This is a genomic window from Streptomyces sp. NPDC050997, assembly GCF_040660135.1.
Classification (GTDB): Bacteria; Actinomycetota; Actinomycetes; order Streptomycetales; family Streptomycetaceae; genus Streptomyces.
Genome location: NZ_JBFAGK010000001.1, coordinates 678,483 through 729,968 on the forward strand (window position 1 = coordinate 678,483; position 51,486 = coordinate 729,968).

The 51,486-nt window shown below is 69.4% G+C and carries 40 protein-coding genes and 1 pseudogene (1 of these 41 cut by a window edge); 17 read left to right on the plus strand and 24 right to left on the minus strand.

The genetic code is table 11. The annotated features are described in order from the left end of the window. The 5 genes from fxsT to AB0H86_RS02820 form a co-directional block, all read right to left on the minus strand. A protein-coding gene (gene fxsT, locus AB0H86_RS02800) for an FxSxx-COOH system tetratricopeptide repeat protein (protein WP_362432112.1) crosses the window boundary here: on the minus strand, positions 1-3,749 show its 5' portion. 853 nt of this gene lie to the left of the window's left edge; 3,749 of the gene's 4,602 nt are visible here — the first part of the coding sequence; its start codon is at positions 3,747-3,749; its stop codon lies beyond the left edge, outside the window. Further along, positions 3,750-4,814: an AAA family ATPase gene (locus AB0H86_RS02805; protein ID WP_362432115.1), complete on the minus strand. Its 1,065-nt coding sequence runs from the start codon at positions 4,812-4,814 to the stop codon at positions 3,750-3,752. Further along, positions 4,811-6,292, minus strand: a complete 1,482-nt coding sequence (locus tag AB0H86_RS02810) for a hypothetical protein (RefSeq protein ID WP_362432118.1) — start codon at positions 6,290-6,292, stop codon at positions 4,811-4,813. The genes AB0H86_RS02805 and AB0H86_RS02810 overlap by 4 nt, the downstream gene beginning before the upstream one ends. A 254-nt stretch (positions 6,293-6,546) precedes the next feature. Then, positions 6,547-9,102: a polynucleotide kinase-phosphatase gene (locus tag AB0H86_RS02815; protein ID WP_362432120.1), complete on the minus strand. Its 2,556-nt coding sequence runs from the start codon at positions 9,100-9,102 to the stop codon at positions 6,547-6,549. Further along, positions 9,099-10,568 carry a 3' terminal RNA ribose 2'-O-methyltransferase Hen1 gene (locus AB0H86_RS02820; protein WP_362432122.1) on the minus strand — a complete coding sequence of 490 codons (1,470 nt, stop codon included), beginning with the start codon at positions 10,566-10,568 and terminating at the stop codon, positions 9,099-9,101. Before AB0H86_RS02820 ends, AB0H86_RS02815 begins: the two co-directional genes overlap by 4 nt. Positions 10,569-10,692: 124 nt before the next feature. On the opposite strand from AB0H86_RS02820, the gene AB0H86_RS02825 reads away from it, so the two are divergent. Next, a complete protein-coding gene (locus AB0H86_RS02825) occupies positions 10,693-11,331 on the plus strand; it encodes an SMI1/KNR4 family protein (protein ID WP_362432125.1) in 639 nt (212 codons plus the stop codon). Between the two features lie 75 nt (positions 11,332-11,406). Here the strand turns inward: AB0H86_RS02825 and AB0H86_RS02830 are convergent, their stop codons facing one another. Together AB0H86_RS02830 and AB0H86_RS02835 are read right to left on the minus strand one after the other, a co-directional pair. After that, a complete protein-coding gene (locus AB0H86_RS02830; protein ID WP_362432128.1) occupies positions 11,407-15,762 on the minus strand; it encodes a Tat pathway signal protein in 4,356 nt (1,451 codons plus the stop codon). Between the two features lie 554 nt (positions 15,763-16,316). Then, the gene (locus AB0H86_RS02835) at positions 16,317-16,652 is read right to left on the minus strand and encodes a hypothetical protein (protein ID WP_362432130.1); all 336 of its coding nucleotides are present in this window, start codon (positions 16,650-16,652) and stop codon (positions 16,317-16,319) included. A gap of 275 nt (positions 16,653-16,927) precedes the next feature. On the opposite strand from AB0H86_RS02835, the gene AB0H86_RS02840 reads away from it, so the two are divergent. Next, positions 16,928-17,356, plus strand: a complete 429-nt coding sequence (locus tag AB0H86_RS02840) for a hypothetical protein (RefSeq protein WP_362432133.1) — start codon at positions 16,928-16,930, stop codon at positions 17,354-17,356. Between the two features lie 119 nt (positions 17,357-17,475). Here AB0H86_RS02840 and AB0H86_RS02845 read toward each other — a convergent pair whose 3' ends face one another. The 5 genes from AB0H86_RS02845 to AB0H86_RS02865 form a co-directional block, all read right to left on the minus strand. Next, a complete protein-coding gene (locus AB0H86_RS02845; RefSeq protein ID WP_362432135.1) occupies positions 17,476-18,402 on the minus strand; it encodes an LLM class F420-dependent oxidoreductase in 927 nt (308 codons plus the stop codon). A gap of 198 nt (positions 18,403-18,600) precedes the next feature. Next, positions 18,601-19,059, minus strand: a complete 459-nt coding sequence (locus tag AB0H86_RS02850) for a DUF6099 family protein (protein WP_362432138.1) — start codon at positions 19,057-19,059, stop codon at positions 18,601-18,603. Between the two features lie 192 nt (positions 19,060-19,251). Then, positions 19,252-19,578 carry a nucleotide pyrophosphohydrolase gene (locus AB0H86_RS02855; protein ID WP_362432141.1) on the minus strand — a complete coding sequence of 109 codons (327 nt, stop codon included), beginning with the start codon at positions 19,576-19,578 and terminating at the stop codon, positions 19,252-19,254. Continuing rightward, positions 19,575-20,762, minus strand: coding sequence for an ATP-binding protein (locus tag AB0H86_RS02860; RefSeq protein WP_362432143.1), 1,188 nt, complete (start codon positions 20,760-20,762; stop codon positions 19,575-19,577). The genes AB0H86_RS02855 and AB0H86_RS02860 overlap by 4 nt, the downstream gene beginning before the upstream one ends. Before the next feature lie 138 nt (positions 20,763-20,900). Continuing rightward, positions 20,901-21,296: a cell division protein SepF gene (locus AB0H86_RS02865; protein ID WP_362432145.1), complete on the minus strand. Its 396-nt coding sequence runs from the start codon at positions 21,294-21,296 to the stop codon at positions 20,901-20,903. Positions 21,297-21,489: 193 nt separating this feature from the next. Between AB0H86_RS02865 and AB0H86_RS02870 the strand changes: the two genes are divergently transcribed. After that, the gene (locus AB0H86_RS02870; protein ID WP_362432148.1) at positions 21,490-25,623 is read left to right on the plus strand and encodes a bifunctional nitrate reductase/sulfite reductase flavoprotein subunit alpha; all 4,134 of its coding nucleotides are present in this window, start codon (positions 21,490-21,492) and stop codon (positions 25,621-25,623) included. A 66-nt stretch (positions 25,624-25,689) separates the two neighbouring features. Here the strand turns inward: AB0H86_RS02870 and AB0H86_RS02875 are convergent, their stop codons facing one another. Then, positions 25,690-26,205 (minus strand): YceI family protein, encoded by a 516-nt coding sequence (locus tag AB0H86_RS02875; protein WP_362432151.1) that lies wholly within the window; start codon positions 26,203-26,205, stop codon positions 25,690-25,692. 112 nt (positions 26,206-26,317) lie between these two features. Here AB0H86_RS02875 and AB0H86_RS02880 point away from each other — a divergent pair, with 112 nt between their 5' ends. The 4 genes from AB0H86_RS02880 (at position 26,318) to AB0H86_RS02895 (ending at position 30,657) form a co-directional block, all read left to right on the plus strand. After that, positions 26,318-26,818 (plus strand): MarR family transcriptional regulator, encoded by a 501-nt coding sequence (locus AB0H86_RS02880; protein ID WP_362432153.1) that lies wholly within the window; start codon positions 26,318-26,320, stop codon positions 26,816-26,818. 228 nt (positions 26,819-27,046) lie between these two features. Beyond that, positions 27,047-27,484: a Fur family transcriptional regulator gene (locus AB0H86_RS02885; protein ID WP_362432155.1), complete on the plus strand. Its 438-nt coding sequence runs from the start codon at positions 27,047-27,049 to the stop codon at positions 27,482-27,484. 35 nt (positions 27,485-27,519) lie between these two features. Further along, a complete protein-coding gene (katG, locus tag AB0H86_RS02890; RefSeq protein ID WP_362432158.1) occupies positions 27,520-29,742 on the plus strand; it encodes a catalase/peroxidase HPI in 2,223 nt (740 codons plus the stop codon). Positions 29,743-30,114: 372 nt separating this feature from the next. Then, positions 30,115-30,657, plus strand: a complete 543-nt coding sequence (locus tag AB0H86_RS02895; RefSeq protein ID WP_362432161.1) for a lamin tail domain-containing protein — start codon at positions 30,115-30,117, stop codon at positions 30,655-30,657. 71 nt (positions 30,658-30,728) lie between these two features. Here AB0H86_RS02895 and AB0H86_RS02900 read toward each other — a convergent pair whose 3' ends face one another. The 8 genes from AB0H86_RS02900 to AB0H86_RS02935 all read right to left on the minus strand — a co-directional run bounded on the left by AB0H86_RS02900 (position 30,729) and on the right by AB0H86_RS02935 (position 37,978). Further along, on the minus strand, positions 30,729-30,926 hold the full coding sequence (locus tag AB0H86_RS02900; protein ID WP_362432267.1) for a hypothetical protein: 198 nt from the start codon (positions 30,924-30,926) through the stop codon (positions 30,729-30,731). Between the two features lie 437 nt (positions 30,927-31,363). Continuing rightward, positions 31,364-32,038 (minus strand): 4-carboxy-4-hydroxy-2-oxoadipate aldolase/oxaloacetate decarboxylase, encoded by a 675-nt coding sequence (locus tag AB0H86_RS02905; protein WP_362432164.1) that lies wholly within the window; start codon positions 32,036-32,038, stop codon positions 31,364-31,366. Positions 32,039-32,056: 18 nt separating this feature from the next. Next, positions 32,057-33,271, minus strand: a complete 1,215-nt coding sequence (locus AB0H86_RS02910; protein ID WP_362432166.1) for an aspartate transaminase — start codon at positions 33,269-33,271, stop codon at positions 32,057-32,059. Between the two features lie 4 nt (positions 33,272-33,275). After that, positions 33,276-34,019, minus strand: a complete 744-nt coding sequence (locus tag AB0H86_RS02915) for an SDR family oxidoreductase (RefSeq protein ID WP_362432168.1) — start codon at positions 34,017-34,019, stop codon at positions 33,276-33,278. A gap of 52 nt (positions 34,020-34,071) precedes the next feature. Beyond that, the gene (locus tag AB0H86_RS02920; protein ID WP_362432171.1) at positions 34,072-35,382 is read right to left on the minus strand and encodes an MFS transporter; all 1,311 of its coding nucleotides are present in this window, start codon (positions 35,380-35,382) and stop codon (positions 34,072-34,074) included. Positions 35,383-35,471: 89 nt separating this feature from the next. Further along, complete coding sequence (locus AB0H86_RS02925; RefSeq protein WP_362432173.1) at positions 35,472-36,458, minus strand: allophanate hydrolase; 987 nt, start codon at positions 36,456-36,458, stop codon at positions 35,472-35,474. Further along, on the minus strand, positions 36,451-37,194 hold the full coding sequence (locus tag AB0H86_RS02930) for a carboxyltransferase domain-containing protein (protein WP_362432175.1): 744 nt from the start codon (positions 37,192-37,194) through the stop codon (positions 36,451-36,453). Before AB0H86_RS02930 ends, AB0H86_RS02925 begins: the two co-directional genes overlap by 8 nt. 1 nt (position 37,195) lies before the next feature. Further along, positions 37,196-37,978 (minus strand): 5-oxoprolinase subunit PxpA, encoded by a 783-nt coding sequence (locus AB0H86_RS02935; RefSeq protein ID WP_362432178.1) that lies wholly within the window; start codon positions 37,976-37,978, stop codon positions 37,196-37,198. Between the two features lie 324 nt (positions 37,979-38,302). On the opposite strand from AB0H86_RS02935, the gene nac reads away from it, so the two are divergent. The 4 genes from nac (at position 38,303) to AB0H86_RS02955 (ending at position 42,304) form a co-directional block, all read left to right on the plus strand. Beyond that, positions 38,303-39,253 (plus strand): nitrogen assimilation transcriptional regulator NAC, encoded by a 951-nt coding sequence (gene nac, locus AB0H86_RS02940; RefSeq protein WP_362432181.1) that lies wholly within the window; start codon positions 38,303-38,305, stop codon positions 39,251-39,253. 195 nt (positions 39,254-39,448) lie between these two features. Then, complete coding sequence (locus AB0H86_RS02945; RefSeq protein ID WP_362432183.1) at positions 39,449-40,480, plus strand: D-glycerate dehydrogenase; 1,032 nt, start codon at positions 39,449-39,451, stop codon at positions 40,478-40,480. Further along, on the plus strand, positions 40,477-41,247 hold the full coding sequence (locus AB0H86_RS02950) for an SDR family oxidoreductase (protein ID WP_362432185.1): 771 nt from the start codon (positions 40,477-40,479) through the stop codon (positions 41,245-41,247). The genes AB0H86_RS02945 and AB0H86_RS02950 overlap by 4 nt, the downstream gene beginning before the upstream one ends. A gap of 28 nt (positions 41,248-41,275) precedes the next feature. Then, positions 41,276-42,304 carry an L-idonate 5-dehydrogenase gene (locus AB0H86_RS02955; RefSeq protein WP_362432187.1) on the plus strand — a complete coding sequence of 343 codons (1,029 nt, stop codon included), beginning with the start codon at positions 41,276-41,278 and terminating at the stop codon, positions 42,302-42,304. A 54-nt stretch (positions 42,305-42,358) separates the two neighbouring features. Here the strand turns inward: AB0H86_RS02955 and AB0H86_RS02960 are convergent, their stop codons facing one another. After that, positions 42,359-43,258 carry an SDR family oxidoreductase gene (locus tag AB0H86_RS02960; RefSeq protein ID WP_362432189.1) on the minus strand — a complete coding sequence of 300 codons (900 nt, stop codon included), beginning with the start codon at positions 43,256-43,258 and terminating at the stop codon, positions 42,359-42,361. A gap of 88 nt (positions 43,259-43,346) precedes the next feature. Here AB0H86_RS02960 and AB0H86_RS02965 point away from each other — a divergent pair, with 88 nt between their 5' ends. The 5 genes from AB0H86_RS02965 (at position 43,347) to AB0H86_RS02985 (ending at position 46,740) form a co-directional block, all read left to right on the plus strand. Further along, positions 43,347-43,952, plus strand: coding sequence for a helix-turn-helix domain-containing protein (locus AB0H86_RS02965; RefSeq protein ID WP_362432191.1), 606 nt, complete (start codon positions 43,347-43,349; stop codon positions 43,950-43,952). A gap of 114 nt (positions 43,953-44,066) precedes the next feature. Next, positions 44,067-44,813, plus strand: coding sequence for a DUF1963 domain-containing protein (locus AB0H86_RS02970; protein ID WP_362432194.1), 747 nt, complete (start codon positions 44,067-44,069; stop codon positions 44,811-44,813). 218 nt (positions 44,814-45,031) lie between these two features. Next, positions 45,032-45,901 carry a helix-turn-helix transcriptional regulator gene (locus AB0H86_RS02975; RefSeq protein ID WP_362432196.1) on the plus strand — a complete coding sequence of 290 codons (870 nt, stop codon included), beginning with the start codon at positions 45,032-45,034 and terminating at the stop codon, positions 45,899-45,901. Continuing rightward, a complete protein-coding gene (locus AB0H86_RS02980; protein ID WP_362432199.1) occupies positions 45,898-46,143 on the plus strand; it encodes a DUF397 domain-containing protein in 246 nt (81 codons plus the stop codon). Before AB0H86_RS02975 ends, AB0H86_RS02980 begins: the two co-directional genes overlap by 4 nt. A gap of 24 nt (positions 46,144-46,167) precedes the next feature. Then, on the plus strand, positions 46,168-46,740 hold the full coding sequence (locus AB0H86_RS02985) for an SMI1/KNR4 family protein (RefSeq protein ID WP_362432202.1): 573 nt from the start codon (positions 46,168-46,170) through the stop codon (positions 46,738-46,740). Positions 46,741-46,986: 246 nt separating this feature from the next. Here AB0H86_RS02985 and AB0H86_RS02990 read toward each other — a convergent pair whose 3' ends face one another. Beyond that, positions 46,987-47,820 (minus strand): PIG-L family deacetylase, encoded by an 834-nt coding sequence (locus AB0H86_RS02990; RefSeq protein WP_362432204.1) that lies wholly within the window; start codon positions 47,818-47,820, stop codon positions 46,987-46,989. Positions 47,821-48,137: 317 nt separating this feature from the next. Between AB0H86_RS02990 and AB0H86_RS02995 the strand changes: the two genes are divergently transcribed. Further along, the gene (locus AB0H86_RS02995) at positions 48,138-48,749 is read left to right on the plus strand and encodes an SMI1/KNR4 family protein (RefSeq protein ID WP_362432207.1); all 612 of its coding nucleotides are present in this window, start codon (positions 48,138-48,140) and stop codon (positions 48,747-48,749) included. 94 nt (positions 48,750-48,843) lie between these two features. Here AB0H86_RS02995 and AB0H86_RS03000 read toward each other — a convergent pair. Beyond that, a pseudogene (locus AB0H86_RS03000) lies at positions 48,844-51,486 on the minus strand (hypothetical protein); the annotation flags it as partial.

Genomic DNA, 51,486 nt, shown 5'->3' on the forward strand with positions numbered 1-51,486 from the left:
CGGGCGTTCTCCTGGTCCAGCGCCAGCGCGTCACCGAACTGGCCGCACAGGCGCAGGTCGACACCGAGGCTGTGGGCGGCACGCAGTGTCGTGGGGTCCTCCAGCCCGAACTGGGGACGCGCCAGCTCCGTGGCCTCCCGCCCCAGATCCCGGGCCTCCTGGAACCGACCCTGGTAGCGGCGGGCGTCCGCCATCTCGCACAGGGAGTCGATCATCTCCTCGGCCTCGACCTCGATACGACGGGAGACCTCCAGCGCCTTCTCGGTGAGCGGGATGGACTCGGCGACCTGCCCGATCTGGCGCAGCAGGAAGGAGAACCTCTTCGACATGCGGATGACGTAGATGTCGTCCTCGCCGGAGGCCGCGAGCCAGGCGTTCCAGGCCTGCCGGCCCAGGTTCGCGGCACCGGTGTGGTCACCCCAGTAGTAGAGGAACAGCACCGTGTCGTGGACCATTTCGCGCACCCAGTCGTCGGTGCTGGTCACCGCCTGCGAGGCGAGGACGTGCGGCAGCAGCTCCTGGTAGGCGCGCCACTCCAGCGACGAGGCGTAGATGCCGGGTTTGGCGGCCGACAGCAGCTGATGGGCGGCGCCCCGCATGCTTTCCCGCTCCTGCTGCCCCAGTTTGGCCAGGAGCACGGTCTGCAGCAGGCGGTGCATCTGCAGGGTGTCGGACCGCGGGTCCACCTTCACCAGGGAGAACTGGCTGAGGTCACGGATGGCACGGTTCAGTTTGATCGACTCACGAAGCAGTGGGTCGACGTCGGGCGTGATGCTGACGCCCCGGCTGCCGCGCAGCACGGACCGCGGGATGGGTTCGGGAGCCATACTCGCGCAGATGTCGAGGAGTTGCCGGGCCCCGGGGTTGCTCTCCGCGATCCGGGTCAGCGAGATGTCCCACGCGGCCGCCACCGACGTCGGGTAGTCGGGGGTGGCGTCGAGTTCGAGGATATCCAGGCTGCGCTGCCGCAGCAGGTCGAGGTACTCCTCGACCAGCATGCCGGTGACGGCACGCCACGCGCCCGCCTGCTCCACCGCCAGCGGCAGGTCCCCCAGCGCCTCGGCGAGCCGGTAGGCGTCCTCGGGCTCCAGGTCGGGGGAGCGCTTCTGGAGCAGCTCGACGGACTCCTCGCGCTCGAAGACGTTCACCGGCAGCGGGGTGGCCACCTGCTCCCAGTTCCGGTTGCGGGAGGTGACGATGACCTTGCCGGGACCGTTGGGCGGGAAGTACCTGCGCGCCACATCGATGTCCTCGGCGTTGTCGAAGACAAGCAGCCATTTGTCGTACGGCGCCCCGGTGCGCAACGCCTCCAGAACGGCGGGCACGGCCGTGTTGGCCGTCGGGGTGCCCACGCTCTCCTGACTCATGGGGGCGACGCCGAGCTGGGCCGCGAGGGTGGTGAGCGCGGCGAGGATGAGGCTCTCGCGTTCGGCGGGGATCCAGCAGATCACCTTGTAGTCCTGCTGGTGGGTGTAGATGTACTCGAGCGCCAGCTGGGACTTCCCGACTCCGCCCAGTCCGTGCAGGGCGTGCGGCAGCACGGCCGCGGTGTCCTGGGCGCCGAGCTGCTCCTCCACGGCCCTCAGCAGCGCCTGCCGGCCGACGAACGAGGCGTTCCGGAGCGGAACGTTCACCATGATGGCGGGCGTCCTGGTCGTGGTGCTCGTCATGAGCTGCTCGTCCTCCGAGGCATTGGGTCGGGTCTCGTCGATTACCTGACTCGGCACGAATTCTCCAGTTTCGTCGTAATTGTCCGACGCTGGATCACTGCCCTTTCCCTCGGGCGATCCCCCGCCCTCCGGCTGGTTCACCTCTGTGGGTGTACCAGCCGGGGGACCGACGGCCACCCGTTCGGTCGTGCCTGTGCCGAGCCTGGAAAGGTTGGGCTCTATACGCTTCGCGCGTTCGGAGTACGGCCCCGACAACGCGCGCATCACCGCGAGTTCACTGCGTGCCCAGCCGTGTTCCGCCGGGTCGGGCAACCGGGCGCCGAGCGGATCCCGCAGGGCGGCGCGCAGCGCGATGCCCCGCGCCCCCGCCGCGGGCAGCTCACCCACCACGCTGACGGTGCGGGCGAGTTGACTGCGGGTGGTGGTGGCGAGCAGCGCCTCACGGACTCCGTCGGCGAACTCCGGGCACCCCTGGCCGCCGCTGTCCCAGTCGATCAGGCCGCCCATCAGGATCTCGGCGAGATGGTCGGGGCCGGTCTCCGGCATGGTGCGCCGACGCAGCTGTTCCATGAGGTCGAACTCGAAGGGTACGGCGGCCAGTTGGGTGGCGAGTCGGCGCGCGGCCGGGGTGGCGAGGGTGAAGAAGCGGCGGACGGCGGCGGTGGCGGCGCGCGGGAAGCGCGGGGCGCGCAGACCGGGCGCCGGGGCGCCCTTGGTGAGGGTGCCGGCCAGCACTACGGGCAGCGAGCGCCGTACGCCGCGCTCCCCGGTGACGAGGTCGGCCCAGGCGGCGATGGAGCCGGCCTTCAGGGACAGGACCGGTACCGCGACGGAGCTGTCGCCGGTGGCGGGCAGCGGCCGCAGCGGGTCGGGGCCGCCGGGCGGGGCCCAGTGCGCCAGGCCGTCGTTGGGGGCGCCGAAACCGCCGGCCTCCAGGACCGCCTGGTACGGGTAGAGGGAGGAGCGGTGACGCAGATGCGGCGGCAGCAGATGGACGAGGGCGGTGGGGCCGGCGTGGGCGAGCCGGCCGAGCAGGTCGTCGGCGGCGGGTGCGGCCCAGCCGTGGGCGAGCCCGTCGGTGACGACGAGGAAGACACGACCGCCGCGTCCGTCGAGGAGTTCGGCGGGGTCGGCGGCGGCCCGGCCGGTGGTCCAGCGCAGGGTGGCGGCGCCGATGCGCGGCACGTTGACCCGGACCGTGCGCACGCCCCGGAAGGCGCCGCTGTGTTCGGCGGCCGCGGCGAGCCCGGCGGCGGCCTCCTCCCAGATCCGCATGGTGGGCGCGTCGTCGATGAGCAGCACCAGGTCGAACGCGGAGGTGCGGGCGGGGCGGAGGAAGGGCAGCCACATCCCGTCGACGACTCCCTGCTCGGCGGTGGTCTCCTCATCCAGTTCGAGGGTGTCGCGGGAGGGGATGCGCCGGGCCAGCCGGTGCAGGGCGCGCGCGAGCAGGGCGGTGGCCCGGCCGGGCCCGTGCTGGGGGCGGTCGTCGGAGGGCAGCAGCGGGCGGCCCACGTGCAAGGCGTAGGGACCTTCGGGGTGAGGTAACAACTCGGCCGGTGCCGCCGGTTCGCCGGGGGCACCGCTCGGCGCCGGGCCGGGCCGGTGCGTGGCGTCCGGGGCCGGGGTCCACGCACCGGACGTCCCGCCGACGGTGGGGTCGGGGTGGGGCGGCCGCGTCGGACGTACGGCGTCGGTCTCGGCGACGGGCGGGGCCGCGGGAGGGTCCCCGCCGTCCAGCGGCGAGGGCGGGGGCTGGCCCGGGGGCCGTAGGTCCTCGGCGGGCCCGGTGGATCCGGGGCCCGGGCCGGGGTGCCGGCCGCCGGCCGGGCGGCCGTGGCGGGACCAGTACGCGGCGAGCCACACCGCGTCGGCGACCTCCTGCCAGCGTGGCGCCGCGTGCTCCTCGGTGTACGGGCCGGTGCGGGCCGGTGCGGTCTGCTCCAGGTCGGCGGGGAGCCGCGCTCCGTGCTCACGCCCGTGGTCGACGGACTCGGAGAACGCCGAAGGAGGCGACGACCCCGATACGGGACCTCCGTCGCCGAGCCTGGACGCGCGCTCCCTGGGAAAGCCGGTCATTCAGCGGCCCTTCGCGAGGTCGCGGAGCAGCATTTCCACGAGCTTACGCCCGTCACCATGCACCTGGAAACCACCCGCGGTAGTCATCTGGACAGCGTTGAGTAGCTGGTCCAGTGAGTGTGTACCGCCGGCCTGGACCTGCTGTACGAACAGGTCCACCAGGTCCTCCGTGCTCTCCGGGCGGGTGCCCAGGTGTCCCTCCACCATGGCCAGAAGCTGTTCACGGGTGGGTGTGCGCATCTCCAGCGGCAGACAGCGCCGACGGAAAGCGGCGGGAAACTCACGTTCTCCGTTGCTGGTGATCACCACGACGGGGAACTCCCGGCACTCGACCCGCCCGCTGTCCACCGTGGCACGGCCGGAGGGGTCGCTGGTGTGGACGCGCGCGGCGTCCGCGGCGTCGCGCACCAGTTCCGGGACGTCATAGCTTCCGTTCTCCAAGACGTGCAGCAGGTCGTTCGGCAGGTCGATATCGCTCTTGTCGAGCTCGTCGACGAGAAGCACACGGGGACGATCGTAGGGCAGCAGCGCGGTGCCGAGGGGCCCCAGGGTGATGAAGTCGCCGAGAACCGGGGGAAGTTGACGATCACTTGACTCGGGAGCGGCGTTGACGTCCGCCTTCTGCGCGTTCCGCAGGCCGGCCTGCCAGGCGGCGATGGCCTGGGCACGGCCCATCGCGTCGTGCACGTACAGACCGTCCCGCAGGGTCGTACGGCTGACGATGTTCCACTCCAGGACCCGGCCCAGACCCAGCTCGCGGGATATCAGATAGGCCAGGGTCGACTTTCCGACGCCGGGCGGGCCGGTGATCAGCAGCGGCCGGCGCAGCAGCAGGGCGGCGTTGACGGTGTCGACCTCGTCCTGGCCGAGCTGGAGGGTGATGTCGTGCGGGCCCAGACGGCGCTGGGCGGCCTCGGGATCGTCCGGCGGGGTGGGCTGGGCGGGGGCGCCGCGGAACCGGCGCCAGGGCGGGGGCTCCGGCAGCCGGGGCGGGACGGCGGGGGCGTTGCCCGTGGCGTGGAAGACGCGCCAGCCGTTCGGGGACGTCTGCTCCTGCGCGCTCATGCCGGTGCCTCCTCGCCGGCGAGATCGCCGGGATCGATGTCAACGAGTCGATTGGGGTCGTCCCAGAGGAAGCCGATGTTGCGGCCGAGGAACCGCGCCGGTCCCTGCGTGTGCAACTCGGCGTTCTGGCGCAGTCGGTGAATGGCGATCGGGATCTGCTCGGGCGTCGGCACGGCGGCGAACACGGCGGTCACCACCTCCCGGCGTTCCTCGTCGAAAACCCCTCTGCGGTCCCAGACCGCCAATCCGATCCCCTCTGCGATGGCGGCCTTCAGAGCCTCCAGCGCCAGACGGTCGGCCGGGGCGTCCAGCACCACGGCCGTATGTCTGTTCTCCCCAGCGAGCACCGCCTGCCATGCGTTCAGGCGCGGACCATCCGGTTCACTCCAGCCGTGCACCGTGACCCCGTGCTGCCGCAGCGTGCGCCAACGCTCCCGCCACTGCTCCCGCACCTGCGCGTCGTCGCTGCGCATGCGCTCCAGGCTCCGAAGATGCACCCCGTACTTCAGGCCGATCGGCATCGGCAGTCCGTCGCCGATCCGGTACGTCAAACCGGCCACATCATGGTTCAGCAGCTCGTACGGCAGTACGAACTCGATGTACGGCGGCGGCTGGACGCGTCCACCCGGGTCCGGCTCGCGCGGGGCGGTCCAGAGCCGGGCGCCCTGCCGCAGTGCCTGGTCGACGGCCGTGCCGAGGTCGTCGAGGGTGGTGGTGGACGGCGCGCCGGGCTGGGGGTTCCAGTGGCCGGGCACGGTGTTGAGCCAGGGGCGTACGACGATCTCGCCGCTGCCGTCCCGGGCGGGCTCGACGGCGACGATCAGACAGCGCGGAACGTCGGGGTCGCTCACCGCCTCGGCCCGCGCGCCCCGGCGCCGGTCCAGTTCCTCGGTCAGGCCGGCCCGGGCGACCCAGTCGTCGACCCAGCCGGCCAGGGCGGCGCGGTGCGCGGGTACGGCGGCGAGGCGGGCCGCGCGGTCCATCAGGAGGACCGCGGGCGGCAGACCGTCGGGCTGTGTGTTCCACTCCAGGACGTGCGATAACAGCTGGTCGGGTGCCAGCCCGATGGGCAGGTCGAGGCCGTTCAACTCCTCGACGAGGTCGTCCCGGACCCGGCTCGCGGGCAGCTCGCCCTTGGCCAGGACGGCGCGGGCGCTGTTCTCGTCGTCACGGCTGAGCGGGCCGGGCGGGCCCCACGGCAGGTCGGGCAGGACGGACGGGGTCGGGGCGATCAGCCGGTCGAGTTCGTCGCCCGCCGGGGTGCCTTCGAGGATGCGGACCACGTCGACCAGTACGTGCTCGCCGCCCGCCACGTTCAGCGCGGCGCGCACCAGGGCGGCCACGTCCTCGCGCTGTCGGACACCGCGCAGGTCGACCGGCCGGCCGAGCTGTTCCGCGAGGATGGCGGCGAACTGGATGCGCGCCTGCGCGTCCTCCGTGCAGCTCAGGTCGCACAGGCCGTCGGTCAGCTCGACCATGACCTGGAGTCCCCGCGGGCGCACGGCATCGTCGATGGGCCTGTCCAACCCCGCGCCTGTCTCCACCGACTGTCCCCCATGAGCCGGTATGCCTGCCTGACCGACCTGCGAAGTTAGCACGGCAACTGGCGGTTAACCAGGGACAAGTGAGTTCGAGGGGCGTGAAGTCCGGCCGTGCGCCCCCCGGTGGGGCGACTCGGCCGGAAATCGATCCTCCCGGGCCCAGCGGGAGCCACGCGGGGCCCGGGAGTCGGCTACAGCCTCGGGTCCACCGGCTCCGACTCCAGCGCCAGCACCCCGAACACCGCCTCGTGCACCCGCCACAGCGGCTCGCCCTCGGCGAGCCGGTCGAGTGCCTCCAGACCGAGCGCGTACTCGCGGATCGCGAGCGAGCGCTTGTGGTTCAGGAAGCGGCCGCGGAGCCGGGCGAGGTTGTCCGGGCGGGTGTACTCCGGACCGTAGATGATCCGAAGGTACTCGCGGCCGCGGCACTTGACGCCGGGCTGCACCAGACGGCCCTGAGCGCCGCGCACGACGGCGTCGACCGGCTTGACGACCATGCCCTCGCCGCCGCGTTCGGTCATCTCCAGCCACCAGTCGACACCCGCCCGTACCGACTCCGGGTCACCGGTGTCGACGTACAGGCGACGGGTCGTCCGCAGCAGGCCGCTCGCGTCGTGCTCCACCAGCCGGTCGAGGAAGGCGAGTTGCTCGTCGTGCGGCAGGGCGGCGAGGCTGCGGCCCTGGGCCGCGAGGATCTGGAACGGGGCCAGGCGTACGCCGTCCAGGCCGTCCGTGGTCCAGCAGTAGCGGCGGTAGGCGTCCGTGAACGCCGAGGCCGCTTCGGCCCGTTCGCGCTGGCGGGCCAGCAGGTCCGAGACGTCCACGCCTCGTGCCGCCGCGCCCTCCAGGGCGGCCAGCGCGCCCGGGAAGACCGCGCCGGCGGCGGCGCCGACGGCCGCGTACTGACCGCGCAGCAGCCCCATCGCCTTCAGCGACCACGGCATCAGCTCCGCGTCCAACAGCAGCCATTCCGTGTCGAGTTCGTCCCAGAGACCGGCCTCGCCGATCGCCGTGCGGACCCGGCCCAGGATCTCCTCCGTGGCCGACTCGTCGTCGAAGAAGGGACGGCCGGTGCGGGTGTACAGCGCGCCGGTGGGGCCTGCCCCGACGCCGAACCGTTTCCGGGCCGTCTCCGCGTCCCGGCACACCAGCACCACGGCCCGCGAGCCCATGTGTTTCTCCTCGCACACGACCCGCGCGACGCCGTCCTCCTGGTACTGCGCGAAGGCCTCGACCGGGTGCTCCAGGTAGCCCTCGACGCCGGAGGTGGCCGTCGGGGCCATGGTGGGCGGCAGGTAGGGCAGCAGGCGCGGGTCCACCGCGAAGCGGCTCATGACCTCCAGGGCCGCCGCCGCGTTCTCCTCGCGGATGGCGACGCGGCCCTGGTGCCGGGTCTCGACGGCCCGGCGGCCGTGCACGTCCGCGAGGTCCAGCGGGCGTCCGTCGTGCCCGCCGGGCGCCTCGACCCGCAGTGGCTTGGCCGGCTCGTACCAGACCCGCTCCGCCGGTACGTCGACCAGCTCGCGCTCCGGCCAGCGCAGCGCGGTCAGCTTGCCGCCGAAGACGGCGCCGGTGTCCAGGCAGATCGTGTTGTTGAGCCAACTGGCTTCCGGAACCGGGGTGTGCCCGTAGACAACCGCCGCCCGGCCCCGGTAGTCCTCCGCCCACGGGTAGCGCACCGGCAGCCCGAACTCGTCGGTCTCTCCGGTCGTGTCGCCGTACAGGGCGTGCGAGCGGACCCGGCCCGAGGTGCGGCCGTGGTACTTCTCCGGCAGCCCGGCGTGGCAGACGACCAGTCTGCCGCCGTCGAGGACGTAGTGGCTGACGAGGCCGTCGATGAACTCCCGTACCTGCTTGCGGAACTCCTCGGTCTCCCCGTCCATCTGCTCGATGGTCTCGGCGAGTCCGTGGGTGTGCTGGACCTTGCGGCCCTTCAGGTGACGCCCGTACTTGTTCTCGTGGTTGCCGGGCACGCACAGGGCGTTGCCCGACCCGACCATCGACATCACCCGGCGCAGCACGCCCGGGCTGTCCGGGCCGCGGTCGACGAGGTCGCCGACGAAGACCGCGGTACGGCCCTGCGGGTGGACGCCGTCGACATAGCCCAACGTGCCGAGCAGTGCCTCCAGTTCGGACGCGCAGCCGTGGATGTCGCCGACGATGTCGAAGGGGCCGGTGAGGTGGGTCAGGTCGTTGAAGCGCTTCTCGGTGACGACGGTGGCGGTCTCGACGTCCTCGACGCCGCGCAGGACGTGCACCTTGCGGAAGCCCTCGCGCTCCAGGTGCCTGAGCGAGCGCCGCAGTTCGCGGGTGTGCCGCTGGACGACCCGCCGGGGCATGTCGGCGCGGTCGTCGCGGGTCGCGTTGCGCTCGGCGCACACCTCCTCGGGCACGTCGAGCACGATGGCGATGGGCAGCACGTCGTACTGCTTGGCCAGGTCGATCAGCTGGCGCCGGGCGTCCTGCTGCACGCTGGTGGCGTCCACGACGGTCCGACGGCCGGCCGCCAGGCGCTTGCCCGCGATGTAGTGCAGGACGTCGAAGGCGTCCCGGGTCGCGCTCTGGTCGTTCTCGTCGTCGGAGACCAGACCGCGGCAGAAGTCCGAGGAGATCACCTCGGTCGGCTTGAAGTGCCGCCGGGCGAAGGTCGACTTGCCCGAGCCGGAGGCACCGATCAGTACGACGAGGGAGAGGTCGGTGACGGGGAGGACCCGCCCCTGGTTCTGGGAGATCCGAGTATCGGTCATGCCGCCTTCGCCTCCTTCTCGTTCACGTTCTTGACACTGAACACGGCCATCTGGGTGGGCGGGCCCACCTCCGGGTCGTCCGGGCCGACCGGCACGAACGCCACGTCGTAGCCGTGCCGTTCGGCCACCGTGTCCGCCCAGGTCCGGAACTGTGCGCGGGTCCACTCGAAGCGGTGGTCGCCGTGCCGGACGTGGCCGGCCGGGAGGCTCTCCCAGAGGACGTTGTACTCGACGTTCGGGGTGGTCACCAGGACCGTGCGCGGACGGGCCGCGCCGAACACGGTGTACTCCAGGGCGGGCAGCCGGGGCACGTCGAGGTGCTCGATGACCTCGCTGAGCACGGCGGCGTCGTATCCCTTGAGCCGCTTGTCGGTGTAGGCCAGCGAGCCCTGGAAGAGCTGCACGCGCGAGGCCTGCCGCTCCCCCATACGATCCAGCTTCAGCCGCCGGGAGGCGATGGTGAGGGCCCGCATCGACACGTCGACGCCGACGATCTCGGTGAACCCCGGGTCCTTGAGCAGCGCCTGCACCAACTGGCCCTGTCCGCACCCGAGGTCGAGGACACGGGCGGCACCCGAGTCCTTGAGCGCGGCGACGATGGCGTCCCGGCGCCGCACGGCGAGCGGGGTCGGCTTCTCCTCGGCCTCGGTCTCCGCCTCGACGGCGTTGTCGATCTCCTCGACCTCGCTGTCGTCGGCCTCGGCCAGCCGCACCAGCTCCAGCCGCTCCATCGCCTCCCGGGTCAGCGACCAGCGGCGGGACAGATAACGGCTGGTGATCAGCTTCTGCTCCGGGTGCTCGGGCAGCCAGCCCTCGCCGGCCCGAAGCAGTTTGTCGACCTCGTCGGGCGACACCCAGTAGTGCTTGGCGTCGTCGAGCACGGGCAGCAGGACGTACAGGTGCCGCAGTCCCTCGGCGAGGGTCAGCGTCCGCGACTCCAGTACGAGTCGCACGTACCGCGAGTCGCCCCACTCCGGGAACTCGCTGTCCAGGGCCACCGGTTCGACGGTCGCCGTCCAGCCGAGCGGCTCGAAGAGACGTCGTACGAGCTCCGGGCCGCCCCGGGCGGGCAGTGCGGGCACCTCGATGCGCAGCGGCATCGGCTGCGCGGCACGCTCGGGCCGGGCTTTGCACACGCCCCGTATCGCGCTGGAGAACACGCCGCTCAGCGCCACGGCGAGCAGCGAGGAGGCGGCGTAGGGGCGGTCGTTGACGTACTGCGCGAGTGCCGCGTCGGGGGCGCCGCCGCGTCCCTTGCCCTTGCCGCGCCGGACCAGCGCGACCGCGTCGACCTCCAGCAGCAGCGCCGCCGTGCAGCGCTCGGCGTCCGCCTCGGGGTAGAGGACATGGGCTGTGCCGTAGGACAGCTTGGCCGAGAACGGGTTGTCAGGATGCTTGTGGAGGAGGAAGCCCAGGTCAGTAGCCGGGTGCTGCTCGTCGCCAGTCGTCGAGATCGTCAGGAACACGTGTCCGAGTATGAGTGTCGGCGGGCCCGTGGCGGTACTGGATTACGGCGATCGCCGGGCTTCTTGAGTCCTCCCGATACCGGGGTGTCCATCCCGTCGCCGACGTCACTCGTAGAGTTCTCCCATGACTGATGACCTCAATGTTGTCCTCGATCGTCTCGATGCGTGGCTTGAGGTGAACGCGCCGGCGGATTTCGCAGCACTGAATCCACCCGCCGCACGGAATGACATTGACGCCATTGCTGACGGTCGTTTCCCTTTGCACCCCGATCTGGTCAGGTGGCTGGAACGTCACAACGGGGTCACCGCTACGCAGGGCCACGGTGGTCCGGGCGTCATTCTCCCCGAGGGGTTCGTTCTCCATGCGGCCGAGGGCATGCGTGCCGGTCAGCGTTTGATGGAGGAGGCAATTGCCGAGTGGGTGGATGAGAATGAAGCGGAAGATCCCGATGTGAGGGACATCTACGAAGGCGTGTACGGATACGCGTTCCACGTCCGGTGGGTCCCGATCGCCACAGATCTCACGGGAGGCAAACTTCTTGTCGACCATCGCGACGGAGACCGGTTCGGCAATGTGCTCCACGGTCTGCATGGCGGAGACACGGACGGTCCCGTGAAGGTATGGGACAGCCTTTCCCACATGTTCCGCAGTCTCCTCACGGCGCTGACCGAGGGAACCACGATGCGGCTGCCTGATCATGCCGACCCCGTGGCGCCGCGTCTGTCCGGCACCGACAGCCAGGCGCATGTGACGTGGGCGTAGGACGAGGGGGCGGTCCCGGGCACGATGCCTGGGACCGCCCCCTCGCGGAACGGGTTGCTGGTTACCGGCTACGGATCACGGAGTGACGACACACACTTCGTCGGGACGGCAGTTCTCGAGGCTGGGTGCGTCGATGTAGAAGGCGTCGTCCTTGTCTACGCGTGCCTTGGTGAAGAAGGCACCGAGGCCCCGGCCGGCCGCCTCGTTCTGCTTGGCGGACATCGAAGCCCGGCCGCACACTTCCTTCCACGTCGGCGGCGCGAAGCGGTCATCCGGATACAAGCGCCACTTCCCGTCGCTGTCGCTCTTCTGCGCGTACAACTGGACGCACTGGTCTCCGTTCCCGGACTGCCCGCCGCTCTCCTTGGTCGAGGCGAAGGGGTATTCGTCGCACTGACGACCGTCCGGACTGTTCGTCGTCGCCTCGGGAGTCGCCTTCGTGGTCGTCGTGTACGACGTGGGACATACCTTGCCCCGGTTCTGAATGATCACCGACTTGTCCGTCTCCCGGTGGAGAGGTGAATTCTCCTTCTTGCTGCCCGGGTGCGACGGAAGTTCTTCTCTGAGCAGCCAGTAGTAGGCCGCGGCAGCGGGATACTTCGCGTCGTTCATGGTGAACGTCGGGATGTGGTGGTTGAAGACGCAGCCGGTCGAGTTGTTGACCGTCACCGAGTTGTCGCACCGGATCTGGTCGAACAGGGAGACCTCCGGCTTGTCGACGGGGACGAGGCCCTGCCACTGGGGACTGTCCGCCTTGAAGCTCAGGAACACGCCCCGGTCGAACTTTTGAGAGGTGCCGACTGTAGGAGCGGTCCAGGTGTTGGTCTTCGTGGCACTCGCCCAATGCTTGTCGAGCAGGCCCGTCCACGTGGCGTCGCTGAAGTTCGTGGAGTACGCGGCGTCGCAGTCGGGGGTGCAAGGCGTGTCCCAGTAGTCCAGTGAGACGGCGCCGAGGTCGGCATCCATGTCCACAGGAACGATGGACATCCGTTCCGTGAAGGTCGCCTTGTTCGTCGTCTTCGTCTCGACGAAGACGTTGAAGGCGGCGGATGCGGTCACTACGGCGCCGTCCGCGTCCTTCCTCGTCCAGTGCACGAGCGTGGTGAAGGCCAGGCAGCCCTCACGGCGTTCGAGCGTGTAGGTCTGTGTCAGACCCACTTGAGCGCACCACGTGACGAGCGTGGTGGAGAGGGCGTCGGCGGCGGAAGCGGCTGAACGCGCCGCGGCCGAGGGCTTGGTGAGCGGCTTGAACGTGACGCACTGGCGTCCTTGGCCGTTCTTGAGGCCCTCAGCACACGTGTCGTCCGCGGTGAGCGAGGCCGGGTTGGACACAAGGCCGTCGGGAGTGGGCTGTTTCTGCTGATCATCGTCGATGAAGTCGACGTCCGGGGCGTTGTCGTCCGGGTCCGGGAGTTGCAGACCGGCCATTCTGCCACCGGACACGTTGAAGTCACCGGGCACGAAGGCGACCGCGCCCCAGGCGATGTCCTTGTCCGCGGTTCCGCTGCTGGTGGTGTTGGAGAGCCTTACCTCGGGGGTTGTGTCGTTGAAGCGGAAGGCGCCGAGGGACACCCACTTGTCGGACGCGTTGGCGGACTGATCGACGGTGACCTTTTCGGTGCCGAGGGCGGTGACGACCTCGTAGACAGCCTGTTGGGTCTGTGCTCCCGTATCGGGGATGTGCACGTAGACCATGGCCTGCTTCTTGTTCAGAGGCCCGCTGAGTCTCCATCTGCCGTCGATGGTCATCTGTCCGCCCTCACCACCGAGGTGGTCGGGGTCTCGGTCGTGTGTGTACCAGAAGTGCCCGCCGTAGCCGCCGCCGATCTGGTGCAGGTCTGCTTTGGCGTTGAAGTGCGTGCCCATGGTGTCGGCGTAGAAGGTGAACTGGAAGTTGCCGTCCGAGACGACCGGCCCGCAGTCGCTCCATGTCTGTGTTCCGGCAGGGACCGAGGCGACGACTTCGGCGCCGGCGGGCGCTCCGGAGCAGACTGGGGTGCCGTTCTTCAGGCGGTAGCCACGCCCCGGCTCGGAGATCAGTGTCTGATATTTGATCAGTTCGTGTCCGCAGTCATTGGCGCAGTTCGACTTCCAACTGGTGTTGGCCTTGTTGTACCAATACTGCTTGTAGCATTCCTCCGTCCCGCAGTTGGGAGGCGTGCTCGGGTCGCAGTTGTTGTCGCTGTTGCAGAAGGTGCCCAGCGGCGGGGAGACCAGGCTGCGCTGGGCGGTGCTGACCCACCAGGCGGGCCGGAAGCCGGCCGAGGAGAACCCGGATTCGCCCTTCCAGTCCTGACGGCCGTCGGTGCTGTACGAGTAGCCGGTGTCGATGGACCAGGCGGACCAGCCCATCACCTTTTCCTCGTAGGGCCAGTCCTGCGGGTGGGCGGCGTCGTGGTTGGCCTCGGTGCCGTCCACGTCCGTGTCCATGAAGGGGTGGCCCCAACTCTTGGCGTAGATGGGGTTGGCCGGATTGTTGTACCAACCCAGGCCCCAGCGGCCGCTGTTCTCGCCGGCGGCGGAGGGTGGGTTGAAGCCGAGGTTGTAGTTCCACACCGCGGTGAACCAGTTCTCCACGAAGGAGGGGTCATCGTTGTTGACGGTGACCTTCTGCCCGGCGGTGTGGACCTCGTTCCACTTGTCGGCGAGGATCTTCATGGACGCGGCGATGTTGGTCGTGTAGTCGATGGCCACGGCCTTCTGAAGCACCGGTGACAGGCTGGTCTCGTTTTCTTTCTCGTGCCCGGCGAGGCGCATGCCGTCGGTGACCTGTCCTACTCCGTAGCCACAGTCCGACTTGTCCCAGTTGATGTTCCAGTAGGCGTTGGGGTTACCCGGGTCGGTCTGGTGCCCGTAGTAGCCGTCAACAGCCGCGAGGGGGCTGCCCATCTGGCCGGGAATGGCTCCGGACTCGGCCTGCCAGAGGTTGGACTCCTGAGCCATGATGCCGAGCATCACATTGGCGGGGATCCGTCCGCCGCCGGTCAGGGAAGGCGGTGGGAACAGGCCCTGCGGGTCGATGCTGCTCAGGCCGGTCTGACTGCGGTAGCCACCCTGACGGAGATAGCTCGCACGCAGATTGCCGCGTACGGCCATGTCGACCGCCCACTCGACCTGGTTGGGCGTCGGCTGTAGCGCCTGGGCCTCGACGTCGTTGCGGGAGACGGAGCACCAGCGGTCGGGGTCCGTCGGGTCGTGCGAGACAATGGACGTCACCGCCGCAGTGCCTGTTGGTTGCGCCGCCCCGCCGGCAGTCGAGCTTGTCTCCTGTGCGGTCAGGGCGGGCGAGAGCCGGTCGTTCCCGTTGAACGGCGCGGTCGAGATGACCTCTTGGGCGATGGCCGTGCCGGTGAGGGTGGCCGTCGACGTCACGGTCACCGGGGTGTCGGCCGGCAGGCCGGCCGTCTGAGCTGAATCATCCTGGGCCGAGGGCTCGACGGTGGTGAATCCCTTGCCTGCGTTCTTGATTCGCTCGATGCCCGCTCGCAATCCGGCGGTGAGAACCGGGTTGACGGCGAGACGCCCTTGGCTGGAAATGTCCACGTCGACCGGTGCGTCGACATGAGTGACCCCGGTGCCTCGGGTACGCGGTGCGCCGGACACCTGCCCGGTGAGGAATACCTGTGAGGCGCCCGCCTGCTTCAGAGCGAAGGCGCCGATCTGGCCGGTGGCCACGATGGCCGCGGTGCCGTGGCCGCTCCACACTCGGGCGCGGGCCTTCTTACTGCCGTTGCGTTCGACGAAAGCGATCTTCCCGTCTTGTGCCGGGTGGATGTCGAACGGCAGGCCGCCGGCTGTCAGCAGGTTCTTGACCTTGCCCGACCGGTCGAGGTGAACCAGTCGACGACCAAGGGCCGCGACCGCGCCGTCCCGGACCGGCACGGCGCTTGTGAGCTCGCCGTCGGCAGCGGCCGAACTCAGCGTCTCTCCGCCGACGTTCACGGTAACGATGCGAGTCCTGGTCTTGGCCGGGTCGTTCATGTCGCGGAATGCGGTGAACGCGGCGGTGTGGGTCGTGGGATTGCAGGAGGGATCGAAGTAGGCGAGGGACGCCGTGAAGGGCAGCTTCGTCACTTTGCCGCTCGTCAGGTTCACGATCGCGGCAAATGCTCCCCCCTGCATGAGATCAGGTTTGTTCGTGAAGCTTCGGGGGGCGTAGACGACGGCCGCGTGGTCGTGGTCGATGACGCATTGGTTGCCGATCCACGAGTCCGCCGGCATGCCTGGTTCACTCAGGGAGGCCGCGGTCTTCCACACGTACGCCTTCGCACTGTCGGCGACGAGAATCCGTAATCCCTGGGTGTCGGCGGCCGACGTCACGGCACGGTCGCTGCTGGCCTTCCACCCCTTGCCGAGTTTCTTGTCCGGCTGCGTGACCTGGCCCGGTGTGGCCGGATTTGTCAGGCCGGATGAGGGCTGAGTGCTTGACACGGCGTTCGACACGGCGTTTGACGCGGCCAGAGCGGGCGCACCTTGCAGGAGGCTGCCCGCCAGTGCGGAACAGACCACTGCGACGGCCAGTTGTATTCGAGTACGTCTTCCGGGTCTCGCGCGTCTTCTGGGGCTCACAGAAGAGTCTTCCGTTTCTCATCGAGATCGCGTGCCCTTCTGGGCACGACGGGGCCCGCCACGTCACGCTCAACTGCTCGGCGACAGGCGGGAGTTGTGAGACAGGAAATCCACACGACCGAGCACCGCGCGAAGGGCGGCGCCGCGGATCGACAGAGGGCGGGTCAGCTTCCGGGCAGAATGGGAAACGTAGTCACCACGGTGCTGCAACTCCCCCCAAGAGTCTGGCGCGTTGAGCACTGGACCGGGTTGGTTCAGTCCACTGCTGGACGCATGATCATGCTAGCCACATCATGCACACGTCACGCAGGGAAGCCAGCCGGCCGCTCCTCCCTCTTGCTTTATTTGACGTACTCTTGGCGCCGGTCTTGCCTTCCGATGACCAGAACGAGTCACAGTCAGCCGCGGATCCGTGCTCAACCAATCGATTTCGGGCACTTCTCCGTCAAAGGGGCGACATAAAGGTCGAGGCCGTCAATCTTTTCCGCTTGCCGAACAAAACACACACGATACTTTTCGAGTCGGCTCGCATCAATGATTCTGCCCGCACCCGTGCTGTCCCGCAGAGAAAACGGCAGCTCGCTTTCTGCGACTTTCTTCGCAGCCGTATCGAGCCTCTCCCCCTCAAGGTTTTCGACTTTCCCCGGGGTTGCCCGTGTCGACACATGTCCGGATTCTGAACCGCAAGCGGAAACGGTCACAAGAGTCAGCGGCAACGCGAGGACCAATGCGGCCTTGAGCTTAATAGACATGTTTTTCCTGAGATTTCCGGGCGACGCGAGTGAGTCTGGAGACGGCTCCAGCCGAACGAAACCGTAACGACCTCCCTCGCGCAAGCCGTTTTTGACTCAACGTCACATTACTCCTTGATTATCCAGTTATCACCTCGTTGCGCATCGGTTATGGGTAAAGATCGCGAATTGAGGTGTGTGACGTACGCAACTCCACGTGATATTCAATTGATCCTCACGTTCCCCTTACCGCAACATGACTGCCGTTCAGATCCGACCTCTCGTTTGGAAAAAACATGCGACGCATCCTCCAGACTGTTGTGACTGCCGCCGGCGCCCTCCTTCTTGCCCTGTCGATGACCACGTCCGCATCAGCGGGAAGCACCATCACGGCCTACGCCGAACCTGATATCGCGGAAACTCCGAATGCCGCCCACGGCGGCAAGGCGGTCTTCCAGCCTGATGGCGAGCATCTGCTCATCACCGACCTGGCAAAGGACGGACACTCCACCATCGGCCTCATATCGATCGGCTGTGACACGGCCGCGTGCAACTACTACTACTGGAACCGCAATGGGGTGGACACCACCCGCGACGTCAATCTCGACCTCGCTGAGGGAACGCACATCGGCCTGAAGGCGTGCATCGGCGACTGGTCCGGTACGCCGACCGGCGGCATCCGCTTCGGCACCTGTGCCGACCTGTGGGAGACGACCACGGCGTAAGGCCCGGCACACGGTGTGGGGTCCGCACTGACAAGGAGGCGCCCAGCGGAAGCTTGGGCGCCTTGCCCGTGCGCTCACCACAGTCCGTCAGCGCGACGTCAGGAAACAGGCGGTGAGGCTCACGGCCTCAGCTGCGACTGCACCTGGGACGAGATCAGCTCCAGGTGGTCCAGGTCGGAGAGGTCCAGGATCTGGAGGTAGATCCGCTCGGAGCCGGCCTCGGCGTAGCGGCCGATCCGCTCGACGACCTCGGCCGGGGTGCCGGCCAGGCCGTTGGCCTTCAGCTCGTCGGCCTCGCGGCCGATCGCGGCGGCACGGCGGGCGACCTCGGCGTCGTCCTTGCCGACACAGACGACGAGGGCGTTTGAGTAGGTGATCTCGCCGGCCTCGCGTCCGGCCTCCTCGGCGGCGGCGCGTACCCGGCCGAACTGGAGCTCGCTGTCCTCGATCGAGCCGAACGGCATGTTGAACTCGTCGGCGTACCGGGCGGCCAGTCGCGGGGTACGGGTGGTGCCTTGGCCACCGACGAGGACAGGAATCTTGCGCTGCGCGGGCTTGGGCAGCGCGGGCGAGTCCTTGAGGTCGTAGTAGGTGCCGTGGAAGTCGAAGGTCTCGCCGAGCTCGGTCGCCCACAGGCCGGTGACGATCGCCAGCTGCTCCTCCAGTCGGGCGACCTTCTCCTTCGGGAACGGTATGCCGTACGCCGTGTGCTCCTCCTCGAACCAGCCGGCACCCAGGCCCAGTTCGACGCGACCGCCCGACATCTGGTCGACCTGCGCGACCTGGATGGCGAGCACGCCGGGCAGCCGGAAGGTGCCGGCGGTCATCAGCGTGCCGAGGCGGATGCGCTTGGTCTCGCGGGCCAGGCCGGCGAGGGTGATCCAGGCGTCGGTCGGGCCGGGCAGGCCGTCCCCTGAGCCCATTTTCAGATAGTGGTCGGAGCGGAAGAACGCGTCGAAGCCGAGGTCCTCGGTGGCCTTGGCGACGGTGAGGAGGGTGTCGTAGGTGGCGCCCTGCTGGGGCTCGGTGAAGATGCGGAGATCCATGCTTCCATCCTGCACGCCGGGACGACGGTCGACCGCATCGGTCCCCTCGGTCACTCCCGCTCCCGGTCGACCCGGGCAGGGCGGTCGCCGCCGGGGCGTCGCTGGTCACCCGCACCGGGCTTTTCGGAGGCCTTGGGTCCCAGGAGTCCGTCATGCCCGAAGAGGTTGTCCCGGTGGCAAGGCGCCGGGTCCCTCGCCTCACGCCGGTAGAGCCTCATCCCTGTCCGCCAACCTGCGGAGCATCTCCCGCACCCTGTCCCTCGACTCGTCCGCCGCGTCGATCGCCTCCATGCACTGCCAGTACGTGCCCTCGTCGTCCGCGGCGGAGGCGAGGCCGACCAGGGCGATGCCCGCCTCGCCGAGGAGGCCGCCCAGGGAGGTGAGGGTCTGGCGGGCGTCGCCCAGTTCGGTGAGCTGGGCCGCCAGCAGGGCCTCGGTGTCGATGTCCGGGCGGTCCAGGACCCCGCATCCCCTGCCCGCCAGTTCGGTCAACCCCAAGGCCTCGCCCCGTAGTTCGGGCGGACCGGCGACCGCGAGGCGGCTGCCTATCGCCTGGGCCAGGGCCTGTGCCTGCCACACCTCCGCCATGACCTGAGGCGGGTCCCCGCCCCCCGCCAGGGCACGCCTGCTCATCACGATGAGCCGCATCGCGTCCATGCGCTGCCCCCGTCTGTCCGACGCGCCGTCGGCACGTCCGCCTGAACTCTCTTGTTCACTACCCAGAGTGAGGGCGCTTGAGACGAAAAGCCAGAGGAAGACGGAAATCTTCGGACAACGAATCGGTTTCGGGCGGGCTCTTGACTCCGGAGAGTAATAACGGAGTTGATCGCTCCCGTTGACGGCGGTCGGCTACGGCGCCGGAAACCTCCGCTCGTTCCGGTCGATCTTCGCGTCCAGCGCCGCCAGCGGGTCGATGCCGAGCACCTGGCACAGCTGGAGCAGATACGCGAGCACGTCGGCGACCTCGTCCGTGACGCGGTGCGCGGTGTCGGGGTCGGTCATGACGCGCTGCGACTCCTCGGGCGTCAACCACTGGAAGATCTCGACCAGTTCGGAGGCCTCCACGCTCAGCGCGGCGACGAGGTTCTTGGGCGTGTGGTACTGCTGCCAGTCGCGCGCCGCCGCGAACTCGGCCAGCCTGCGCTGCAGTTTCGCCACATCGAGAGGTTCCGTCACGGCTTCAGGTGTACCACCGTCACACCATCCACCCCCGCCGCCCACGACGCGTCGCTCACCGCGCCGACGAGCCGGATGTGCCCTCGGTCGCACATCCGGGCGGCGAGCCGCAGCAGCTCGGCCCGCTGCCGGGGGTCCAGGCCCCGGTCGAGGTGGTCGGCGAGCACGGTGAGCGCCTGCATGGCCGCCGGCACCTCGCCGACCGGGTCGATCTCCAGTACACCGGGCCCGGTGAACAGCACCAGGGCCAGCGCGAGGTACCTCAACTCCCCGTCGCCCAGCCGCCCGCAGTCCGTGCGGGTGCCGTCGCCCCGGTCGAGCAGCGCCTGGACCGTCCCGTCGGCGAGCGGTTCGGCGAGCACGTCGGCGACGGGTCCGGCGCATCCGGCGCGCACCGCTGTGACGAACTGCGCGTGCCGCTTGGCGCACTCCGCGCGGGTGCGCCACAGCACGTCGGCGAGGTTGTCGCAGCCGCCGAGCAGCCGTCCGGAGCCGGTGGGGACGGGGCCGCGCATCCGGCCGGGCCGCGGATCGCAGGCGAAGACGGAGCGCAGGGCGACCAGAGTCTGTTCGGCGGCGGCGAGCACCCGGCGCTGGCCGTCCGTCTTGCCGGCCACGCGCAGCGGGAGCAGGGCGGTGCCGAGCCGGTCGTCGGGCAGCGGGGCGCGGGTGACCGGCGACTGGCCCGCCGTGTGCCAGGCCGCCTGTACCTGGCGGCGGCTCGGGTCGCGCAGGGCGGTCTCCAGCAGGACCAGGCCGCCGGGCGCACTCAACCGCTCCCCCACGATGCGCAGCGTGGGCTCGGCCTGGACGGCGACATCGAGCCGGACCGGTCCCTCGGGGCCGTCCGTCGTGCAGCCGATACGGAAGCCGCGGCGGCGCTGGGCGTCGGGCCGGGCCCGCTCGGGCACACAGGCGAGCGGATCCGGGAAGACCTCGGGGAGGCGGACGCCTCCACCGAGTCGGGCGAGCGCCTCGTACGCCCGTAGCGCGCTGGTCTTGCCGCAGCCACTGGGCCCCGTGAACAGGGTGAGCGGGCCGAGCGGGAAGCCGACGCGGCGGTGTGCGGCGTAGGCGGACAGCCGAAGTTCGGTGACGCGCGGGCGCTCCGGAAGGTCCTCGTCGTGGTCGGGTAAGACCACGGGCGACGAGGGGCCCGGCAGCTGCGCGGAGGGCACGGTCATATCCGGACGGTAGGGCTCCGTCGCCGGGGCGAACCGTTCCGCCCGAAGGACCTTCCTACGAACGGGCGACCGGCAGCCCCGGCACCGGCTGCCCCGACACCAACTGCTCAGCGCCTCTGACACCGGGCGCCCGGCACCTCACACCCCGGGAACCCCCGTCCCCTCCATCAGTCCGGTCACCTCGGTGCCGGCCGGTGTGAGGAGGAACACGTTCCGGTCGACCCGGTGCATACTGCTCGCCAGTCCGAAGACGACGCCTGTGCTGAAGTCCAGGACCCGCTTGGCGACCTCGGTCTCGGCGTTGGTCAGGTCGAGCAGCACTGGTATGCCCGCCATCAGCGTCTCGGCGACCTCGCGCGCGTCCGAGAAGATCAGGACGCGCAGCACCACGAAGCGGCGCCGCAGCTCGGTCTCGGCCTCCGGCCTGGACCGGTGGCCCACCGAGGACGGCCAGGCGTCCCGGCCCCGCAGCGGCACCACCTGGGCGAGCCCCTCCCACTGTTCGTCGGTGACATCGTGGCTGTTCACCGGCATGCTCCGTCCTTGGCTCGCACTGCTGTCTGCATCGGCCAATTCTTACTCATGGTCACCCGTTCGGCCCAATGTGACACGCTCCGCGACTCCGGTGCACCTCACACCGGTCGGGGGACGGCTGTGCAGCGGGCGTAACTCCTCAAGATCAAGCCGTGTCACACAGGCGTAACGGGCAATTCGTACCGTCGACGGTATGACGACGACTCCCCGGGACCAGCGGACGCAGCAGGTGCGGACCGTCTGCTCGTACTGCGGTGTGGGCTGCGGTCTGGTGCTCGACGTCGGGATGGGGCCTGACGGCAGGCGCACCGTCCTGAAGGCGTCCGGGGACAAGGCGCACCCGGCGAACGCGGGCCGGCTGTGCACGAAGGGCGCGACCACGGCCGACATGCTCGCCGCGCCCGGCCGGCTGACCAGCGCTCTGGTGCGGGACGACCGGGGCGAGGAGCCGGTGCCGGTGCCCGCGGCCGACGCGATCGCCGACACCGCGCGACGGCTGCGCGCGATCATCGACGAGCACGGGCCGGACGCGGTCGCGTTCTATGTCTCCGGGCAGCTGAGCCTGGAGGCGCAGTACCTGGCGAACAAGCTGGCCAAGGGGTTCGTGCGGACCAACCAGATCGAGTCCAACTCGCGGTTGTGCATGGCCAGCGCGGGGGCCGGATACAAGCTGTCGCTCGGTGCCGACGGGCCGCCCGGATCGTACGAGGACTTCGACCGGGCGGATGTCTTCCTCGTCATCGGTTCGAACATGGCCGACTGCCATCCGATCCTCTTCCTGCGGATGATGGAGCGGGTCAAGGCGGGCGCGAAGCTCGTCGTCGTCGATCCTCGGCGCACCGCCACGGCCGCGAAGGCCGACCTGTTCCTCCAGGTCAAGTCCGGGACGGACCTCGCCCTCCTGAACGGGCTGCTGCACCTGCTGGTCGAGAACGGGCACACCGACCCCGAGTTCGTCGCCGCGCACACCTCCGGCTGGGAGGCGATGCCGGACTTCCTGGCCGACTACCCGCCGGCCACCGTCGCCGAAATCACCGGTGTCGCCGAGGACCACCTGCGTACGGCCGCCCGGCTGATCGGCGAGGCCGGCGAGTGGATGAGCTGCTGGACCATGGGGCTCAACCAGTCCACGCACGGCACCTGGAACACGAACGCCCTGATCAACCTGCATCTCGCGACGGGCACGATCTGCCGTCCGGGCAGCGGGCCGTTCTCCCTGACCGGCCAGCCCAACGCGATGGGCGGACGCGAGATGGGCTACATGGGGCCGGGACTGCCCGGGCAGCGGTCGGTGCTCGTCGAGGAGGAGCGGACGTTCACCGAGGACGTCTGGGAGCTGCCGCCGGGCACCCTGCGCGGGGACGGGGTCGGCAGGGGCACCGTCGAGATGTTCCAGAAGATGGCCGACGGGGAGATCAAGGCCTGCTGGATCATCTGCACCAACCCGGTCGCCTCGATCGCCAACCGCCGTACCGTCATCGAGGGCCTGGAGGCCGCCGAGTTCGTCGTCACGCAGGACGTCTTCGGGGACACCGAGACGAACGCGTACGCCGATGTCGTCCTGCCGGGCGCGATGTGGACGGAGGCCGAGGGGGTCTACGTCAACAGCGAGCGCAACCTCACCCTGACCCAGGCCGCGTCCGACCCGCCCGGGGAGGCGATGGCGGACTGGCGGATCATCGCGGCGGTCGCGCGGGAGATGGGGTACGAGAAGGGCTTCTCGTACGACAGTGCCGAGCAGGTCTTCGAGGAGATCCGGCGCTTCTGGAACCCCGTCACGGGCTGGGATATGCGCGGGGCGACGTACGAGCGGCTGCGGTCGACGCCCGTGCAGTGGCCGACCGCGACCGAGGACGGGCCGGAGCGCAATCCGATCCGGTACGTGTCCGGCGAGGGCGAAGCGCGGTTCCCGACGGCCGACGGACGCGCCGTCTTCCACGCGCGCCCGCATCTGCCGGCCGCCGAGCTGCCGGACGACGACTTCCCCTTCCTGCTGAACACGGGGCGGGTGCAGCACCAGTGGCACACCCTGACGAAGACCGGGAAGGTCGCCAAGCTCAACAAGCTGAATCCCGGGCCGTTCGTGGAGGTGCATCCCGAGGACGCGCGGGCCCTCGGGATCACGGACGACGACCGGGTGGAGGTCGCCTCGCGGCGGGGCCGGGCCGTACTGCCCGCGGTGGTCACCGACCGGGTGCGACCGGGGGCCTGTTTCGCTCCGTTCCACTGGAACGACCTGTTCGGGGAGTATCTGAGCGTCAACGCGGTGACGAGTGACGCGGTGGATCCGGTGTCGTTCCAGCCGGAGTTCAAGGTGTGCGCGGTGTCGCTGGCGAAGGTGGCCTCGCCGGTTGGGGCCGCGGGGGCGGGCGCTGCCACGGCCACCACGGCCACCACTGCGACCGCCGGCACTCCTGCCGTAGGCGCCCCGACCGCCGTCGCTCCGACCGCCGTCACCCCGGGGTCGAACCCGTTCGGCCTCGACCCCACCCCGCCGCCCGTTCTCACGGCCCAGGAGCGGCTCTATCTCACCGGCTTCCTCGGCGGCATCGGCTCCGGCGCCCCCGGTGTCCCCGTGCTTCCGCCGGACGCGCCCTTCAGCGCCGAGCACGCGCTGTGGGTGAACGGTGTGCTGGCCGGCATGTACTCGCGGGCGTCGGATCAACCGGGGTTGTCCGGTGGGCAGTCGGGCCGTGAGGTCGTCATACTGTGGGCCTCGCAGACCGGTAACGCCGAGGAGTTCGCGGGGGCCGTCGCCGACCGGCTGTCCGCCGGGGGGCACACGGCCACCCTCGTCGGCATGGACGAATCCGACCCCGGCGCACTGCCCTCCGGTGCCGATGTGCTGCTGATCACCAGCACGTTCGGCGACGGCGACGCGCCCGACAACGGCTCCGGCTTCTGGGACACGCTGACCGGACAGCAGGCCCCGCGCCTGGACGGCGTCCGGTACGCGGTCCTGGCCTTCGGCGACTCCTCGTACGACGACTTCTGCGGGCACGGGCGCCGGCTCGACGCACGGCTGGACGAGCTGGGCGCGGTACGGCTCGCGCCGCGCACGGACTGCGAACCCGACTACGAGTCCTCCGCGGGGGTCTGGCTGGACCAGGTGCTCTCGGCGCTGGACCCCGGGACGGAGACGGCCGAGTCCACCTCCCAGGCACCCCCGCAGCCCGTCCCCCAGGCCGCCCCCGAGCCCACCCGTGCCGCCAGGCCCGCGCCCACCACCGCCCGTCTGGCCGACAACCGGCTGCTCAGCCGGGCCGGCGCGGGCAAGGAGGTCAGGCGGTTCACCTTCGACACGAGCGGGTCCCCGCTGACGTACGAGACGGGGGACGCGCTCAGTGTGCGGCCGGTCAACTCGCCCGCGCTGGTGGAGGAGTGGCTTGCGGTGACGGGCCTGGACGGCTCAACAGCCGTGCGCGTGGAGGGAGTCGGCGAGGTCCCCGTCGCCGAGGCCCTGCACCGGCATCTCGACATCACCCGGATCACCCCGGACCTGCTCCGCTTCGTCGCCGAACGCGTCCGCGACGACCGGGAGTTGCGCAGGCTGCTGCGACCCGACAACAAGGACGGTCTGGCGCAGTGGAGTTGGGGGCGGCAGGCGGTGGACGTGCTCGCCGAGCATCCGGTGCGGGCGAGCGCGCAGGACTGGGCGGACGTACTGAAGAAGCTTCAACCGCGCCTGTACTCCATATCGTCCAGCCCGCTGGTCGACCCGCACCTGGTATCGCTGACGGTGTCCGTCGTGCGCTACGAGAACCTGCACGGCCGGGCGCGCGGCGGGGTCTGCTCGCCGTTCCTCGCCGACGCCGAGGCGGACACGGAGGTGCCGGTCCTCGTGCAGCGTTCGCCGCACTTCCGGCCGCCCGCCGAGGCCTCGACGCCGATGGTGATGGTCGGTCCGGGCACGGGGGTCGCGCCGTTCGTCGGCTTCCTCCAGGAGCGGCGCGCGCTCGGCCACCGGGCGCCCAACTGGCTGTTCTTCGGGGAACAGCACCGCGCCACCGACTTCTACTACGAGCGGGAGCTCACCGAACTGCTCGACGAGGGCTCCCTGACCCGCCTCGACACCGCCTTCTCCCGGGACCAGCGCAACAAGGTGTACGTGCAGGACAGGATGCGTGAGCACGGGCCCGAGCTGTGGCGCTGGCTCCAGGACGGCGCCCACTTCTACGTCTGCGGCGACGCCTCCCGTATGGCCAAGGACGTGGACCGGGCCCTGCGGGACATCGCGGTCGCGCACGGCGGGCTGGACGAGGCCGAGGCGTCGGCGTGGGTGAAGCAACTGGCGTCGGCGAAGCGGTACGTGCGGGACGTCTACTGAGGAACGCTTGCCGGGAGGGTCGTGGGTCCTGCCCGCCCTGGCGAGCGCCGGCCGCCCACCGAGGTGTCAGGCGGCCGCCCGGGTGAAGCGGAGCGTGGCGGCGACCGTCGTCAGGCCGCGGATCATGCCCATCTGGTTCCAGCCCATGCCGAACTGGTCGCGGTCCACGGGGAATTCGGCGGCCAGGGTGAGCGTCTCGGCGTCGGCTCCGACGATGCGCGCACTGAGGGACAGGGGCCTGCTGATGCCGCGCACGGTCAGCTGACCGGCGACCTGGACCGTGTCGCCGTCGCGGAGTTCGGCGCTGCGGACCACGAAGGTCAGCTCGGGGTGGTTCTCGACGTCGAAGAAGTCGGCGGAGCGCAGATGGGTGTCCCGCTTGGCGTTCTTGGTGTCCAGGGAGGCGGCGTCCAGGGTGAGGGTGCCGACGGCCGACCCGTCGGGCCGCACCTCGCCCCGTCCGGCGACACCGGCGAAGGTGCCCTTGACGGTGACCAGGCCCCACATCGTCTTGTGCCGCAGCGCGACGGTGGTGGCGGTCGGGTCGAGCTGCCAGAGTCCGGTTTCCACGGCGACGGTCATGGTCTGCCCCTGTCGTACTAGTGATTCAAATTTGGATGACCTCACGCTAACCCATTATCCAAATCTGAACAACCATGTCCTCCAAAATTGGACAACAGGTACACTCAAGACCATGACCGCCCCCGACGAGCACCCCGCCGACCTGCCCGAATGCCCCTCCGCGCAGAGCGGCGGACTGCTGCCGGACGAGCTGCGGGCCTGGATGGTCCTGCTCGCGGCGACCGGGGCCGTGGAGCAGCGGCTACGTGCGGTCGTCAAGGAGCGGCTCGACGTCTCGCACGACGAGTTCCTGGTCCTGTGCCTGCTGGCCGAGCAGCCGGCGGGCCTGCGGATGACACGGATCGCGGAGCTCCTGGGCCGCCCCAAGACCCGGCTCACCTACCAGATCGCCTGCCTCCAGCACGCCGGTCTCGTCACCCGCAAGTCGGTCTGCGGCGACAAGCGGGGCGTCGAGGTCGTCCTCACCGAGAAGGCCCGGCGCCTGCTGACGGAGGCCTCCGAGCCCCTTTCCGAGACGGTCGTCCAGGCCCTCGGCCGGATCATGGGGCCCGCCCAGCGCGAGGCGATGTGGGCGCTGCTGCCCGATGCCACGGAGCCTTCCGGCACCGAATAGGGCTCCGGACGCGAGGTACCCGTCCACCCCGTGACCCGGATCCCGCTCCGGGCACGGCCGCGGTTGCCGTGCCCGGCACCCGTCGAAAGCCCAGGTCAACGGGAAGCCCTCACCTTCATGAAGCGTGCATGGCGATCTTGCGAATGCCGGGTGTACACCGACGCGGCCCAAGAATTGGAACCAATCCATTTCTTGAACCGTTCGTGTTTGTGGGGGTAGGTTGGCCGCATGACTGCACCCCGGAGTCCGATCACCGCCGACGAGCTGCGCGGTGCCGGCCTGCGGGTGACGGCCGCGCGCGTCGCGCTGCTGGAGACCGTCCGGGTCGGTGACCACCTCGGTGTCGAGGCGATCGCCTCCGGTGTCCGCGACCGCGTCGGTCACATCTCCCTGCAGGCCGTGTACGAGGCACTCCACGCCCTCACGGCGGCCGGTCTCATACGCCGCATCGAGCCGGCCGGCAGCCCGGCCCGGTTCGAGGGCCGCGTCGGGGACAACCACCACCACGTCGTGTGCCGGTCGTGCGGTGTCGTCGCCGACGTCGACTGCGAGGTCGGCGACGCCCCCTGTCTGACCGCGTCCGAGGGCCACGGCTTCGCCATCGACGAGGCCGAGGTCATCTACTGGGGCCTGTGCCCCGACTGTTCCACCAGCCCCGCTTCCTGAGCACTTAGATCCACCCCGTTCGGAAGGATTCCCCCATGACCGAGAACCACGACGCGATCGTCACTGATCCGAAGCCCGAGGAGACGGGGGGCTGCCCGGTCGTGCACGGCCGTGCCCAGCACCCGACCCAGGGTGGCGGTAACCGCCAGTGGTGGCCGGAGCGGCTCAATGTGAAGATCCTTGCCAAGAACCCGGCCGTGGCCAACCCCCTCGGCGAGGAGTTCGACTACGCCGAGGCGTTCAAGAACCTCGACCTGCCGGCCGTGAAACAGGACATCGCCGAGGTCCTGACCACCTCGCAGGACTGGTGGCCCGCCGACTTCGGCAACTACGGCCCCCTCATCATCCGGATGGCCTGGCACAGCGCGGGCACGTACCGCATCAGCGACGGCCGCGGCGGCGCCGGCGCCGGTCAGCAGCGCTTCGCCCCCCTGAACAGCTGGCCGGACAACGCCAACCTGGACAAGGCCCGCCGTCTGCTGTGGCCCGTGAAGAAGAAGTACGGCCAGAGCCTGTCGTGGGCCGACCTGATGATCCTCGCCGGCAACGTGGCCCTGGAGTCGATGGGCTTCGACACCTTCGGTTTCGGCGGCGGCCGTGTGGACGTCTGGGAGCCCGAGGAGGACGTGTACTGGGGTCCCGAGACCACCTGGCTCGACGACCAGCGCTACACCGGTGACCGCGAGCTGGAGAACCCCCTCGGCGCGGTCCAGATGGGCCTCATCTACGTCAACCCGGAGGGCCCGAACGGCAACCCGGACCCGATCGCCGCGGCCCGTGACATCCGTGAGACGTTCCGCCGGATGGCGATGAACGACGAGGAGACCGTCGCCCTGATCGCGGGCGGTCACACCTTCGGCAAGACCCACGGCGCCGGCCCGGCGGACAGCGTCGGCGACGACCCCGAGGCCGCCTCGCTGGAGCAGCAGGGCCTGGGCTGGAAGAGCTCCTTCGGCACCGGCAAGGGCGGCGACGCGATCACCAGCGGTCTTGAGGTGACGTGGACGAACACCCCGACCACCTGGGACAACAGCTTCTTCGAGATCCTCTTCGGCTACGAGTGGGAGCTGACCAAGAGCCCCGCCGGCGCCCACCAGTGGCGGCCGAAGGACGGCGCCGGAGCGGGCACCGTCCCCGACGCGCACGACGCGACGAAGACCCACGCCCCGCAGATGCTGACGACGGACCTGTCGCTCCGCTTCGACCCGGTGTACGAGCCGATCGCCCGTCGCTTCCATGAGAACCCGGCCGAGTTCGCGGACGCCTTCGCCCGCGCCTGGTACAAGCTGACCCACCGCGACATGGGCCCGAAGTCGCTGTACCTGGGCCCGGAGGTTCCGTCGGAGACCCTGGTCTGGCAGGACCCGCTGCCGCAGGCCGAGGGCCAGACCATCGACGTCGCCGACATCGCGGGCCTCAAGGCCAAGCTCCTCGACTCGGGGCTGACCGTCTCGCAGCTGGTGTCCACCGCGTGGGCGTCGGCCTCGACGTTCCGCGGCAGCGACAAGCGCGGCGGCGCCAACGGCGCCCGCATCCGTCTGGAGCCGCAGCGCGACTGGGAGGCCAACGACCCCGCCCAGCTGGCCTCGGTGCTGCGCACCCTCGAGGGGATCCAGCGGGAGTTCAACTCCGGCGCCAAGAAGGTCTCCCTGGCCGACCTGATCGTCCTCGGTGGCGCCGCTGCCGTGGAGAAGGCCGCCAAGGACGCCGGCTTCGACGTCGAGGTGCCCTTCACGCCGGGCCGCGTGGACGCGTCGCAGGAGCAGACGGACGCGGAGTCGTTCGCCGCGCTGGAGCCGACCGCCGACGGGTTCCGCAACTACCTCGGCAAGGGCAACCGCCTGCCGGCCGAGTTCCTGCTGCTCGACAAGGCGAACCTGCTGACCCTCAGCGCCCCCGAGCTGACGGTCCTCGTCGGCGGCCTGCGCGTCCTGGGCGCGAACCACGCCCAGTCGTCGCACGGTGTCTTCACCGACACCCCGGGCGTGCTGACCAACGACTTCTTCGTCAACCTGCTCGACCTGGGCACGACGTGGACGTCGACGTCCGAGGACCAGACCACCTTCGAGGGCCGCGACGCGGCCACCGGCGCGGTCAAGTGGACCGGCACCCGTGCCGACCTCGTCTTCGGCTCGAACTCGGAGCTGCGCGCGCTCGCCGAGGTGTACGCGGGTGACGACGCGAAGGAGAAGTTCGTGAAGGACTTCGTCGCCGCGTGGAGCAAGGTCGCGGGCCTGGACCGGTTCGACCTGGTCTGATCGTCCGATTTCCCCGTCAGGGCCGGCCCACTCGGGCCGGCCCTGACGCTTTCGTCGTTACCCACTTTCGAGTGACGGTCGGCGTGCTGGTGGGGTGGCGCGCCATGGCGAGTGAGGGCCGGTTTCCCCGTGTTGTACGGGCCGCTGTCGCGTGGTGGCGTCAACATCGTGCATACATCGCATAGATGGATGTTGCAGGTGAGAGTCACGGAGATGTGGACAGGTTGTCACATGGTTCACGTCTCATCCGCATTCCCCGCACATCGAGGCCAAAGTGTGGGTGTGCGGCCAACCGGCCGCCACCGCACATCGCACACCCCCGCCGGGCCGGACGGCCGCGGGCGGGATGTGCCCGCACACGCAGGGGAATTCATGCCTGTTTCCAAGACCGTCACCGCCCGCCGTCTGGTCGCCGCCGCGCTCGCGGCCGGAGCCGTGGTGGGGGCGGTGACGCTGCCGGCGTCCGCGGCCGACCACCGCCCGCACCGGCCGAACGTGGAAATCAGCAAGGCCCAGTACGACTCCCCGGGCCGCGACGACCAGTCCAACCGCTCCCTGAACAAGGAATGGGTGGAGATCACCAACAACTCCCGCCACGGCGTGAACCTGGACGGCTGGAAGCTGTCGGCCGAGGACGGCCACACCTACACGTTCCGCCACTACCGCCTGGAGGGACGTTCCACCGTCCGCGTGCACACGGGCGAGGGCCGCGACAGCCGCAAGGACCTGTTCCAGGACCGCAGTGACTACGTGTGGGACAACCGCTCCGACACCGCCACCCTGCGCAACGACCGGGGCCGCGCCATCGACGACCTCTCCTGGGGCCGTCACCACCGCGATGGCGGCCACCGTGACGGCGGCCAGCGCGATGGCGAGCGCCACGATGGCGGCCAGCGTGATGGCGGGCGCCACTGACCCACCCCGCTGAACGCCCCTGTGGGCCCCGGATCATCCGATCCGGGGCCCACAGGGGTGTACGCGTGTCGTCACACAGACGTGGTGTTGACGCTCGCTCCCGCAGCAACACCCTCGGGCGAAGCGACGGCCAGGAGGCCGGCACCGAGGTCGCCGAGCGGCGTCTCGAGGAAGAGACCGCCGGAGCCACCGGCGGCGAGTCCACCGGAGACGTTGTCCAGGTCGGCGTCGGAGATCTCGGCTGCTTCGACCTGGAAGGCGTGGTTCATCACGTGCGGTTCCCTTCGTATGTGCTTCTTCTGAGCTTCTTCGGGGCTTCTTCGGAATGGCAGAGCTCGCCTGATTCCCGAAACGGGGCCCTCCCGGCGGCTTGCGCCACGCGCTGGATCAAAGCACGCCCATAGGGGGACGGCCAGCGGCTCGAACTTCAGCCGGGAACGCGACGTCACGGGTGTGACCGGGCGGTGACCGGCCACAACGACTCCTTCACGCGGCCCGCCTCTCCGCTGCACGCACGACGGGTCGCCGACAGGTATCCAGGGCGGGCACCCCCGTGCCGAGACCGACGTGATCCGGCACAGTCGTGACGACGGTTCAGGCACCGTGTGCCCCGCCGGTGAGCCGTGTGCAGATTTACTGGATCTTCGGCACCCGACCCGCGACCTGTCACAGCAGCCGCCCTCAGCCATCGCCCGGGGCGATGCCACTAGTCCTCGATCACGAGGCCCTTCGCCGCGAGAAGCGGCGCGAGATTGCACATCTCGACGACCGTCTTGCCGGCCCGGTACGCGGCGATGTACCCCGCCTCCGCGTCGACACGCTCCTGTGAGGCGACGACCGCCTCGGCGGCGTCCTCACGGCGAACCACGACCACGCCGTCGGCGTCGGCCCGCATCACATCGCCGGGGCGGACGAGCACGCCGCCGATGGTGACCGGCTCGCACATCGGTCCGACCGTCTCCTTGACCGTGCCCTTGATGGACACGCTGCGGGAGAAGACCGGGAACCCCAGGGCACGCAGGTCCTCGGTGTCCCGGACACCGGTGTCGGTGATCAGGCCTGCGAGCCCTTTGGACTGACAGGCGTTGGCGAGCACGTCTCCGAAGGAGCCCGCCTCCTCGTAGGCGCCGGCGGACACGACCACGACGTCCCCGGGGCGGGCGTAGGCGATGGCTGTCTGCAGCATCAGGTTGTCGCGCGGTGCGCACTGGACGGTGAAGGCGGGGCCGCACAGGGACATGCGGTGGTCGACCGGTTTGATGGCCGAGTCCAGCGCCCCGAGCCGGCCCTGTGCCTCGTGGATGGTCGCCGAGGAGAAGGCGCTCAGTCGCTCGACCACGGCGGGTTCCGGCCGCTCGAACTTGGTGCTGACGCTGATCATGATGGCCTTTCGGATGAGTCAGACGGAGGGGGCGCTGGACAGCGCGGCGCAGGCCGTCGCGATGCGCTCGCACGCCTCGGTGAGGACGTCCGTCGACGTGGCGAACGAGATACGGAAGTAGCCGGGTGCGCCGTACGCGGCTCCGTGGATCACCGCCACCTGCCGGCTGTCGAGCAGGTAGCGGGCGAAGTCCTCGTCGTTCTGGATCCGGTCTCCCGACGGTGTGAACTGCCCGATGGTGTCGTGGCAGTTGACCAGGAGGTAGAAGCCCCCGTCGGGGACGGTGCAGCTGAGCCGGGGAACGTCGTTGACGAGCTTCACGGTCGCGTCGCGGCGGGCGCGGTAGACACGCACGGTCTCCTGGACGAAGTCCTGCGGCCCCGTGAGCGCGGCGGCGGCGGCGGCCTGGCTCACGGAGGAGGGGCAGGAGGAGGTCTGGGACTGCAACGTGTTGATCGCGGTCACCAGGTCCGTCGGACCCACCCCGTACCCGATCCGCCACCCGGTCATCGCGTACGTCTTGGAGACGCCGTTGGTGAGGAACACCCGGTCGGCCAGCCGGGGTTCGACGGCCGCCAAGGACGGGGTGTCCTCCTCGCGGTACCAGATCTCGTCGTAGATCTCGTCCGTGAGGACACGCACCTGGGGGTGTTCCAGCAACACCTCGGCGAGCGCGCGCAGTTCGCCGGTGGTGTACGCGGATCCGGTCGGGTTGCCGGGGGTGTTCAGGACGACCCAGCGTGTGCGCTCGGTGAGCGCGGCCCCGAGCCGCTGGGGGGTCAGCTTGAAGCCGTCCGCCTCGGGACAGTCGACGACGACCGGGGTGCCGTCGTTCGCGCGGACCATGTCCGGATAGGACACCCAGTACGGAGCGGGGACGATGACCTCGTCCCCTTCGTCCAGGGTGGCCATCAGGGCGAGGAAGATGACCTGCTTGGCCCCGCCGCCGACGGCGATCTGCGCGTCGGTGTACTCCAGCCCGTGGCGCTCGCGGAGTTTCCCGGCGATCGCGGCACGCAGCCTCGGCGTTCCGTTCACGGGGGTGTACTTGGTCTCGCCCGCCTCGATGGCCTGGATCGCGGCGGCCTTGACGTGGTCGGGGGTGTCGAAGTCGGGCTCGCCCACGGTCAGGTCGAGGATGGTGAGCCCCTGGCTCTTGAGTTCGCGCACGCGCTGCGCCGCCGCCGTGCTGGGCGAGGGGTTGATACGCCGTACGCGCTCCGACGTCTTCATGTGCTCAGCCCTCCCTGCGTTCGAAGTTCAGTCCGCCGGGGACCTGGAAGGTGGGCAGGATCTCGACGTGGCCGATGTTGACGTGCCGGGGCGAGTCGACGGCGAACTCGATGGAATCGGCGATGTCCTCCGGCTTGAGGGACTCGTAGCCGTCGTAGAACTGCCGCTGGGCCGCCTCCATGTCGCCGAGCAGACGACCGAAGATCTCCGTCTCCACGCGCCCCGGGCAGATCTCGGTGACGCGGACCCGGCGGCCGTAGCCGTCGACCCGAAGCTGCCGGGAGAGCGTGTGCACGGCCGCCTTGGTGGCGTGGTAGACGGTGTTGCCGCCGAAGTTGTAGACGCCGGCGATGGAGCTGATGTTGACGATGTGTCCGAGGTCGCGCTCGACCATGCCGGGCATGAGCAGCCGTACGAGGTGCAGGACGGCCTGGATGTTGACGGCGACCTGCTCGTCGACGGCGAACTCGTCGGCGGTCAGGATGTTGCCGGTGCGCGAGACTCCCGCGTTGTTGACGAGGACGTCGATCTCCAGGCCGTCCAGGACGGCGGTGAGGGCCTCGGTGTCGGTGATGTCGACGGCGTGCGGGATGGCGCCGGTGTCGCGAGCGAGCGCGTCGAGCCGTTCGGCGTTGCGGGCCACGGCGTGCACTTCCAAGCCGCGCTTGACGAGTCGCTCGACGACCACGGCTCCGATGCCGGTCGACGCTCCGGTGACGAGGGCCGTCCTGTAGTCGGAGATGGGCATGCTGATGTCTCCTTGATGGGCTGGGTGTGGGGGGTGCGGGTGCGGATGTCCGTCAGGCGTCGCGCAGGGGCAGGTGGGCCCTGTCCTTCACCCGGGACACGGCGAGGAGCGTGCCGAGGGCGGTGACGACGGCGTAGAAGGCCGGCATGTTGGTGTTGCCCGTGCGGTCGATGAGGTAGGTCATCAGCAGGGGCGCGGTGCCGCCGAAGAGCGCGGAGGAGACGTTGTAGCCCAGGCCGTAGGCGGAGTAGCGCACCCGGGTGGGGAAGAGTTCGACGAGCAGGATGTGGATGACGCCGGTGTGCCCGGCGAACACGACGGCCATCAGACAGGCGCCGATCACGGCGAGGGCCACGTTGCCGGTGCCGATCAGGAGGTAGCAGGGGACGCCGACGACGGCCATGGCGATCGCCGCTCCGGCGATGACCTTCTTTCGCCCGATCCGGTCGGAGAGGCGGCCCATGTAGGGGATGGCGATACAGATCGCGACCAGGCTCGAGGCGGTGACGAGCAGGCCCTGGACCATGCCGAAGCCCAGCTCACTGGTCATGAAGGTGGGCATGTAGCTGAACAGGACGTAGTACCCGGAGCCGTTCATCAGGGGGATGAACAGGGCCAGCAGCATGGCGCGGCGGTGCTCGGCGGAGGTGAACGCCTCCTTGAGGGGGTTCTTGGACAGGCCGCCCTCTTCCTTCAGGCGCGTGAAGTTGGGCGTGTCATTGATGCGCCTGCGGATGTAGATCCCGGTGATGCCGAGCGGGACGGCGAGCAGGAACGGTATGCGCCAGCCCCAGGACTCCATGCGTTCGGTGCCGAGTCCGCTGGTCATGGCGGCGGCGATCAGCGTGCCGGTGAGCAGCGAGAGGAACGACGCGATCTGCGCGTAGCTGGTGTAGAGGCCGCGCTTGCCCTCCGGGGCGTGCTCGGCGAGGAAGCTCATGGCGCCCGACGCCTCACCGCCGACGGAGAAGCCCTGCGCGACGCGCAGCAGGATCAGCAGGGCCGGCGCCGCGATGCCGATGCTCGCGTAGGTGGGCAGGACGCCGATGGCCGCGGTGGCCGCGCTGATGAGCAGGATGACGAAGACCAGCATCCGCTGGCGTCCGATGCGGTCGCCGAGGTGGCCGCAGATGACGGCGCCGAGGGGGCGGAAGAAGAAGGAGACTGCGTAGCCGAGGAAGACGAGCTGGATGGCGTTGTCCGAGCCGGGGAAGAAGACGGCGGCGAGGGTTCCGGCCATGAAGCCGAAGATGCCGTTGTCGTAGAGCTCGGCGAAGATCCCGACGCATCCCGCGAGGGTGACTTTGCGGGCTGTTTTGGGGTCGACGGTGTTGGGGACTGGCTGAGCGGCCACGGTACTCATGGCTCTCCTGTCTGGCGCAGGCTGGGGAATGAAGGGCGTTTCGGCTCCGTGCGGGCGGGCGAAGGGGGCTGCTGAGCGGGGGTGGGGTGTCAGCTGCCGTCGGGTGCGCGGATGCGCAGCGAGTCGAAGACCGTGCGGACTCGGGTTCGCAGGGCCTCGATGGCGTCGCTTTGTGAGCGGTGGGCGATGACCGCCTGGTCGAGGGTGCGGTGGCGGAAGCGGATGGTCTGCCCGGGGCGCACCTGCCCCAGGGCGGACAGACCGGTGGCGGTGACGACGGCGAGGACGGGGTAGCCGGCCGTGACGCCGCGGCCGCGGTGCAGCACGAGGAGTTCTTCCCCTGCCGGTACTTCGACGGCGCCGATGGGGACACCGCGGGAGAGCACCTCGCCCTTGGTGACTCGGCGGGGTACCGCGCCCTGCAGCCGCAGGCCGATGTGGTTGCTCTGCGGGCTGACGGTGAAGGGTCCGTCGAACAGTCGCCGTCCCGTGTCCCCGAAGTCGGCCCGGTCGGGGCCGTCGGTGACGTCGATGGTCCACGTGCCGGGGAACATGGGGACGGGTGCGTGCAGGCGGAACAGGGGGATCCGCGAGAAGGGGTGGTCGATGGGCGGGCAGGCCATGCGCAGGACGAGTTCGTCGCCGTCTCGCAGGGCGGGGCCGAATCCCAGGATGGTGTCGGGAGCACAACTGCCCTGGAGGTAGTCCGCTTCGAACGAGCCGAGCACGGCCAGGTAGACGCGCAGCCCCCGCCGGATGCCGGTGACGCGAATGGTCTCACCGGCGCGCACGGGGACCGGTTCCCACTGCGGGCGGCCCCCTCCTTCGACGGTCAGGTCGGCGGGTGCGCCGGTCACGGCGATGAGGACGTCGCTGGAGGCGACGCAGGCGAAGTCGAGAGCCGTGATCTCCAGCAGCGGGGCGCGCTCGTCGTTGCCGCACAGGACGTTGGCGACGCGCGCCGAGTGCTGGTCGGGGGCTCCGTTGGCGGGCAGTCCGTAGCGGGAGCGGCCGACCCGGCCGAGATCCTGCACGGTGACGTGGCCCGCGGTCCGGATCGTGAGGGTGTCAGCCATGGCAATCCGCCAGGGACATGTCGGCGTAGTCGTCCCACTGTCGCCGTGTGATGGGGTGGAAGCGGAAGGTGTCGCCGGGCTGGTAGGCGGTGATCGGATCGCGGTGCAGGTCGAGGACGCGTACGGGGGTGCGACCGAGGAGCGGCCAGCCGCCGGGCGAGGGCATCGGGCAGATGACCGCCTGCCGGCCGGCCACCGCGACCGTGCCGGGATCGACGCGGGTGCGGGGCGACGCCAGCCGCGGCACCGGCCCCGGGAAGGGCGGCCCGTCCATCATCGGCGCGCCCGCGGGCGCGCCGAGACAGCGCACGGTGAGATCGGATCCGCAGTGGAGGGCGACGACCTCGCTCTCGGCCAGGTCGAGTTGTCCGGCCACGACCGGCAGATCGGGCCCGTACTCACCGCCGTAGACGACGGGTACGACGAAACGGCGGGGCGGTGCCGTCCTCGCCGGGCGCGGTCCGAGGCGGGCCGCCTCGTGCGACAGGACGCTCCGTACGGTGTCGTGGTCGGTGGCGGCGCAGTCGAACTCCACGAGCAGGGCGTCGTAGGTGGGCACCACGTCGTGGACACCGGTGAGCCGGACGGCGTCCAGGGCGTCGGCCAGGGCGTGGACGAGCCGCCAGCCGTCTTCGGCGTCCAGGCCCACGACCTTGGCGACCAGGGCGGAGTCCCCGCAGTCCGTGATCGTGACGTTGGCGTTGCTGTTGCCGTCGCTGTTGCGGTTGCCGTCCATGTCAGACGCCCCTGCCGCTCAGCACCTTGTCGAGAGAGGTGATCTGGACGCCGGCGGCGAGGAGTTCGTCACGGACGCGGCCGGCCAGCGCGATCGCTCCGGGGCTGTCTCCGTGCAGCAGGACGGTGTCACAGGTGACCGGGATGTCCGTGCCGTCGGCGCTGCGGATGAGGCCCTCAGTGACCATCCGCAGCGTCCGCCGGGCGACCTCGTCCGGGTCGTGGATCACCGCGCCGGGCTCGGAGCGGGGGACGAGCGTCCCGTCGTCGCGGTACGCGCGGTCGGCGATGCCGACGATGCCCACGCGCAGTCCGCGGGCGCGGGCCGCGTCGGCGAGCTCGCCGTCCTGCGCCAGGATGATCAGCGACTCGTCCAGGGCGGCCACGGCGTCCACGACGGCACGGGCGTAGTCGGCGCGTACGGCGACCAGGTTGCCCAGACGTCCGTGCGGGGCGACGTGCTGCACCCGGGTGCCGTGCGCGACCGCGAACGCCTGGAGGGCACCGATCTGGTACAGCACATCCGTACGGACCTCCTCCGGAGTGAGGTCCATGGCGCGGCGGCCGAAGCCGACCAGGTCGGGAAAACTCGGGTGAGCGCCCACGGCCACCTGCTGCGCCACACAGGTCCGAACGGTGGCGTCCATGATGCGCGGATCACCGGCATGGAACCCACAGGCGATATTGGCGGACGTCAGCATTTCCAGCAGGGCTTTGTCGTCGCCCATCGTGTAGGCGCCGAATCCCTCGCCGAGATCGGCGACGAGATCAACCATGGGGGTCATGACGTCCTCCGGGAGAGAATTCTGGAAAGGGAGTTGCCATCATGTCTTCGCGAAATCCTGGAAAGGATCCGCGTTTTTCCGAGAACAAGCGATCATCGTGACCGGACGGAATCCCTGGACACCGACTACACGTAGACTTTGTCGGGCGGTTCCGGCTGGATGTTCGGATCAACTTAATCCCCTGCTCATGAAACCGCCAATATGCGTTCGGTCTGGCGTTATCAAGAACGGTTATGACACGCCTCACACCCCGGGCCCACCAGGGGTGCGCTTCGGGGTGGCCCCTCCCTACGATGAGGCTCCGCTCCCCGTGGAAGGCCCGGCATGGACACCAGACGTCTGTACTCGTTCATCAAGATCGTCGATGCGGGGAGCATCACGCGCGCGGCCGACATCCTGCACATCGCGCAGCCCGCGCTCAGCCAGCAACTGTCCGCACTGGAGGCGCAGTTCGGGCAACAGCTGCTGATCCGCAGCAAACGCGGGGTCGCCCCGACCGAGGCGGGCCGGGCCCTGTACCAGCACGCTCAGCTGATCCTGAGGCAAGTGGATCTCGCCCACGCCGCCGTCGAGGTCTCCGGCCGGGCTCCCGCCGGCAGCGTGTCGGTGGGCCTCGCGCCGTACAGCCTGGGCGCGGCGCTCGCGCTGCCGCTCCTCAAGAGCGTGCGCAAGTGCTACCCGGACATCCTGCTGCACATCAACGAGAACTTCGGCGGCGTGATCAGCGAAGCGATCATGACGGGCCGGATGGACATGGCGTTCATCTACGGGGCCGGTCCGCTGCGGGGTGTGCAGTTCGAGCCCGTACGCACGGAGGACCTGTTCCTGATCGGCGCACCCGGCGAGACGGCCCCGCCGGGACAGGGCGAGGTGCACCTGGAGGAACTCACGAGCGTGCCCCTGCTGCTCCCCAGCCGCATCCACACCATCCGCCAGGTCGTGGACGCCGCCTTCCAGCAGGCGTCGCTCCAGCTCAACGTGGTGGGTGAGGTCGAGTCCGCGCTGACGCTCGTCAACGCCGTGGACGCGGGTCTCGGTGCCACGGTCCTGCCCTGGTCGGCGGCGCGCGCCATCCTCGACGTCCGTTCCCTGTCCGTGCGCCGCATCGTGGATCCCGTCATCCAGGTCAAGCTGTCCCTGGTCACGTCGGACAATCAGCCTCTCTCGGAACCCGCCTTGGCGGTGCATGATCTCTTCTTCGAAATGATCACCGCGTTCGACGGATCCCCGGACGGGGCTGACGGTTCTCCCGGCGGGGATAAGGATCGCCAATAGCGTCACACGAATCCGTTATTTGTTTCCGGTGACCGCCCGGGCTAGTTTCTTCCAGAACCAGCTCCTGCAGAACCAGCTCCTTCAGAACCAGCTCATGTCAGATCTGGATTCTTCCGGAGCCGAATTCTTCCAGAAGCAGCTTCTTTCAAGACCAGCCGCCGGTCGGCAATGCACGGCTCGTCACTGGAGACATAGATGACAAAGCGTGTCCTCACCACCCGTGAAAACCTGCCCGGCCGCGGCCTGGACCGCCTGTCCGAGGCGGCGGACGTGGTGGCCTGGCCCGGAACCGGGAAGCCCGGCCCCGCAGACCTCGCCGCGCTCGCCTCCGGAGTCAGCGGTGTGCTGGCCCTGGGCAACGACCCGGTGGACGGCGCCCTGATGGACGCGGCGGGCCCCACGCTGCGGGTCATCTCGCTGGCGAGCATGGGCTTCGACAACGTTGACCGGGCGGCCGCCGCCGAGCGCGGCATCGTCGTCACCCACACCCCCCGCGTGCTCGCGGAGACCACCGCCGACCTCACCTTCGCCCTGATCCTCGCCGCCCGCCGTCGGCTCGGCCCCGCCGGAGCGAGCCTCGCGGAAGGCTCCTGGGAGCTGTTCCGGATGCACGACTACCTCGGCCTGGACGTCCACGGAGCCACCCTCGGCCTGATCGGCTACGGCCAGATCGGCCGCGCGGTGGCCCGCCGGGCCCACGGGTTCGGCATGCGCGTACTCCACCACGACCCGTACGCCCCCGACGACGAACTGTCGGCCTCGGTGGACCTGACCACGCTGCTGGCCGAGTCCGACATCGTGTCGCTGCACGTGCCGCTCACCGCGGAGACCCGGCATCTGATCTCGGCCCGCGAACTGGCCGCGATGAAGCCCACGGCCACACTCGTCAGCACCTCGCGCGGCGGTGTCGTCGACGAGGAGGCCCTGCTCCATGCCGTCCGGGAGGGACGGATGCACTCCGCCGGGCTCGATGTCTACGAACGCGAGCCGATGGGCGCGGAGTTGTCGCCGCTGGTGGCGGAGGAGCACGTGGTCACGCTGCCCCACATCGGGTCGGCCACCGAGGCCACCCGGGCCGCCATGGTCGACCTGGCGGTCGACAACATCCTCGATGTCCTCGCCGAACGCCCCGCCCGAACGCCCCTGCCCGGCAGCCCGGCGGTGCCGGGCGCATCCGACGGCGCCCCGATCGACACCGCCGTCGGGGCCACCGGAGCACGCCCATGAGCCACCCTCTGTTCGACATCACCGGAGAGACGGCTCTGGTCACCGGCTCCAGCCGCGGTATCGGCAAGGCGCTCGCCAAGGGCCTGCTGGAGGCCGGCTGCACGGTCGTCCTCAACGGACGGAACACCACGGCCCTGCAAGCGGCCCGTGCGGAACTCGAGGCGTCCTTCGGGGACCGGGTACGGACGGCTGCCTTCGATGTGACGGACTCGGCGGCCGTCGCCGCCGGTATCGCTCGTATCGAGGAGGAGACCGGGCCGATCGGCATCCTGGTGAACAACACGGGAGTCCAACACCGCAGCCCCTTCCTGGAGTTCACCGACGACGACTGGCACCGTCTCCTCGACACCAACCTCACCAGTGCCTTCCTCGTGGGACGCGAGGTCGCACGGCGCATGGCGTCCCGACGCCGCGGCAAGATCGTCAACATCTGCTCACTGCAGAGCGAGGCGGTCCGGCCCGGTATCGCCGCCTACTCCGCCACCAAGGGCGGCCTGAAGATGCTCACCAAGGGAATGTGCGCCGACCTGGGCCCGCTGGGCATCCAGGTCAACGGCATCGGACCCGGCTACTTCGCCACCGAACTCACCTCGGCCCTGGTGGCCGACGAGGAGTTCAGCGCCTGGGTCCGCACCCGCACACCGGCCGGCCGCTGGGGCGACGTCGACGACCTCGTGGGCGCCCTGGTCTTCCTGGCCTCCCCCGCGTCCGACTTCGTCAACGGGCAGATCCTCTACGTCGACGGCGGCATGCTCTCCGTCCTCTGACAGCCGCCGCAACGGAAGGAACCCCACCATGCGAGCCTGCGTCGTCCACGCGGCGGAAGACCTCCGGGTCGAACCCCGCTCCCCCGCCCCGCCCGGGCCCGGCCAGGTGACCGTCGCCGTCGCCCTCGGCGGAATCTGCGGATCGGACCTGCACTACTACCGCCACGGCCGGGTCGGCGACTTCACCGTCCGGGAGCCGATGGTGCTCGGACACGAGGTCGTCGGCCACATCGCCGCCCTGGGAGCCGACGGCGAGGGACCGGCCGTCGGAACCCCGGTGGCCGTCCACCCCGCCACACCGTGCGACCACTGCCCCGAATGCGCGGCCGGCCGCCGCAACATCTGCGCCGACACCCGCTACCTCGGCAGCGCCGCTCGCACGCCCCACGTCCAGGGTGGCTTCGCCCAACTCGTCACCGTGCCCGCGGCGCAGATCCGCCCGTTGCCACCGGAACTCGACCTGCGTCGCGCCGTCCTGGCCGAACCCCTGTCGGTGGCCCTGCACGCCGTGCACCGGGCCGGTGACGTGACGGGCAAGCGAGTCCTGGTCACCGGGGCAGGGCCGATCGGTTGCCTGGTCACCGCCGTTCTCCGGCACAAAGGCGCTGCCGAGGTCGTCGTGAGCGACCTGCTCGACACCCCTCTGAGTATCGCCGCCGTATCCGGGGCCACCGCCACGCTACGGGCCGACAACGCCGACGACGCCGCGTGGACGGACCCGTTCGACATCGCCATCGAGGCGTCCGGAGCGCCCGCGGGGCTGCGAAGCTGCGTCGAACGAGTACGCCGCGGCGGCACCGTCGTACTCCTCGGTCTGCTGCCCCCCGGCGAGGTGCCCGTGCTGGGCAACATCGCCGTCACCCGCGAACTGGAGCTTCGGGGCGCCTTCCGCTTCGACTCCGAGTTCGACGAGGCGATCGGTCTGCTGGCCCAGGGCCTGCCCGTCGACGCGATCGTGACGCACACCTTCCCGCTCGCCGAGGCCCGCGCCGCCTTCGACATCGCCCACGACCGATCCGTCGCCTCCAAGGTCCTGCTGGACCTGAGCGGTGCCTGACAGGTCGACAGAGGTCGAGACCGACACCGCCTGGCACATCGCCCCTCAGGCGCGTCAGGCGCGGAAGTAGGACCCGGCGTCCAGGTCCTGGATGAGGCCGGGCCCGCTGGGGGCCCAGCCGAGGAGCTCCTGCGTGCGAGCGCTCGAGGCGGGGATGTCCATGGCGAAGAACTGGCCGATCCAGCCGAAGTGTTCCTGTGCGTCCTGCGGTGCGATCGAGGTCACGGGCACGTCGAGTCCTCGTCCGATGGCCTCTGCGATCTCCCGTGTGGGGACTCCCTCCTCGCTGACCGCGTGCAGGAGCGTTCCCGCCGGGGCCTTCTCGAGTCCCAGGCGGGTGATCTGCGCGGCATCCGACCGGTGGACCGCCGGCCAGCGGTTCGTGCCGTCGCCGACGTAGCCCGCGACCCCTTTCTCACGGGCGATGGCGACCAGCATCGCGATGAACCCGTGGTCGCCGTCGCCGTGCACGGTCGGCGCGTACCGCACGCTGACCGTGTTCACGCCACGATCGACGTACTCCAGCGCGAGGTTCTCACTGCCGCCTCGGGGGGACTCCAGGCCGTGGAACGGTGACCTGTCGTCCTCCGTCGCCGGCCGGCCGCCCTGCGCCGGGACGGCGACGCCGGACGCCAGCAGGAACGGACGGCCCGATCCGGTCAGGACGTCGCCGATCGCCTGTACGGCGGCCCGTTCGGCCTGGTTGGAGACGGCGATGTTGCTGAAGTCGTGCTTGTTGGCGAGGTGGAGGACGGCGTCAGCGGTCGCCGCGCCCTCCCGGATGCTGTCGAGGTCGTCGAGATCGCCGCGGTGGACCTGGGCACCCTTCGCGTCGAGGGATGCGGCAGAGGTGTCGGAGCGGGCGAGCCCGACCACCGCGTGGCCGGCGGTGAGCAGCTCGTCGACCACGGCCGAGCCGATCCACCCGGATGCTCCGGTGACGAAGACGCGCATGTGAATGATCTCCTTCGAGGTCAAGCCTGGTACACGGATCGAGCGATGTCAGTCACTGACGTCAGCGACTGCCATCACTGTAACTGTCATGTCGGCCGCTGTCATCACTAGAGTGGTGGCCATGGTGCGATGGGAGCCCGGGGCTCGGGAACGACTGCAGGCGGCGGCGATGGACCTCTACATCAGTCGCGGCTACGACAGGACGACCGCGGCCGACATCGCGCAGGCCGTCGGTCTCACGGAGCGCACGTTCTTCCGCCACTTCGCCGACAAGCGTGAGGTGCTTTTCAGCGGCCAGGAGCTGCTGGAGCAGGCGTTCCTGGACGGGGTGACCGGGGCCGCGCCGCACGCGTCGCCGCTCACGATGGTCGAGTCCGCCCTGTCGGCCGCGGCGATGCTCTTCCCGGCCGAGCGCCGCGAGCACTCCAGGCGGCGGCAGACGATCATCTCCGAAAATCCCGCGCTGCAGGAACGGGAGTTGTTGAAGTTGGCGGGGCTGGCCGCGGCGATCGCTACCGCCCTCCGATCGCGGGGGGTTCCCGAGGCGACGGCCACGCTCGCCGCGGAATCCGGGGTGACCGTGTTCGGCGTGGCCTTCGGCAAATGGATCGCCGAAGGTGAGGAGCGGTCGTTCGTCGACATCGAGCGCGAGGTACTGGGCGAACTCGTGGCGCTGACCGCCGACGCGACGTGATCAGCGTGGCGATGGATCAACTGGGTGGACTGTCCGACGACGTCCGGTCGGAGGCTGAGGTGCTTCCGAAGAGACAAGCGGGGTGTGTCAGACCGCTGAGGCAGACTGCCGGTCATGCACGCACTTGACGAATATCGCGCGGCGGCCCGCAAGCGAGACGTGCCCGAGCACCTCCTCGACAGGGCGCTGCGGCTCGCCCGCCCGCGCTTGGAACTGCGGTCGATGGACGACGACTTGGATGCTCCCGTCGTCGGACAGTACGGAGGCCATCCTCAGCTTCCCCCGGACGTTGAATGGTCCGGCTTCCCGGCGTTCATCGCGTCGGTCGACTGTGCCGCGGTTCCGGTCGGCGACCTGGACATCCAGCTGCCGGAGGACGGGCATTTACTGTTCTTCGCCAACAACAGCGAGCCGAGCTACGTCCCCGGGCCCACGAAGGAAGGCCGGGTGGTGTACGTCCCGGCCGGAACGGCAACGACGGAACGGGTCCCCTCCGAAGAGGACGCGTCCTACACGTTCGAGCCGTACCCCCTACGAGGCCGGCTCGACTGGTTCATGCCAGATACCAACAACGACACCGCCGACCAGGACACCGTGCGCCTCATCCACCCGTACCTGCTGGACTACGTGGACGAGACCATGAACGGCGAACTCACCCTGGGCGGATACTCATCCGTGATACATCACGACCCGGCCCCCTGGCCCGTCACCGATGACGAAGCGTTCATCATGCTGGCGCACGCGGACTACACGTTCGTGGATACGCCCCTCAGCTGCGCCGCATCCTGGCTGATCCGCCCCCGGGACCTGGCCGAACGAAACTTCGGAGACGTGCGGCTCGATATCCAGGCATATATGTGACAGCTACGCTGGGTGAACATACGTACGGTAACCGGCGTTCAGTGGGGGCCGGTTGGCGTCATGGCCCCAATCTGTCGAGGTCCGGGCCCAGTTCACCAGGTCAGCGACCCATACGCGGGCTCAGCGTACGAGTTCACGGGATGGACAGTAGGCGTAACCGTCCGTGACCATGGGTGGGTTGGCGGGGTTGACGGGCGTGGGTGGACGGAGGGCCTGGCATGGCGGACGGTACGGGCGGGGCAGGTGCCCTTGGCTGTGGGGGCGGCGGCGGTGAGCCCGAGGTGTCGGACAGCCTCAAGACGTTCGGCGAGGTCGTCAAGGCCTTCCGTAAACGGGCGGGCCTGACACAGGAGGAGTTCGCGCCGAGGGTGCGGTACTCGGTGCCGACGGTGGCCAGCATCGAGCAGGGCCGCCGCTTCCCGCCGCCGGACTTCGTGGAACGGGCGGAGGAAGTGCTGGACGGGTTCGGGGCGTTGCGGGGGGCGGCTCGGCATCTGTCTCGCCAACCCGGGCTGGCTAGTTGGTTCCGGCAGTGGGCGCGGTTCGAGGCGGAGGCGGTGAGCCTGTACACCTACGAGTGCCGCCTGGTCCCTGGCCTGTTGCAGACGGAAGGGTACGCGCGGGCGGTGTCGTACAGCGTGCCGCCCCTCCCGGCCGAGGAGGAGATGAACGAGCGGATCACGGCCCGCATGGCCCGGCACGAACTGCTGTCGACGAGCCGCAAGCCCCCGACCGCGTTCAGCTTCATCGTCGAGCAGGCGGTATTGGAACGGTGCACCGGCGGCGACGAGGTCACGCGGGAGTTGTACGACCACCTGCTGGACCTGATCGAACGGCACTGGAACGTGGAGTTCCAGCTGATGCCGTTACGGCAGCCGGTGCATGCCGGGTTGGACGGGCCAATGCGCTTGGCGGAGACGCCGGACAACCGGTGGTTCGGGTACTCGGAGGGGCAGGAGAACGGGCGACTCATCACCGCCTCGAAAGAGATCAGCCGACTCCACCAGCGCTATGCCAAGATGCGTTCACAGGCCCTGACCCCAGAGGACTCCCTGGGCCTGTTGAAGCGAATGCGAGGAGCGCTATGAACACGTCCGACCTGGCCTGGTTCAAGAGCAGTTACAGCGGCTCCCAAGGCGACGACTGCGTCGAAGTAGCACTGTCCTGGCACAAGTCCAGCTACAGCAGCGGTAGCCAAGGTGACTGCGTCGAAGTGGCCGCCTGCCCCGACACCATCCACGTCCGCGACTCCAAGGTGCGCCAGGGCCCCCAACTCGCCCTCACCTCGGCGGCCTGGACCACCTTCCTCTCGTACGCGACCCACGCCTGACCCCAAGAGCACGAGGGAGACCTCATGTCTCATCCGGACGGTGTCAGATCGTCGTGGATCAGGATCGTCCGTTGGCTGGAGAAGAACGCCGCTGCCAGCGCTCACGCTCTCAATCCCCCGGCCACGGACGCCGATATCCAACAGCTGCGCGACCAGCTGGGGTTTCGGATTCCCGAAGCCCTGGAGGCATGGCTGCGCCTGAACAACGGCAGCACAGCAAAGCTCGTCCCCCACGTGGACTCGATGATCTTCCCCGGCGGTGAGGTGTTCCTCGACTGCCAGAGCATCATCGACCGGCACCGGAACAATCTCCGTATCGCCGACGACATCGGTGACGAGGACTGGTGGCAGTCGTCGTGGATTCCGGTCCTGGCCGAACCCGACGCCCACTACGGGCTGGTTCTGGACGCCCGGCAGCGGGACGGGAGCGTCCCGCTGCTGGCCTATCGCGAGACCGACTACCCGAAGAAGTACGCCTCGTCGCTGGACGAGCTGCTGGCCGGCGTGGCCGACATGCTGGAGCACGGCCGTGGGGACGGTCTGCTCACCCGTGGGCGCCGGGCGTCCGTCGAGGACGGACGGGTGGTCTGGGACTGAGCCCCGTACACAACCTCCCGTCGAACGACGATGGGGCCGGGTGGTGATCCACCCGGCCCCACGCTCATGCGGCTTTCGCCTTACGGCTTCTGCGCGTCAAGCCAGTAGTCGTCGCCCTCGAGGACTCGGTTGTCCCTCCGGAACGTCGAGCGCCACGCCCCGTCGGTTGGCCAAGCCTCCGGGTGTGTGACCCGCTCGATCGCGCCGTGCGGTCGATGAGCTTTCCCGGGCGGCCGGACGGGCGGATCAGCGCAGTCCGGCGAAGAGATCGTTCTCGGGTACGGCCGCGCCGGTGGCGTCCTGGACACGTACGAAGGTCTCCATGCCCATCAACTCGCCGAACCTCTCCTTGCCCATCTTGAGGAAGAAGATGTTCTCCCCCTGGCTGGCGTGCGCGGCCAACGCGTCGAACTTCTGACCGCTGAACGCGGTGGTGTCCACCCACGTGGTGATCTCATCGTCCGGCAGGCCGATCTCGGCCATCGCGGCGGCCTCGGCAGGATCCGGCTCCGGCATGTCCGGATGAAACTCGCGCATGATCTCCCCGAACCGCTGCATCCCGGAGCGGGGCATCGTGGTCCAGTACACCTTCGGTGTCAGCGCGGTCATCTCCAGCGCCGCCATCGTGATGCGATGGGCCTGGATGTGGTCGGGGTGTCCGTAGAAGCCGTTCTCGTCGTAGGTGACGACCACATCAGGTCGGTAGTGCCGCATGAGTTCCGCGAGTCGGGCCGCTCCTTCCTCCACGGGGGTCTGCCAGAAGGACCCGGGGGCGTCGTTGCTCGGCCAGCCCATCATCCCGGAGTCGGCGTAGTCCAGCATCTCCAGATCGCTGACCTTCAGGACGTCACAGCTCGCCTCAAGTTCTTGACGGCGCATCAAGGCGACCGCCGCCGGATCGTGCCCGGGATCGCCCGGCTTGACACCCCCCGGTCCGTCACCGCAACCGCCGTCGGTACAGGTCACGAGAACCGTGCGGATGCCTTCCGCCGCGTACCGCGCGAGGACCCCTCCGGTTCCGGTGGCCTCGTCGTCGGGGTGGGCGTGTACTGCCATGATCGTCAAGGGCCGGTCAGTCATGAAACAGTCCTCCTGCATAAATACGTCTTGGTCCAAGTAGCGCGGCGGGCGTACCGCCATCCTGGGGCCCGGATCCTGGTGGGGCGAACGACCTTGTGGTCCCCGTGTTCCCCGCCCGTGCGGCGCCGGTCCCTCAGTCGATGCAACCGCGCCGGCCGGAGTGGCTGTTCCCGGCGCGGCCGTTTGGCCTTCCAGGCGTCGGTTCCGTCGCAGGGTGAGGATGTGGCGGCGGTCGTAGTCAAAGGCCCGCCACGCCACTGCGAGGTGGGTTTGCACAACGCCGCATTCGCCCTCCAGACACGCGATATACATGCTGCATGTCTCACGCACCTCACGACACCGCACGGATGTGGGAGCGTCTCGAACGCTGGCTGTCCGAACATGCCCCCGGCGAATACGCGTCCCTGCGCGCCGGGGCTTCGGAGACGGATATCTCGCAGTTGGAGGAAGGACTTGGCTTCCCTCTCCACCCGGAACTGAAGGCACTCCTGGCGCGACACGACGGCGTGACCCCGCCGCGGGGAAGCACTGATCCTGGGGCATTCGTTCTGAACTACGCACTGCTGGACACCCGGAGGATCCTGGAGCGGCAGCGCCACCTCGTGTCGATGGCCGAGGACGCGGTGGAGGAGGGCGACGAGGACCTGGTGGTCGGCAGGATCGCGCACGGCGAGTGGGTGCCGTTCGCCCAGGGCTTCTCGGGCGACATGCTGTTCGTGGACCACAGGCGAGGCGACCACTACGGCGAGGTCGGCGAGATCTCCTTCGGTGACCCCGATTACCGGGTGCTGTGGGCGAGTCAGGAGCTGATGCTGGAGGAGCTGTGCGCGGGAGTCGAGAACGGCTCCCCGGTCACCTCGCTTCCCCGGGTCCCCTCCGTGCACGAGGCGCGCAAGCTGGAGTGGCGCGTCTTCCGGGTACGGCACTGAGAAGTTGCGGCGGAGGGATACGGCGACGACCTGCCGGACCCGTGAAGGGGATCCGGCAGGCCGTCGCCGTGAGGGGGCGGGGCAGAGGGCAGGGTCAGCCGAGATCGCAGACCGAGTCGATGTCGCAGCCCTCCAGGCCCGTCTGGACGTAATACGCGTCGCTGTCCAGCAATCGCACGTCCGAGGTGAACCGCCCCAGGTCGCCGCCGGCCGCGGTGTTCTGGGGCGCCGTGATTGCTGCCCGGCCACAGATCTCGTGCCAGGTCGGGTACTCGTAGTTCTCGTCGAGCTTCAGCGTGAACGTCCCGTCAGTGTTCTCCACGGCGTACATCTGTGCGCAGTACTTGCCCGACTCAAGTTTCTGGCCGCCGCTCTCGCGCGACTTGGCGAACGGGTACTCGTCACAGCTCTCGCCGATCGCCTTCGGGTTCGGTCTCCACTCCGCGACCGCGAGTTCACACATCTTGTCGCGGTTTTCCTTCGCGTCCGCGTCGTCCGCCAACCGGTGCAGCGGCGATCCGTACTCCTCGCTCCCGGGGTGGGAGTCGAGCATCTCCATCAGCACCCAGTAATACGCGGCCGCCGCGGGGTACTTGTGCTTGTTGAGCGGCAGGATCGGGGTGGACTTGTAGAAGACACAGCCGGTGTTGCCGCCGACCTTGTTGTCGCACCGGACGTCGAAGGAGTCGGCGGCCCACTTCTGGTTCGCCGGGATGGCCGCGTTGGGAGTGGTCCACGTGGTGGTCCAGTCCAGGTCGAGCTTCGCCTCGCCGCCCACGACCTTGTTCCAGCTGTAGGTGTTGGTACGGGTGGCGGTGTGGACGTCGCCGGTCGTCCAGGTGAGGCTGCCGACCCACGAGCCGGTGGACTCGGTACAGGCGGTCGTGGGCCAGCAGTCCTCGGTCATGGTGGCGAGGCTCGTGGAGGTGATCCCCGTCATGCCGATGAGCGAGAGTTCCGTCCAGGTTGTGAACTGCTGGGACTTGGGGTCCAGCTTGATCTCCTGGACGACCTTCATCGTTGCGGTGCCGATGGGCACGCCGTCCCGCGTGGCCTCAAGGAGGATGGCTCCCTTCAGGCAGCCGTCGATGCGGGTGTACTGGTAGCTGGTCCCGGCGGCATCCTTGCACCAGTCGACCGGTCCGGCCGCCGCTGCCGCGAGCGTCCGGGACTGCCGCATGGTGGTGGGGCTGGCCGTGGTCGGGTCTGCTTCGTCCAGTGGCAGGTAGGTCGCGCACAGTTCGGTGTCACCACCGGTGGCGCAGGAGGTCGGACCGGTGTCCGAACCGCCCTGCCGCTGGGCGGACTTGGCCAGGCCGGAGGCGGCGAGACCGGAGGTGGGAGGGTCGGCGGGCCGGGCCGGCTGCGCGGCCAGGTTGTCGATGTCGGGCGCGCTGGGATTGGCCGGCCCGAACACGACGTCCGGCATCGTCTCGTAGTCGCCGGGGACGAACGCGACCGCGTCCCAGGCGATGTCCTTGTCGCCGGTGCCGTCGCTGGTGAAGTTGGACAGACTCACCTCGGGGGTCGTGTCGTTGAAGCGGTAGAAGCCCAGGTCCACCCACTTGTTGGACTGGTTGGCGTCCTGCGAGATCGTCTTCGTCCTGGTGCCGAACGCGGTCTTGATCTCGTACGTGGCCTGGGTGGTCTGCGCCCCGTGGTCCGGGATGTGCGCGTAGACCCTGGCCTGACCGCCGTCGGGGATTTTCTGGCCGAGCTTCCAGACACCGACGGCCTGCATACGGTCCGCCGTGCCCATGGTGGACTCCGGCTGCCGGGTGTGGGCGAAGTAGAAGTGGTTGCCGTACCCCGCGCCGATCTGGTGGGTGTCGATCTTCCCTGGGTAAGTGCCGTTCCACATGCTGTAGTTGAGCGCGAACGTGCCGTCGGATGTGGACGCCCCGCAGCTGCGTGAGCCCGAACCGGCGGGGATCACGCCCTTGTCGACGTCATCGACGATCAGGGCGCCCGACGGCAGGCCGCTGGAGCAGCGCGGCGGGTAGGAGTTGGCGTCCGCCTGCTCCGGGTAGCTCGTGTTGAAGCGGTGGACCTGGTTGCCGCACTGGGCGTAGGTCGTGCAGTTCTTCCACGTCACCGACTTGTTCCACCAGCAGTGCAGCCAGTGCGCGTTGGTGTCGCTGTTACCGGAGTCGAGGGTGCAGGCGCCCTGGCCGGGGTCGTTGGAGTCGTTGTCGCCGATCTTCGAGTCGTCGCAGGAGTTGGAGGAGTCGCAGAACAGGTCGATCGGGGGCTTGGCCATGGTGCGGTCACCGGGGCTGTTCCACCAGGCGGCGATGTAACCGGCCTTGATGTCGCCGGGGCCGAACATGGCGGCGAGGGGGCGGGCGGCCCAGCCGATGACCTTCTCCTCGTACGGCCAGTCCTGCGGGTGCGCGGCGTCGGAGTAGCTGTCACCGCCGGACGCGCTCTCCAGGAACGGCAGCCGGTTGGCCTTCCACAGCGGGTTGGCGGGGTTGTTGGTCCAGCCCACGCCCGAGTGCCCGGCGGAGTCGGCGGTGTCGTAGAAGCCGGAGTTGTACGCCCACAGGGCGAAGAACCAGTTCTCGATCCACTTGGGGTGGCCGTCGTTGACCTTCATGCCGGCCTTGCGGGTCTGGTTCCACTTGTCCGACAGGATCTGGGCGCCGTACGCGATGTTGGCGGTGTAGTCGAGTGCGACGGCCTCCTGCTTGAGGGTGCTCATCGCGGTCTCGCCGTCCTTCTCCTTGCCGGCCAG

Bases quoted from the DNA above. Each gene is read 5' to 3' on its own strand.
- AB0H86_RS02880 (WP_362432153.1), top strand. From the start codon at position 26,318: ATGACCGCCCCCGACGAGCACCCCGCCGACCTGCCCGAATGCCCCTCC.
- AB0H86_RS02925 (WP_362432173.1), bottom strand. From the start codon at position 36,458: ATGGCTGACACCCTCACGATCCGGACCGCGGGCCACGTCACCGTGCAG.
- AB0H86_RS02920 (WP_362432171.1), bottom strand. From the start codon at position 35,382: ATGAGTACCGTGGCCGCTCAGCCAGTCCCCAACACCGTCGACCCCAAA.
- AB0H86_RS02995 (WP_362432207.1), top strand. From the start codon at position 48,138: ATGTCTCACGCACCTCACGACACCGCACGGATGTGGGAGCGTCTCGAA.
- AB0H86_RS02930 (WP_362432175.1), bottom strand. From the start codon at position 37,194: ATGGACGGCAACCGCAACAGCGACGGCAACAGCAACGCCAACGTCACG.
- AB0H86_RS02875 (WP_362432151.1), bottom strand. From the start codon at position 26,205: ATGACCGTCGCCGTGGAAACCGGACTCTGGCAGCTCGACCCGACCGCC.
- AB0H86_RS02905 (WP_362432164.1), bottom strand. From the start codon at position 32,038: ATGATCAGCGTCAGCACCAAGTTCGAGCGGCCGGAACCCGCCGTGGTC.
- AB0H86_RS02840 (WP_362432133.1), top strand. From the start codon at position 16,928: ATGCGACGCATCCTCCAGACTGTTGTGACTGCCGCCGGCGCCCTCCTT.
- AB0H86_RS02900 (WP_362432267.1), bottom strand. From the start codon at position 30,926: ATGAACCACGCCTTCCAGGTCGAAGCAGCCGAGATCTCCGACGCCGAC.
- AB0H86_RS02935 (WP_362432178.1), bottom strand. From the start codon at position 37,978: ATGACCCCCATGGTTGATCTCGTCGCCGATCTCGGCGAGGGATTCGGC.
- katG (WP_362432158.1), top strand. From the start codon at position 27,520: ATGACCGAGAACCACGACGCGATCGTCACTGATCCGAAGCCCGAGGAG.
- AB0H86_RS02915 (WP_362432168.1), bottom strand. From the start codon at position 34,019: ATGCCCATCTCCGACTACAGGACGGCCCTCGTCACCGGAGCGTCGACC.
- AB0H86_RS02805 (WP_362432115.1), bottom strand. From the start codon at position 4,814: ATGAGCGCGCAGGAGCAGACGTCCCCGAACGGCTGGCGCGTCTTCCAC.
- AB0H86_RS02870 (WP_362432148.1), top strand. From the start codon at position 21,490: ATGACGACGACTCCCCGGGACCAGCGGACGCAGCAGGTGCGGACCGTC.
- AB0H86_RS02815 (WP_362432120.1), bottom strand. From the start codon at position 9,102: ATGACCGATACTCGGATCTCCCAGAACCAGGGGCGGGTCCTCCCCGTC.
- AB0H86_RS02965 (WP_362432191.1), top strand. From the start codon at position 43,347: ATGTCGGCCGCTGTCATCACTAGAGTGGTGGCCATGGTGCGATGGGAG.
- AB0H86_RS02945 (WP_362432183.1), top strand. From the start codon at position 39,449: ATGACAAAGCGTGTCCTCACCACCCGTGAAAACCTGCCCGGCCGCGGC.
- nac (WP_362432181.1), top strand. From the start codon at position 38,303: ATGGACACCAGACGTCTGTACTCGTTCATCAAGATCGTCGATGCGGGG.
- AB0H86_RS02960 (WP_362432189.1), bottom strand. From the start codon at position 43,258: ATGCGCGTCTTCGTCACCGGAGCATCCGGGTGGATCGGCTCGGCCGTG.
- AB0H86_RS02970 (WP_362432194.1), top strand. From the start codon at position 44,067: ATGCACGCACTTGACGAATATCGCGCGGCGGCCCGCAAGCGAGACGTG.
- AB0H86_RS02865 (WP_362432145.1), bottom strand. From the start codon at position 21,296: ATGCCGGTGAACAGCCACGATGTCACCGACGAACAGTGGGAGGGGCTC.
- AB0H86_RS02825 (WP_362432125.1), top strand. From the start codon at position 10,693: ATGACTGATGACCTCAATGTTGTCCTCGATCGTCTCGATGCGTGGCTT.
- AB0H86_RS02990 (WP_362432204.1), bottom strand. From the start codon at position 47,820: ATGACTGACCGGCCCTTGACGATCATGGCAGTACACGCCCACCCCGAC.
- AB0H86_RS02955 (WP_362432187.1), top strand. From the start codon at position 41,276: ATGCGAGCCTGCGTCGTCCACGCGGCGGAAGACCTCCGGGTCGAACCC.
- AB0H86_RS02850 (WP_362432138.1), bottom strand. From the start codon at position 19,059: ATGGACGCGATGCGGCTCATCGTGATGAGCAGGCGTGCCCTGGCGGGG.
- AB0H86_RS02895 (WP_362432161.1), top strand. From the start codon at position 30,115: ATGCCTGTTTCCAAGACCGTCACCGCCCGCCGTCTGGTCGCCGCCGCG.
- AB0H86_RS02835 (WP_362432130.1), bottom strand. From the start codon at position 16,652: ATGTCTATTAAGCTCAAGGCCGCATTGGTCCTCGCGTTGCCGCTGACT.
- AB0H86_RS02985 (WP_362432202.1), top strand. From the start codon at position 46,168: ATGTCTCATCCGGACGGTGTCAGATCGTCGTGGATCAGGATCGTCCGT.
- AB0H86_RS02975 (WP_362432196.1), top strand. From the start codon at position 45,032: ATGGCGGACGGTACGGGCGGGGCAGGTGCCCTTGGCTGTGGGGGCGGC.
- AB0H86_RS02950 (WP_362432185.1), top strand. From the start codon at position 40,477: ATGAGCCACCCTCTGTTCGACATCACCGGAGAGACGGCTCTGGTCACC.
- AB0H86_RS02980 (WP_362432199.1), top strand. From the start codon at position 45,898: ATGAACACGTCCGACCTGGCCTGGTTCAAGAGCAGTTACAGCGGCTCC.
- AB0H86_RS02885 (WP_362432155.1), top strand. From the start codon at position 27,047: ATGACTGCACCCCGGAGTCCGATCACCGCCGACGAGCTGCGCGGTGCC.
- AB0H86_RS02910 (WP_362432166.1), bottom strand. From the start codon at position 33,271: ATGAAGACGTCGGAGCGCGTACGGCGTATCAACCCCTCGCCCAGCACG.
- AB0H86_RS02845 (WP_362432135.1), bottom strand. From the start codon at position 18,402: ATGGATCTCCGCATCTTCACCGAGCCCCAGCAGGGCGCCACCTACGAC.
- AB0H86_RS02810 (WP_362432118.1), bottom strand. From the start codon at position 6,292: ATGGTCGAGCTGACCGACGGCCTGTGCGACCTGAGCTGCACGGAGGAC.
- AB0H86_RS02860 (WP_362432143.1), bottom strand. From the start codon at position 20,762: ATGACCGTGCCCTCCGCGCAGCTGCCGGGCCCCTCGTCGCCCGTGGTC.